Source organism: Sulfitobacter sediminivivens (assembly GCF_042611115.2).
Classification (GTDB): domain Bacteria; phylum Pseudomonadota; class Alphaproteobacteria; order Rhodobacterales; family Rhodobacteraceae; genus Sulfitobacter; species Sulfitobacter sediminivivens.
On sequence record NZ_JBHGAR020000003.1, the window covers coordinates 1 to 57,671 of the forward strand.

Annotated in this window: 49 protein-coding genes (1 of these 49 running past the window's edge); 31 read left to right on the top strand and 18 right to left on the bottom strand. The window is 58.0% G+C overall.

Annotation, left to right across the window (positions count from 1 at the left end):
* The 4 genes from folE2 to ACEWL3_RS04445 all read left to right on the top strand — a co-directional run.
* Nucleotides 1–968: GTP cyclohydrolase FolE2 (gene folE2 / locus ACEWL3_RS04430; RefSeq protein WP_435000527.1), on the top strand; the 968-nt coding region annotated here is incomplete at its 5' end.
* A gap of 185 nt (nt 969–1,153) precedes the next feature.
* Nucleotides 1,154–1,393, top strand: coding sequence for a hypothetical protein (locus tag ACEWL3_RS04435; RefSeq protein ID WP_254693105.1), 240 nt, complete (start codon nt 1,154–1,156; stop codon nt 1,391–1,393).
* A 146-nt stretch (nt 1,394–1,539) separates the two neighbouring features.
* Nucleotides 1,540–2,988 carry a TrkH family potassium uptake protein gene (locus tag ACEWL3_RS04440; RefSeq protein ID WP_386180460.1) on the top strand — a complete coding sequence of 483 codons (1,449 nt, stop codon included), beginning with the start codon at nt 1,540–1,542 and terminating at the stop codon, nt 2,986–2,988.
* A gap of 41 nt (nt 2,989–3,029) precedes the next feature.
* A complete protein-coding gene (locus ACEWL3_RS04445) occupies nt 3,030–4,586 on the top strand; it encodes a thiamine pyrophosphate-binding protein (RefSeq protein ID WP_386180463.1) in 1,557 nt (518 codons plus the stop codon).
* 39 nt (nt 4,587–4,625) lie between these two features.
* Here the strand turns inward: ACEWL3_RS04445 and ACEWL3_RS04450 are convergent, their stop codons facing one another.
* Entirely contained in the window at nt 4,626–6,437 is a 1,812-nt protein-coding gene (locus tag ACEWL3_RS04450; RefSeq protein WP_386180466.1) for a serine protease, read from the bottom strand.
* Nucleotides 6,438–6,596: 159 nt separating this feature from the next.
* Here ACEWL3_RS04450 and ACEWL3_RS04455 point away from each other — a divergent pair, with 159 nt between their 5' ends.
* From ACEWL3_RS04455 to glmM, 9 genes are all read left to right on the top strand, one after another.
* Nucleotides 6,597–7,535: a glycine--tRNA ligase subunit alpha gene (locus ACEWL3_RS04455; protein WP_386179506.1), complete on the top strand. Its 939-nt coding sequence runs from the start codon at nt 6,597–6,599 to the stop codon at nt 7,533–7,535.
* Between the two features lie 25 nt (nt 7,536–7,560).
* Nucleotides 7,561–8,085, top strand: coding sequence for a DUF6446 family protein (locus tag ACEWL3_RS04460; RefSeq protein WP_386179509.1), 525 nt, complete (start codon nt 7,561–7,563; stop codon nt 8,083–8,085).
* 64 nt (nt 8,086–8,149) lie between these two features.
* On the top strand, nt 8,150–8,968 hold the full coding sequence (locus tag ACEWL3_RS04465) for a DUF1206 domain-containing protein (protein ID WP_386179512.1): 819 nt from the start codon (nt 8,150–8,152) through the stop codon (nt 8,966–8,968).
* Between the two features lie 81 nt (nt 8,969–9,049).
* A complete protein-coding gene (glyS, locus tag ACEWL3_RS04470; protein ID WP_386179515.1) occupies nt 9,050–11,320 on the top strand; it encodes a glycine--tRNA ligase subunit beta in 2,271 nt (756 codons plus the stop codon).
* Nucleotides 11,321–11,408: 88 nt separating this feature from the next.
* The gene (locus ACEWL3_RS04475) at nt 11,409–13,946 is read left to right on the top strand and encodes a putative PEP-binding protein (RefSeq protein WP_386179518.1); all 2,538 of its coding nucleotides are present in this window, start codon (nt 11,409–11,411) and stop codon (nt 13,944–13,946) included.
* A gap of 131 nt (nt 13,947–14,077) precedes the next feature.
* On the top strand, nt 14,078–14,719 hold the full coding sequence (locus ACEWL3_RS04480) for a cell wall hydrolase (protein ID WP_386179520.1): 642 nt from the start codon (nt 14,078–14,080) through the stop codon (nt 14,717–14,719).
* A gap of 109 nt (nt 14,720–14,828) precedes the next feature.
* A complete protein-coding gene (locus ACEWL3_RS04485) occupies nt 14,829–15,755 on the top strand; it encodes a dihydroneopterin aldolase (protein WP_386179522.1) in 927 nt (308 codons plus the stop codon).
* Complete coding sequence (gene folP / locus ACEWL3_RS04490) at nt 15,752–16,777, top strand: dihydropteroate synthase (protein WP_386179524.1); 1,026 nt, start codon at nt 15,752–15,754, stop codon at nt 16,775–16,777. The genes ACEWL3_RS04485 and folP overlap by 4 nt, the downstream gene beginning before the upstream one ends.
* Nucleotides 16,774–18,120, top strand: a complete 1,347-nt coding sequence (gene glmM, locus ACEWL3_RS04495) for a phosphoglucosamine mutase (protein ID WP_386179527.1) — start codon at nt 16,774–16,776, stop codon at nt 18,118–18,120. The genes folP and glmM overlap by 4 nt, the downstream gene beginning before the upstream one ends.
* 115 nt (nt 18,121–18,235) lie before the next feature.
* Here glmM and ACEWL3_RS04500 read toward each other — a convergent pair whose 3' ends face one another.
* Both ACEWL3_RS04500 and ilvC read right to left on the bottom strand, forming a co-directional pair.
* Complete coding sequence (locus ACEWL3_RS04500; protein WP_386179530.1) at nt 18,236–19,165, bottom strand: DMT family transporter; 930 nt, start codon at nt 19,163–19,165, stop codon at nt 18,236–18,238.
* Between the two features lie 104 nt (nt 19,166–19,269).
* Nucleotides 19,270–20,292 (bottom strand): ketol-acid reductoisomerase, encoded by a 1,023-nt coding sequence (gene ilvC / locus ACEWL3_RS04505; protein ID WP_386179533.1) that lies wholly within the window; start codon nt 20,290–20,292, stop codon nt 19,270–19,272.
* A 138-nt stretch (nt 20,293–20,430) separates the two neighbouring features.
* Here ilvC and ACEWL3_RS04510 point away from each other — a divergent pair, with 138 nt between their 5' ends.
* Together ACEWL3_RS04510 and ACEWL3_RS04515 are read left to right on the top strand one after the other, a co-directional pair.
* Nucleotides 20,431–20,886, top strand: coding sequence for an Lrp/AsnC family transcriptional regulator (locus ACEWL3_RS04510; protein ID WP_386179536.1), 456 nt, complete (start codon nt 20,431–20,433; stop codon nt 20,884–20,886).
* The gene (locus ACEWL3_RS04515; RefSeq protein ID WP_386179538.1) at nt 20,883–21,338 is read left to right on the top strand and encodes an Lrp/AsnC family transcriptional regulator; all 456 of its coding nucleotides are present in this window, start codon (nt 20,883–20,885) and stop codon (nt 21,336–21,338) included. Before ACEWL3_RS04510 ends, ACEWL3_RS04515 begins: the two co-directional genes overlap by 4 nt.
* 9 nt (nt 21,339–21,347) lie before the next feature.
* Here ACEWL3_RS04515 and ACEWL3_RS04520 read toward each other — a convergent pair whose 3' ends face one another.
* Nucleotides 21,348–22,436, bottom strand: coding sequence for a Hint domain-containing protein (locus ACEWL3_RS04520; protein WP_386179541.1), 1,089 nt, complete (start codon nt 22,434–22,436; stop codon nt 21,348–21,350).
* A 182-nt stretch (nt 22,437–22,618) separates the two neighbouring features.
* On the opposite strand from ACEWL3_RS04520, the gene ACEWL3_RS04525 reads away from it, so the two are divergent.
* The gene (locus tag ACEWL3_RS04525; protein WP_386179544.1) at nt 22,619–23,746 is read left to right on the top strand and encodes an aminotransferase class V-fold PLP-dependent enzyme; all 1,128 of its coding nucleotides are present in this window, start codon (nt 22,619–22,621) and stop codon (nt 23,744–23,746) included.
* A 28-nt stretch (nt 23,747–23,774) separates the two neighbouring features.
* Here ACEWL3_RS04525 and ACEWL3_RS04530 read toward each other — a convergent pair whose 3' ends face one another.
* On the bottom strand, nt 23,775–24,971 hold the full coding sequence (locus ACEWL3_RS04530; protein WP_386180469.1) for a UbiH/UbiF family hydroxylase: 1,197 nt from the start codon (nt 24,969–24,971) through the stop codon (nt 23,775–23,777).
* A 9-nt stretch (nt 24,972–24,980) separates the two neighbouring features.
* Nucleotides 24,981–25,628, bottom strand: a complete 648-nt coding sequence (locus ACEWL3_RS04535; RefSeq protein WP_386179547.1) for a pyrimidine 5'-nucleotidase — start codon at nt 25,626–25,628, stop codon at nt 24,981–24,983.
* Nucleotides 25,629–25,726: 98 nt separating this feature from the next.
* Between ACEWL3_RS04535 and ACEWL3_RS04540 the strand changes: the two genes are divergently transcribed.
* Complete coding sequence (locus ACEWL3_RS04540) at nt 25,727–26,377, top strand: GntR family transcriptional regulator (protein ID WP_386179550.1); 651 nt, start codon at nt 25,727–25,729, stop codon at nt 26,375–26,377.
* 2 nt (nt 26,378–26,379) lie between these two features.
* Here ACEWL3_RS04540 and ACEWL3_RS04545 read toward each other — a convergent pair whose 3' ends face one another.
* Together ACEWL3_RS04545 and carA are read right to left on the bottom strand one after the other, a co-directional pair.
* On the bottom strand, nt 26,380–28,260 hold the full coding sequence (locus tag ACEWL3_RS04545) for a glycosyltransferase (RefSeq protein ID WP_386179552.1): 1,881 nt from the start codon (nt 28,258–28,260) through the stop codon (nt 26,380–26,382).
* A gap of 122 nt (nt 28,261–28,382) precedes the next feature.
* Entirely contained in the window at nt 28,383–29,555 is a 1,173-nt protein-coding gene (gene carA / locus ACEWL3_RS04550; RefSeq protein ID WP_386179555.1) for a glutamine-hydrolyzing carbamoyl-phosphate synthase small subunit, read from the bottom strand.
* Between the two features lie 198 nt (nt 29,556–29,753).
* Between carA and ACEWL3_RS04555 the strand changes: the two genes are divergently transcribed.
* Nucleotides 29,754–30,212: a GatB/YqeY domain-containing protein gene (locus ACEWL3_RS04555; protein WP_386179558.1), complete on the top strand. Its 459-nt coding sequence runs from the start codon at nt 29,754–29,756 to the stop codon at nt 30,210–30,212.
* Nucleotides 30,213–30,228: 16 nt separating this feature from the next.
* Here the strand turns inward: ACEWL3_RS04555 and ACEWL3_RS04560 are convergent, their stop codons facing one another.
* On the bottom strand, nt 30,229–30,867 hold the full coding sequence (locus tag ACEWL3_RS04560; RefSeq protein ID WP_386179561.1) for a class I SAM-dependent methyltransferase: 639 nt from the start codon (nt 30,865–30,867) through the stop codon (nt 30,229–30,231).
* 93 nt (nt 30,868–30,960) lie between these two features.
* Between ACEWL3_RS04560 and ACEWL3_RS04565 the strand changes: the two genes are divergently transcribed.
* Nucleotides 30,961–31,845, top strand: coding sequence for a LysR family transcriptional regulator (locus ACEWL3_RS04565; protein ID WP_386179563.1), 885 nt, complete (start codon nt 30,961–30,963; stop codon nt 31,843–31,845).
* A gap of 48 nt (nt 31,846–31,893) precedes the next feature.
* On the opposite strand, the gene ACEWL3_RS04570 is transcribed toward ACEWL3_RS04565, so the two are convergent.
* From ACEWL3_RS04570 to ACEWL3_RS04590, 5 genes are all read right to left on the bottom strand, one after another.
* Nucleotides 31,894–32,376, bottom strand: a complete 483-nt coding sequence (locus ACEWL3_RS04570) for a DUF2244 domain-containing protein (RefSeq protein WP_386180472.1) — start codon at nt 32,374–32,376, stop codon at nt 31,894–31,896.
* A gap of 69 nt (nt 32,377–32,445) precedes the next feature.
* Nucleotides 32,446–32,820: a VOC family protein gene (locus tag ACEWL3_RS04575; protein WP_386179565.1), complete on the bottom strand. Its 375-nt coding sequence runs from the start codon at nt 32,818–32,820 to the stop codon at nt 32,446–32,448.
* Between the two features lie 18 nt (nt 32,821–32,838).
* Nucleotides 32,839–33,267 (bottom strand): DUF4399 domain-containing protein, encoded by a 429-nt coding sequence (locus ACEWL3_RS04580; protein ID WP_386179568.1) that lies wholly within the window; start codon nt 33,265–33,267, stop codon nt 32,839–32,841.
* A gap of 217 nt (nt 33,268–33,484) precedes the next feature.
* A complete protein-coding gene (locus ACEWL3_RS04585) occupies nt 33,485–36,925 on the bottom strand; it encodes a pyruvate carboxylase (RefSeq protein ID WP_386179571.1) in 3,441 nt (1,146 codons plus the stop codon).
* A 155-nt stretch (nt 36,926–37,080) separates the two neighbouring features.
* A complete protein-coding gene (locus ACEWL3_RS04590) occupies nt 37,081–38,265 on the bottom strand; it encodes an alpha-hydroxy acid oxidase (protein WP_386179574.1) in 1,185 nt (394 codons plus the stop codon).
* A gap of 148 nt (nt 38,266–38,413) precedes the next feature.
* Here ACEWL3_RS04590 and ACEWL3_RS04595 point away from each other — a divergent pair, with 148 nt between their 5' ends.
* Nucleotides 38,414–40,822, top strand: a complete 2,409-nt coding sequence (locus ACEWL3_RS04595; RefSeq protein ID WP_386179577.1) for an ATP-dependent helicase — start codon at nt 38,414–38,416, stop codon at nt 40,820–40,822.
* A 287-nt stretch (nt 40,823–41,109) separates the two neighbouring features.
* On the opposite strand, the gene ACEWL3_RS04600 is transcribed toward ACEWL3_RS04595, so the two are convergent.
* Entirely contained in the window at nt 41,110–41,322 is a 213-nt protein-coding gene (locus ACEWL3_RS04600; protein WP_386179580.1) for a DUF1127 domain-containing protein, read from the bottom strand.
* Nucleotides 41,323–41,840: 518 nt separating this feature from the next.
* Here ACEWL3_RS04600 and ACEWL3_RS04605 point away from each other — a divergent pair.
* Nucleotides 41,841–42,914: an Mrp/NBP35 family ATP-binding protein gene (locus ACEWL3_RS04605; RefSeq protein ID WP_386179583.1), complete on the top strand. Its 1,074-nt coding sequence runs from the start codon at nt 41,841–41,843 to the stop codon at nt 42,912–42,914.
* A 12-nt stretch (nt 42,915–42,926) separates the two neighbouring features.
* Here the strand turns inward: ACEWL3_RS04605 and ACEWL3_RS04610 are convergent, their stop codons facing one another.
* On the bottom strand, nt 42,927–43,709 hold the full coding sequence (locus tag ACEWL3_RS04610) for a hypothetical protein (protein WP_386179586.1): 783 nt from the start codon (nt 43,707–43,709) through the stop codon (nt 42,927–42,929).
* 861 nt (nt 43,710–44,570) lie between these two features.
* On the opposite strand from ACEWL3_RS04610, the gene mraZ reads away from it, so the two are divergent.
* Genes mraZ through mraY form a run of 7 tightly spaced genes read left to right on the top strand, consistent with a single transcriptional unit; the run spans nt 44,571 to nt 52,267 of the window.
* The gene (gene mraZ, locus ACEWL3_RS04615; protein ID WP_114879111.1) at nt 44,571–45,062 is read left to right on the top strand and encodes a division/cell wall cluster transcriptional repressor MraZ; all 492 of its coding nucleotides are present in this window, start codon (nt 44,571–44,573) and stop codon (nt 45,060–45,062) included.
* Nucleotides 45,063–45,067: 5 nt separating this feature from the next.
* Nucleotides 45,068–46,057 carry a 16S rRNA (cytosine(1402)-N(4))-methyltransferase RsmH gene (rsmH, locus tag ACEWL3_RS04620; RefSeq protein ID WP_386179589.1) on the top strand — a complete coding sequence of 330 codons (990 nt, stop codon included), beginning with the start codon at nt 45,068–45,070 and terminating at the stop codon, nt 46,055–46,057.
* A 2-nt stretch (nt 46,058–46,059) separates the two neighbouring features.
* On the top strand, nt 46,060–46,440 hold the full coding sequence (gene ftsL, locus ACEWL3_RS04625; RefSeq protein WP_386179592.1) for a cell division protein FtsL: 381 nt from the start codon (nt 46,060–46,062) through the stop codon (nt 46,438–46,440).
* Nucleotides 46,437–48,227: a peptidoglycan D,D-transpeptidase FtsI family protein gene (locus ACEWL3_RS04630; RefSeq protein ID WP_386179595.1), complete on the top strand. Its 1,791-nt coding sequence runs from the start codon at nt 46,437–46,439 to the stop codon at nt 48,225–48,227. The genes ftsL and ACEWL3_RS04630 overlap by 4 nt, the downstream gene beginning before the upstream one ends.
* 11 nt (nt 48,228–48,238) lie before the next feature.
* Complete coding sequence (locus ACEWL3_RS04635) at nt 48,239–49,720, top strand: UDP-N-acetylmuramoyl-L-alanyl-D-glutamate--2,6-diaminopimelate ligase (protein WP_386179598.1); 1,482 nt, start codon at nt 48,239–48,241, stop codon at nt 49,718–49,720.
* Nucleotides 49,717–51,138 carry a UDP-N-acetylmuramoyl-tripeptide--D-alanyl-D-alanine ligase gene (locus ACEWL3_RS04640; protein ID WP_386179601.1) on the top strand — a complete coding sequence of 474 codons (1,422 nt, stop codon included), beginning with the start codon at nt 49,717–49,719 and terminating at the stop codon, nt 51,136–51,138. The genes ACEWL3_RS04635 and ACEWL3_RS04640 overlap by 4 nt, the downstream gene beginning before the upstream one ends.
* A gap of 46 nt (nt 51,139–51,184) precedes the next feature.
* Complete coding sequence (mraY, locus tag ACEWL3_RS04645) at nt 51,185–52,267, top strand: phospho-N-acetylmuramoyl-pentapeptide-transferase (RefSeq protein WP_114879106.1); 1,083 nt, start codon at nt 51,185–51,187, stop codon at nt 52,265–52,267.
* A 72-nt stretch (nt 52,268–52,339) separates the two neighbouring features.
* Here mraY and ACEWL3_RS04650 read toward each other — a convergent pair whose 3' ends face one another.
* Nucleotides 52,340–53,281, bottom strand: coding sequence for a glutaminase (locus ACEWL3_RS04650; RefSeq protein ID WP_386179605.1), 942 nt, complete (start codon nt 53,279–53,281; stop codon nt 52,340–52,342).
* Between the two features lie 43 nt (nt 53,282–53,324).
* Between ACEWL3_RS04650 and murD the strand changes: the two genes are divergently transcribed.
* Nucleotides 53,325–54,728 (top strand): UDP-N-acetylmuramoyl-L-alanine--D-glutamate ligase, encoded by a 1,404-nt coding sequence (gene murD, locus ACEWL3_RS04655; protein WP_386179607.1) that lies wholly within the window; start codon nt 53,325–53,327, stop codon nt 54,726–54,728.
* Here murD and ACEWL3_RS04660 read toward each other — a convergent pair.
* Nucleotides 54,725–55,903, bottom strand: a complete 1,179-nt coding sequence (locus ACEWL3_RS04660; RefSeq protein ID WP_386179609.1) for a BaiN/RdsA family NAD(P)/FAD-dependent oxidoreductase — start codon at nt 55,901–55,903, stop codon at nt 54,725–54,727. The two genes, murD and ACEWL3_RS04660, sit on opposite strands and share 4 nt — an antisense overlap.
* Before the next feature lie 253 nt (nt 55,904–56,156).
* Here ACEWL3_RS04660 and ACEWL3_RS04665 point away from each other — a divergent pair, with 253 nt between their 5' ends.
* Together ACEWL3_RS04665 and ACEWL3_RS04670 are read left to right on the top strand one after the other, a co-directional pair.
* Nucleotides 56,157–57,326: a peptidoglycan glycosyltransferase FtsW gene (locus ACEWL3_RS04665; RefSeq protein ID WP_386179612.1), complete on the top strand. Its 1,170-nt coding sequence runs from the start codon at nt 56,157–56,159 to the stop codon at nt 57,324–57,326.
* Nucleotides 57,323–57,671 carry the 5' portion of a UDP-N-acetylglucosamine--N-acetylmuramyl-(pentapeptide) pyrophosphoryl-undecaprenol N-acetylglucosamine transferase gene (locus tag ACEWL3_RS04670; RefSeq protein WP_386179615.1) on the top strand. It continues 752 nt past the right edge of the window, so 349 of the gene's 1,101 nt are visible here — the first part of the coding sequence; the start codon lies at nt 57,323–57,325; its stop codon lies off the right edge, out of view. Before ACEWL3_RS04665 ends, ACEWL3_RS04670 begins: the two co-directional genes overlap by 4 nt.

Genomic DNA, 57,671 nt, shown 5'->3' on the forward strand with positions numbered 1-57,671 from the left:
CCCGGCTGCTTGAGGCCGGGCAAACCTATCCATCCTTCAACCGAACCTATCCAGACGAGTTTGTCGCGGGCGACAACTACAAAGCGACGATGCCTGATCTGCAAAACGGTCCCAGCAGTTTGATCCGCGGGGCCAGGCAACAAATTCAGCATGTGGGCATCAGCAATTTCCGACTGCCAATCCGGTTTCATACCCGTGATGGCGGTGATCTGGCGCTTGAGACGTCGATCACCGGCTCTGTCAGCCTTGAAGCGGACAAAAAAGGCATCAACATGTCGCGCATCATGCGCAGTTTTTACAAACATGCGGAATCCACCTTTAGCTTTGAGGTCATCGAGGCGGCGCTGGACGATTACAAGGCCGATCTGGACAGTCTGGATGCCCGCATTCAGATGCGGTTCTCCTTTCCGATGAAAATCGAAAGCCTGCGTTCGGGTCTTAGCGGCTATCAATATTACGACATCGCGCTTGAGCTGGTCGAACAGCGAGGCGCGCGTCAGAAAATCGTACATCTGGATTATGTCTATTCCAGCACCTGCCCCTGTTCTTTGGAATTGGCTGAACATGCCCGTGAAACGCGCGGCCAGTTGGCCACCCCCCATTCACAGCGGTCCGTGGCCCGGATTTCTGCCGAGGTGAACTTTGATGAGGATTGCCTGTGGTTTGAGGATTTGATCGAAGCGTGCCGCCGCGCGGTGCCGACCGAAACGCAGGTGATGGTCAAACGGGAAGACGAACAGGCCTTTGCCGAGTTGAATGCCGCCAATCCAATCTTTGTCGAAGATGCGGCGCGGCTTTTTTGCGAACAGCTTCAGGCAGAGCGGCGGGTTGGTGATTTTCGTGTCATCGCCAGCCATCAGGAAAGCCTGCACAGCCATGATGCCATCAGCATCCTGACCGAGGGTGAGACGTTCGAGATGAACAGCATTGATCCAAAACTGTTCAACACGCTGTTTCATGTAGGTTAGCGGCGTCAGACCGCGCTTGTCCTGCATGGTCTGCTCAGGCCATCCGGGTAAGGACCAATAGGTCCCCCTCTCATCGACCATTGCAAAATCACACCATCGGCTATGCAAAACTGTGGGTTCTGCTGCGCTGCAGCATTGCCTATCTACGGGTCAGGGAAGAGAACATAGGAATCTAAGGTACTAAAATGACCTACCAAATCACAACTGCCCCGATCTCTGTCGCCCACCGCGCGCAGCACGCCCTTGAGCGGGTTGGATCCTTCTTTGGCGCAATCGGCCACGCGATGATGGTCAATTCAACTGGCCAACAGCGGCTGGACCAAATTCATGCGCTTCAGGCAAAATCGGACGCAGAGCTTGCAGAGCTCAACATCAAGCGCGACAACATTGTCCACGAGGTTTTCAAGGACCTCTATTACGCCTGATCCGACCACACCAATTCAATTGGTGACGAAGCAACGGCCCGCCCAGCACATATGCTGCCCGGGCCGTTTTCATGTGTGTGGTTATGCGTGGCAATTGGCACCCTGACTGCTTGACACTGACAGGTGCCCGCGCCAACCCTGCGTCCATGTTGGATATGCGCCCCGTTGGATATGTCGTTGGTCTTCTTGTCGCCGTGATGGGCGTGACCATGATTGTACCGCTCTTGGTCGACCTTGCCGAGGGGCGTGGGCATTGGTCCGTGTTTCTTGAATCCGGCTTGATCACGATACTCGGCGGCAGCATGATTGCACTCGCCTCATCCAACGGTGTGAAACAGGGGCTTACGATCCAGCAGACTTTCTTGCTGACCTCTGGTGTTTGGTTGATGTTGCCGCTGTTTGGCGCAATTCCTTTCATGCTGGGGGCGACCGAGGCGGGATTTACCGACGCGGTCTTTGAGGCGATGTCGGGACTGACCACAACCGGATCGACGGTTTTGTCGGGGTTGGACGATTTGCCCAAAGGTTTGCTGTTGTGGCGGGGCATCCTGCAATGGCTGGGTGGCATTGGTATCATTGTTGTGGCGATGGTGTTTCTGCCTGAACTTCGGGTCGGCGGGATGCAGATTTTCAAATCTGAAGCCTTTGATACCTTTGGAAAAATCCTGCCCCGCGCAGGTGAGATCGCGACCCAGATTGCGGTCATCTATCTTTGGCTGACATTGGCCTGCGTGCTGAGCTATCTCGCGCTGGGGATGAACACATTTGATGCAACGGTTCACGCGCTGACCACCGTGTCGACCGGTGGATTTTCCAACTATGATGCCTCGTTCGGTACCTTTTCGGGCAATGCGGAATATGTGGCGACGGTCTTCATGATCCTCGCCGCACTGCCGTTTGTGCGCTATGTGCAACTGCTCAACGGCAACGCCTATGCCTTGCACCGCGATCCGCAGATACGAGGCTTTCTGATGACGGTAGGGATCCTTGTTGCGGTGGTGTTCGTCGCCCTTCAACGGATTTTTCCGCACCACTGGGAACAATCGCTCCGCGAGGCGCTTTTTAACATCACCTCGATCATATCGGGCACGGGCTATGCGTCGGTTGATTACATGACATGGGGTAATTTTCCAGTCGCGCTGTTCTTTTTCATCGGGTTGATCGGAGGCTGCGCGGGGTCAACCGCCTGTTCAATCAAGATTTTCCGCTATCAGCTGCTGTTTGCGTCGATCCGTGCGCAGCTGCGGCGCATTCGTTCGCCCCATGGCATCTTTACGCCGCGATATGACGGGCGGCCAATTGGGCAGGATGTTCTGTCATCCGTGATGTCGTTCTTCATGTTCTTTGTTGTGACCTTGGGGCTGGTGTCGGTCGCGCTCAGCATGACGGGGTTGGATTTTGTCACCTCGGTGTCTGGTGCGGCGGCGGCACTTGCCAATATCGGGCCGGGTTTGGGCGATATCATTGGGCCTTCAGGCAATTTCGGCAGCCTCAATGACACTGCCAAATGGATACTGACCGCTGCAATGCTGATCGGACGGCTGGAGCTGATGGCGGTTTACGTAATTTTCACTGCAAAATTCTGGAGAGCCTGATGGCAGATCAAACCCGGCCCTTGGGCGCGCAAATTTCTCACATGCTCAAGGATCGCGGTATCGATGTGATTTTTGGCATTCCGGGGGTACATAATCAGGAAATGTACCGTGGCATCGAAGAAGCCGGGATCAGCCATGTTCTGGCGCGCCACGAGCAGGGGGCGGGCTTCATGGCAGACGGCTATGCGCGTGCGACGGGACTGCCGGGCGTGGCCTATGTGATCACCGGGCCGGGGGTGTGCAACATAATGACGCCGATGGGGCAGGCCTACAGCGACTCTGTACCAGTTTTGGTACTCTCGTCCTGTTTGGATGAAACCGCAGCGCGGCGCGGGCAATTGCATCAGATGAAAGATCAGGAAATCGCGGCTGGCACGGTTTGTGACTGGTCTGAGACGGCCCATTCGGCTGAGGCCGCGTATTCGTTGATTGACCGGGCTTTGGGTGAATTTGACGTCAACCGACCGCGGTCAAAACACATTCAGGTGCCCATCGCCCAGTTGGAGGCGTCTGCACCGCCTCCGCCGCCACCGTTTCCCGCAGCCAACGGCGTGCCTTTTGGTGACACAGCGACAGGAAACGCAAGAGAGTGGGTTGGCATGCTTTCTAAAGCGCGCAGGCCGATCTTTATCTTTGGTGGGGGGGCGGTCGGTGCCGCCGCGCCAGCCCGCATGCTGATGAAGCGTACCGGTGCTGCGGCATTCACGACCTATGCGGGGCGCGGTATCCTGCCCGCAGATGAGCCGCTGAATTTTGGATCCTATCTTGCCCGTCCCGACAGTGTTTCCATCTTGAAAAAGGCAGATCTCATTCTTGCCGTTGGGACCGAACTGGCCGAGGTGGACTTATGGCGCGCGCACCTTGGGCACAATTGCCCGATGATCCGGGTCGATATCGATCCCGCGGTCCTTCGAGATCAGCAGCGCGCCGACTTTCAGGTTGCCGCCGGGGCCAATAGCTTTTTGACGTGTTTTCTGGAAGCCATGCCAGAGGATATGAGCCACGACTGGACCGCCGCCGAAATTAGCACCGCCCGCACCAAATGGCGCGCCGAGGTGGAGGCCGAATACGCCCCGATCCCTCAGATTGCGGATGCCCTGCGCGCCTGCCTGCCCGAAGACGCGATGATCTATTCCGACATGACCCAATTCGCCTATTGTGCCAAGGAAATCTGGGATATGGACCGCCCCGGCCACTGGCACCACCCTTACGGATTTGGCACGCTGGGTTACGCAATGCCCGCAGCCATTGGTGGGGCCATCGGACGGCCCGGCAAACCCACTATGGCGATCATGGGGGATTACGGGTTTCACTATACGATGCAGGAATTGGGCGTGGCGGTCGAATTAGGCCTGAGCATCCCCATCATCCTTTGGGACAACGGCAAGTTGGGCGCGATCGAAGCCAGCATGGTTGGCGCGCAAATCGCGCCCAATGCCGTGATCGCCCGCAATCCGGATTTTTTAAAACTGGCCGAGGCGTTCGGTGCCCATGCGGTAGCACCACGGACACTTGCAGACATGCAGGACGCTGTCAGGGCGGCATTTGATGCCGATGGTCCGACGCTCATTTACCTGACACCGGACATCACAATGTAAACAGCTTTTTGCTGATAAAGCCGGTCACGTGGCGGTTGCTTACTCCCAGCAGCTGACCAAAACGGTCATACCTTGTGCCGCTATTGTCAGGTCACGCGGAGCAATCCTGTTCGTGTTGTCCGTGGCCGTGACGTTCAGGCCGGCTGTGCCTGCCATTTCGGCAATCACAGTCTGATCCAGAGCAAAGCTCACGTCCTTGGGTAATTGCGGTCCATCGGACGGTTTTGGCAACAGCATGCCGACAACGTTGCCGCTGAAGTCAAAGACCGGCCCGCCCACGTCGCCGGGTTGTGCTGTCAATTCCAGACGGCTCAGGTTTTCTTCGCCCTGCAACCCGCGCACATCGGACAATTTGCCAAAGGTCAGCGTTGCCGCATTCAACACACCTTCATAGGAATACCCGGCAACGGATACTTCTGATTGCAGACGCGGTGTCACGGTACCAAACGCCGCCACGGCCAAGGGGGCCAGCGCGCTGCGCGGTTTCAGGATTGCCACGCCATTGGCTGTGTCATCGGCCACAACATCGGCTTCGGTATCGTCATCAATGGTCAAACGGCCGCAAGACTGGACGGCTTCGGACGCGGTTGCAACCGATCCTGCGCCATCAATAAAAAAGCCTGAACGCGAGATTTTGGGCTGGCGGACTTGCAAACCTGCCACCAGATCAATTGCCTGTTCTTCGGTATTGCCCTCGGCCGGGTCGAGGACACCGGGCAGACGTACAAGGCTCTTTGACATCTCTGCAATCACGCGACGGCGGCGTTCCTCGTCACCTGCGGGCCAGATCAATGTGAACCCTTTGATTTGTCCGTCGACCAGTGACACCTGAGTCTGGCTGATGATGCGCCCGTTTTCGCCGATCAGCTCGAACGATGTGTTCTTGCGTTCGCGCGGCCCATCAAGCGGCACAATTTCCAACGTCTGCATGATGTCGTAAAGGCCAAACAACGTGTCTTGATCCCCCGCCTGAGAGATCAGTAAAAGCCGTGCGCCAATGTCGCCCGAGCTGTTGTAATGTGCAAACGGGGGCTCGTATTCAGCAAAGCGGACTTCGGCAGTGGGCATCACCATCTCGATCCCCGCCTTTTCGTCGCGCACCACCTGCAGGCCGAGGCCATCCAGCACTGCGTTGTATTGTTTGAGCAGTGCGGCGCGTTGCAGCGTTGTCAGAATGCCCGTTATTTCAAAGCCATTCGCTTCTTGCCACGCCGCCATCGAATTGCGTGTTCCGCGCCCGTAAGACCCGTCAATGGCCGCCGCGTAAAACCCGGCCCATTGCAGCGCGATCTGCAATTCTTTGCGCTCATCAGCTGTCAACAAACGTTCGCTCAATCGGGCCTCCTGCGGGCTTTCATCCGCAGGTTCGGGCAGGGTGGGAACTTCGGTGATCTGCGGGGCCTCTTCGGTGGGGGCCTCAGCCAAGGGGGCTTCGACAGGCGCTTCCGGGGCTGGCTCAGTGGTGTCCACAGTTTCAGGAACCGCAATCACGCCCTGGTTCAGTACATTCGCGCCCACGGGCCAGAATTGCTGACGCAGGCGGCTGGACAGTTGAATAAAGCTGTCACGTGGCACCAGTCCGTCACGCACATAGCTCTGCAGGACCAGTTCCGCATCGGCCCGGCGGTATGGGCCAACGGCGATGCCGTACCATCCGCCGCCCAAGGAAAAGCCGTTCACATCTTCTAGCAAGGTCGTATAGGCGCGTGCGCGGTCTGTGGCCGCTGCAAGGCTTGGTTGTGCTTCAATCTGCACCCAGACGACGTCGTCTGCCGATTGCGCATGGGCCGGACCGGCTGTGATCAGGGAAACTGTGAACAACATCGCCAGAACGGCAAAAAGGCTACGCATCATCGTGACTTCTACTTCTGCAAACTAAAATCCGGCGCACATAAGCAGGAAACCGACCTGATTGCCATCGATTTTGGGGCCGAAATAGTCACAATGCTGCAATTGACCCTTGCGCGCCACGCCCGTAGGAAAGGCGCGCAGGATCAAAGGTCTAAGTTGATGTCACAGAACACCGAAAAACCCCGTTCTTTCCAAGCGATCATCCTTGCGCTGCAAAGTTATTGGGCGCGGAAAGGATGTGCGATTCTCCAACCCTACGATATGGAAGTGGGCGCGGGCACGTTCCATCCTGCAACCACATTGCGCAGTCTGGGCACGCAACCCTGGTCGGCCGCCTATGTGCAGCCCTCGCGCCGCCCCACGGATGGGCGCTATGGTGAGAATCCCAACCGGTTGCAGCATTATTATCAATATCAGGTGCTGATCAAACCCAGCCCGCCGAACCTGCAAGAGCTTTATCTTGGCTCGCTTGAGGCGATCGGGATCAATATGGACCTGCATGACATCCGCTTTGTTGAAGATGACTGGGAAAGTCCGACTCTGGGTGCATGGGGGCTGGGTTGGGAAGTCTGGTGTGACGGCATGGAAGTCAGCCAGTTCACCTATTTCCAGCAGGTCGGCGGCCATGATTGCCATCCGGTATCGGGGGAATTGACCTATGGGCTGGAACGTCTGGCGATGTATGTGCTGGGCGTCGATCATGTGATGGACATGCCATTCAACGACCCCGATGCGACCATTCCGCTGACCTACAAGGATGTGTTCAAACAGACAGAAGAAGAATACGCGCGCTGGAACTTTGATGTCGCCGACACCGACGTGCTTTTGCGCCAGTTCGAAGAGGCCGAGGCGCATTGCAAGGTCATTCTGGATGAGCCGCCGACCGATCCCAAAACCGGCAAACGTATCGTCATGGCGCACCCCGCCTATGATCAATGCATCAAAGCCAGTCACATCTTTAATCTGCTCGATGCGCGCGGCGTGATTTCTGTTACAGAACGACAGGCCTATATCGGGCGGGTGCGCAACCTGTCCAAGATGTGTGCAGATGCCTTTGTGCAGACCCGCGCGGGTGGCTGGTCAGAGGATGCGGCCTGATGGGTGTGGATCTGGTAGTTACGCCATGAACGGCAAGATTGTAGGACTGGCCATCATGCTCTCAGGACTTATTGCGGGCACAGCACTTTATTACTTGCAGGTCTACGGGTTCTACCAAGAGGTCGAAGGCGGCAATGTTGAGCTGGTTTCAGTTGTATCAAACCTGCCGGAACCGATTCCGTTCGATGGGCTGACCGCGATTGACGCTGACAGTTCGCCCATCCGCTATCGCGCCTGCTTTACCACCGAGTACAGCCTGCCCTTGCTGACGGAATCATATGTGCTTGCTGACAAAGCCACACCGCGCAACGCACCGGGATGGTTTGAATGCTTTGATGCCGAAGCAATTGGCACAGCGCTTGAAGATGGCACCGCTCTGGCCTTTATCGGGCAGAAGAACATCGCATATGGCGTCGATCGCCTTGTCGCCATCACCGCGGACGGGCGCGGTTTCGTGTGGCACGAACTTAACGAATGTGGCGAAAAATCCTATGACGGCACAGTCATTGGCGAAACATGCCCCGATCTTCCGGCACAAAGTTCAAATTAGTTCCCGCGCCATTGGAACCAATGCACCGCCTTAATCGCTGGGTTGCATTGGACAGGGGGCTGAAATGGCAAATACCACGCACAGTGGCCTGAAATGGATCATGCGTGCCGGATATAGCGCGCGGGGGGCAATTTATCTGCTTGTCGGCACTCTGGCACTCTTGGCGGCTTTCACCTCTGCTTCGGCGTCAGGCACCAAGGACGCGCTGGTTGACCTGCGCGCACTGCCATTGGGAATTCCGGCACTCTGGGCCATTGGCCTTGGGATGATCGCCTATCTGATCTGGCGGATTGCCGCGGGCATTGCCGATGTGGAGGATCATGGCACCTCGCTCAAGGGTCTGACGGCCCGCGGGCTGCAAATCATCACCGGTGTGTTGCACGCTCTGATCGGCATTGCGATCATCGGTCTTGCCGCTGGCGGGCAGGGGTCTGGGGATCGCTCGGCGCAGGATTGGACACAAGTCCTGATGTCGATACCGATGGGGCGCTACTTGGTTGCCGCAGGGGCTCTGATCTTGCTGGGGGCCGGTGTTTATTACGCTCAAAAAGGATGGCGCGGCACCTATAAGTCGCATCTGGAACGGACCCGGCTGACCGAACGCGTGGACCCGATTTTGACCGTAGGCCTCGTTATCTATGGGCTGATGATGGCGTTGATTGCGCTTTCCCTGGCCTTTGCTGCGCTGAACGCGGATCCGACACAGGCCGGTGGGCTGGGTAAAGCCTTGCAGGACCTGCGCGCAATGGCTTTTGGCCGGTTGCTGCTGGGGGGTGCCGGGCTGGGGCTGCTGGCCTTTTCGCTTTATAATTTCATTGAGGCTGCGTACCGCGTCGTGCCGAAATTCTCTGATACTGACATTGCGACCCTGATGGACAGGTAAGGGTCTGGACCCGCGCCGCGCGTCCCGCTAACTACGGGGTCGCAACGACGCGCCGCATTGCGGCAAAAAAAGGGTGTCCCCGTGCCAGACCTGTTGATCGAACTGTTTTCCGAGGAAATTCCCGCGCGCATGCAACGTCGTGCCGCCGATGACCTACAAAAGCTGATCACAAACGGTCTGGTTGAAGCCGGGCTGACCTATGCCTCTGCCGCTGCGTTCTCAACCCCGCGCCGATTGACACTTGCGGTTGAAGGGATGCTGGATGCAAGCCCGCGCCAGATCGAAGAACGCAAAGGCCCCAAAGCTGACGCGCCCGAAAAGGCCATTGAAGGGTTCCTGCGCGGTGCGGGCCTGACCCGCGACCAGCTTGAGGAACGCGAGACTCCAAAAGGGGCAATCCTGTTTGCCAAGATCGAAAAGCCGGGCCGCCCGGCGGCAGAGATTGTTGCACAAGTTCTGGAACAGACGATCCGCAATTTCCCCTGGCCGAAATCCATGCGCTGGGGATCGGGCACGCTCAAATGGGTGCGGCCGCTTCATTCGATTGTCTGCGTGATATCGAAAGAGGACGGTGCAGAGGTTGTGCCGTTCGAGCTTGACGGGATCACCGCCGGCGACGTGACCTATGGCCACCGTTTTCTGGCTCCGGATGCGATCAAGGTCAGCGGCTTTGAGGATTACGAGACCAAACTCAAACGCGCTTTTGTGGTCCTGAACCCGGAGGAGCGGGCCGAGACGATCTGGCACGACGCCACCAATATGGCGTTTGCAGGCGGGCTGGAAGTGGTCGAGGATGCGGGCCTGCTTGCCGAGGTTGCCGGGCTGGTTGAATGGCCCGTGGTTCTGATGGGCCCGATTGGCGCTGATTTTCTGGACCTGCCACCAGAAGTTTTGCAGACCTCGATGCGCGAACATCAGAAATTCTTTTCGGTGCGCAATGCCAAGACCGGGCGGATTGAGAAATTCATCACGGTCGCCAACCGCACCACCGTCGATCATGGGGCCACGATCTTGGCAGGTAATGAAAAAGTGCTGGGCGCGCGTTTGTCGGATGCCAAGTTTTTCTGGGAGAATGACTTGCGCGTGGCCAAGTCTGAGGTGGGCATGGCGACGTGGGTGAAGGCATTGGAAAACGTCACTTTCCACAACAAGCTTGGCACACAGGCCGAATTGATTGAACGAATGGCCGTTTTGGCCCGCGAACTGGCCCCGATGGTGGGGGCTGATCCGGATGAAGCGGAACAAGCCGCACGTTTGGCCAAGGCTGATCTGTCGTCCGAGATGGTCTATGAATTTCCCGAATTGCAGGGGTTGATGGGCAGATATTATGCCAAGGAAGCAGGTTTCAGCGATGCCATCGCCGCCGCCGCCAAAGAACACTACGCGCCGCTGGGGCCGTCCGATGATGTGCCAACAGCACCTGTGTCGGTGGCCGTGGCGCTGGCTGAGAAGATCGACAAGCTGACCGGGTTTTGGGCAATTGATGAGAAGCCGACCGGGAGTAAGGACCCGTTTGCGCTGCGTCGGGCTGCGCTGGGGGTGATACGGATATTGGTTGAGAATGAGTTGTCGATTAGTTTTGCTGAGGTTGTTTTGGAGCCAAATTTGCAACATCGCTTGGATATGCGTGAAATCGTTAGAGTGACAGAACAAATCAAATCCGAAACCAATAAAATGGATGATCTGAAACTTCCTTCTCAGCCTTCAAATCTTAAAGAATGGCGAGCGGTAATCGAGTTCATGCAGGAAAGCGAAGAAAAATCTTCTAGCTATAAACAGCTGGAAGAAAAAAGCAGAGCAGAGCTAAAGAACGCGAAACTCGATGCAACCGACCTCCTCGCCTTCCTCCACGACCGCCTGAAAGTTTACCTCAAGGACCAAGGCATCCGCCACGACGTGATCGACGCCTGCATCGCCATGCCCGGCAACGACGATCTGACGCTCCTCGTCAAACGCGCCAAAGCCCTGTCTGAGACTCTCAAAACCGACGACGGTGAAAACCTGATCCAAGGCTTCAAGCGTGCCAGCAACATCCTGACGCAAGCGGAAGAAACGGATGGCGTCGAATATTCCTACGGCGCGGATGTGAAGTTTGCCGAAACCGACGAAGAACGCGCCTTGTTCAAAGCGCTCGACGCTGCCGAAGCGGTGATCACTCCCGCGATGGCACAACAGGATTTCACCACCGCCATGTCCGCCATGGCATCGCTGCGCGCACCCATTGATGCGTTTTTTGATACGGTGCAGGTCAACAGCGACAATGGCACGATCCGGCGCAACCGTCTTAACCTGCTCAGCCGTATCCGCACCATCTGTACCAGCGTGGCGGATTTGACCAAGGTGGAGGGCTGACCCCTGCGGCAATAACACAGGCTTGCCAGACGCATTGAACTGCCTATGCTGCGCGTGAAACTCAAAGGTGCCGCAGCGCAGAAAAACCGTGGAAAATAATCCTGATACCACTCTCGTGACCCAAACCGCGCCGATCGCCAATGAAACTCATGGCGGGCGCGCGAAATGTTTGCAGCGGTTGGTGCGGCTTGATCTGCCGGTGCCACGCACCGTGGCGCTGTCGTTCAAGGCGGTGCACAAGATCGGCGCGGGCCATTTGCCGGATGTGCAGGCCGTGGTGGCGCAGTTCCCCAAAGGCGCGCTGATGTGTGTGCGCCCCTCAAGCGAGGACCCGGATTGGGGCGGGCCGGGGGCGGTCCTGAACATCGGGATCAATGACGCACGATTTGCCGAGCTATGCGAGACAATGGGCGAAGGGCCGGCGGCGTCGCTCTATACCCGTTTTGTGCAATCCTATGCGGTCAATGTGGCGCGCCTTGATCCCGATATGTTTGATGAAATTGAGGGCGAGGGGCGCGAGGCGCTTGGGGAATCGCTGCGCGCCTATGAGGCCGAAACCGAAGAAGCATTTCCGCAGGACACCGCAACGCAGCTTGCAGCTGTGTTGCGGTCCATGGCGCGGGCCTGGGAAGGCACCTCGGCGCGCCTGTTGCGCCAGGCCAAAGGTGCGCCTGCGGATGCCGGGCTGGGCCTGGTGGTGCAGGAAATGGTGTTTGGCATTGGCAGCGGTCAGTGCGGATCAGGGGTGTTACAACTGGTCGACAGCGACAGCGGGCTGCCGCAGATCACCGGGCGGTACATGTGCCAGTCTCAGGGACGCGATGCTTTGCACGGCGATGCCGGGGCGATGTATCTGACCCGCGATCCACGTGGTGCGTCATTGGAGGAGGCAGTGCCAGAGGCATTCGAGACCCTCAAAACACACGCCGCTTTGATGCGCGCACGGCTGCGCGCCGAAATGCAGGTCGAATTTGTGATCGACGAGGGCAAGGTGCACATCCTTGACGGGATGCGGGTGCCCCGGTCATCGCGTGCTGCGGTGCGTATAGCCGTGGCGCTGGCGGATGAGGGGATCATCAGCCGCGAAGAAGCTTTGATGCGGGTGCAGCCCCGGACCTTGACCGAGCTTTTGCACCGTCAGGTTGATCCATCAGCCAAACGCGATGTGATCGGGCATGGCATTGCCGCGAGCCCGGGTGCGGCCACAGGCAAGATCGTCTTTTCCGCAACCGAAGCGCAGGCGGCTGCGTCGCGGAGTGAACCGTGCATTCTTGTCCGTCGCGAAACCAGCCCTGAGGATATTCGCGGCATGCATGCAGCCCAAGCGGTTCTGACCGAACGCGGTGGCATCACCAGCCATGCCGCCGTGATCGGGCGCGGTATTGGTCTGCCTTGTGTGGTGGGCGCGTCGAACATGACATTCGATCTGGTGAAAAAGACCATCACCGGGCCGGATGGCCGGGTTTTTGCGGCGGGCGATGAAATCACAGTGGATGGATCCGCCGGTGAGATTTTGGCCGGAGCCGCCAAGATGCAGGAAGCGGCCCTTGACGAGACATTCCAGCGCCTGATGGATTGGGCCGAAGAGGCGGCGGATATAGGCATTCGCGCCAATGCTGACACGCCAGCCGATGCGCAGACCGCGCGCAATTTCGATGCGCATGGCATTGGCCTGTGCCGCACAGAGCATATGTTTTTTGAACCCGGACGTCTGACCGTGATGCGCGAGATGATCTTTGCCGAGAGCGGGGAAGACCGGCGCGCCGTTCTGGAACGTCTGCTGCCGATGCAGCGCGATGACTTCACCCAGCTGTTCCGCATCATGCAGGGTCAGCCGGTGTGTATCCGCCTGTTTGACCCACCGCTGCACGAATTTCTGCCAGCTGACAAAGCGGGACAACGGGAACTGGCCGAAGCGCTTGATCTGCCGCTCTCTGACGTGACCCGGCGCATCGACGCAATGACCGAATACAACCCGATGCTGGGTCTGCGCGGGGTGCGTCTGGGCGTGACCGTTCCGGAAATTTACGAAATGCAGGCGCGCGCGATCTTTGAAGCGACAATCGACGCCAGCCGTGATGGCGACCCTGTCGTGCCCGAGATCATGATCCCGCTGGTGTCTGCGCGGCGCGAGGTGGAGTTGGTGAAAACGGCCGTTGATGCCGTTGCAGCGGCGGTGCGCAATGAAGGCGATGCGGACTTTACCTATCGCTTGGGTGTGATGGTTGAAACGCCGCGCGCCGCGCTTCGAGCAGGAGAAATAGCGCCGCATTGTTCCTTCCTGAGCTTTGGGACAAACGACCTTACGCAGATGACCTATGGGCTGTCGCGCGATGATGCGGGGCGGTTCATGTCGGACTATGTCCAGCAGGGTGTGTTCCCTGAAGATCCCTTTCACGTGCTGGATGTGGACGGTGTTGGCGAACTGCTGAAACTGGGTGCCGAACGGGGTCGCGCCGCCCAGCCGGGCATCACTTTGTCGATCTGCGGTGAACATGGCGGCAACCCCGAATCGATTGCTTTTTGCCGCGCGGCGGGCTTTGACTACGTGTCCTGCTCGCCGTTTCGCGTACCGGTTGCACGTCTGGCAGCGGCGCAGTTGGCGATTTTACACAAGATCGGGTAGGTTCAGCAGCACCAAAGCGCTACAGATTGTGGCGGTGGGCGGCTTTTCGCGTAACATAATGTCCCCGGGGTTTACGTAGAGCGCCTTCTTGGTTAGTCGGCCCGGAGTATTTCCAACGATTGAGGCGCTCCATGCGTTTGCTAAGGGTCACATATTTCTTGCTGCTGATTGCAGTTGTTTCGGCAGTCCCATTTGGTGCAATTGCCAATCCGGACACCGCCGAAGGGCTGGCTCGGACAGAAACACAGGGCCTGAAGTATACCGGCAGCAAACGGCTCAAGGCGATGATCACCCCTGCGACAGTTGCGCCCGGATCGGTGCAATATTCGCGCAGCTGGATCGACGCCCAACCCAAAGCCAAAGGCAGTGCTGAATGGCGTTGTCTGTCTGAGGCGCTTTATTTCGAGGCGCGCGGTGAGACGGTCAAAGGTCAGTTTGCCGTTGCCGAAGTAATCATGAACCGGGTCAAAAGTGCCCGTTTTCCCGGATCGCTTTGCGGTGTGATACATCAGGGCACGGGCAAGAAATACGGCTGCCAGTTCACCTATACCTGTGACGGCAATAAAGAAGTCATAGCTGAGCCAATGGCATTCACACGGGTGAGCAAAGTGGCCCGTGTAATCCTTGATGGAAATGCGCCGAAATTGACAGATGGTGCGACGCATTATCACACCACGGCCGTGCGCCCAAGCTGGGCGCGGGTCTATACCAAGACGGCACGCATCGGGCAGCACCTGTTTTACCGGCACACATGGCGGTCCGCGTCTAACTGACACGCGGGTCTGTCGCCGCTTTCGCAGTCTGGCCTGACGCTCCCCGACCTGTTAATTACTCTCTATCGGCTAGGTTGGTCGTGAATTCAGTACTGCGAAAGCCCATTCCATGTCGAACGAAGTCCGCCTTGCCTTTGGGCACCCCTCAGAGCGCGCAGAAGCCATGGCAGGTGACGACCCGCTGGACCGAATTTCGCTGCGCGATCATATCGTCGAGGTTGAAATTGGCGCGTTTCAGGCAGAGCGCGGTGTCACTCAGCGCATTTGCTTTAATGTCGTGGTCGAAGTTCAGCCTCTGACAGGACCAATCGACGATGATGTGGACCGCATCCTGTCGTATGACCGCGTGACCGAGGCGATCGCATTTGAGCTGGCAGATGAACGGCTGAACCTGCTTGAGACATTGGCCGAACGGGTGGCCGAACGCATCTTGCTGGAACCGCAAGCGATGCGGGTGTTTGTGCGTATTGAGAAACTCGACCGTGGCCCCGGTGCATTGGGTGTCGAGATCGTGCGCGCACGTGACGGCGCACCGCCACCAGACCTCAGCCAGGGCGACGTGCCGCATCCCGAATTGGTGTATCTCAGCAATGCGGCCATTGCATCGCCGCACCTTGGGGGCTGGATTGATCAACTTGAGGCGCTGGGCAGACCGCTGATAATATGTGTCGGAGCGTCCTCTGACGCGCCAGCGCCGCAGGTACCGCACCGCATGGCGCAGCGGCGAATTGATCTGCTCGCGATTGAACAAAACGCCTGGGTGCTGGCGGCCAAGGATGACCGGTGCGTGGTGGTCGAGACCCGGACAGAACTGGACTGGGCGATGAAGAACGGCCAGACCTGCGTCTGGGCACCCTCTAAAATTGTGTTGGACGCGGTGGACACGCCATCAGCCCAACCGCGCGATGCTGTTGCCTTGGCGGCGTGGTTCGCAGCGACATTTGATGCGCAGGAAATGTTGGTTGTGGGCGCGGAACTGCCCGACGGCGCATCGGTCCCCTTGCGGGCGGCATCAGCAGATCAGGATCAACTGTGAGCGCACGGGAAAGGTATTTCAGACCCCTTGTGCAGGTCGGACCCGCCCGGCCCGACACGGCCTTGCAGATCGCTGGCGGCTGGGGCTGGTTCACCCATGTCGAGGTTCTTGGCCGGGGAGAGGCGCTGCAGATTTTGCCTGCGGATGTACTGCCGGCAGATGTCATGACGAGGCTGACCAGCGCGCGTGCGGACATTGCAGGTCTTGGCATGGACCGGCCCCGAGTGATGGGCATCCTGAACGCCACACCAGACAGTTTCTCAGACGGTGGCGTCAACGCGGCGGCGGCTGATGCGGTGGCCACTGGCACCGCGATGCTGAATGCGGGCGTGGACCTGCTGGATGTGGGCGGCGAATCCACCAGACCGGGTGCGGCCACACTTGCAGTTGAGGCGGAAATTCAGCGTGTTGTTCCGGTAATCCAAGGCCTGCGTGCGGCGGGTGTTGCCCATGCAATCTCAATCGATACCCGCAAGGCGGCGGTGGCGCAGGCGGCTGTCGCGGCAGGGGCCAATCTGGTCAATGATGTCTCTGGATTTACCTTTGATCCGGGGTTGGCACCTTATTGTGCCGGGCAAAACCTGCCTGTCTGTGTCATGCATGCGCTGGGTGATCCCGCGACAATGCAACAAGACCCCCGGTATGACGACGTGCTGCTTGACGTATATGATTTCCTCGAACGCCAGATCCAGATGTTGGAGGCCGCAGGCATTCCGCGCGCCCGGATCATTGCGGACCCCGGCATTGGTTTTGGCAAAACCCGGCAGCACAACCTGACCTTGCTGGCCCGGCTCAGCCTCTTTCACGGATTGGGTGTGCCGATCTTGCTTGGGGCATCGCGCAAGCGGTTCATAGGCACCATCGGAAATGCACCTGAGGCGACAGATCGCGCACCGGGGTCAATTGGTGTGGCATTGGCGGCGCTGACGCATGGTATTCAGATGCTACGTGTGCATGATGTGCCTGAAACGATACAGGCCGTCGCGCTGTGGCGCGCCGCCATGCTAGGACTTGAGACATGACAAAATTGTTCGGAACCGATGGTGTGCGCGGCACAGCCAACATCCATCCTATGACCGCAGAAATGGCCTTGCGCATTGGCGCTGCTGTGGGGCGGTATTTTAGGCGCGACAACACCGGCGTGCACCGGGTGGTGATTGGCAAGGATACCCGGTTGTCAGGGTATATGTTCGAAAATGCGCTTACCGCCGGGTTGACGAGCACCGGCATGAACGTGCTGTTGCTGGGCCCAGTGCCCACACCGGCGGTTGGCTTGCTGACACGCTCCATGCGCGCGGACCTTGGCGTCATGATTTCAGCCAGCCACAACCCGGCGCAGGATAATGGGATCAAGTTTTTCGGACCTGATGGGTACAAATTGTCCGATCAGGCCGAGGCTGACATTGAGGCGTTGGTGGCGAACGGGGTGGAACCCACCCCGGCCGTTGAGATTGGACGCGCCAAGCGGATTGATGATGGCCGATATCGCTATATCGAACGGGTGAAATCTTCGTTCCCGCGCCAGATGCGGCTGGATGGCCTGAAAGTCGTGGTCGATTGTGCCAATGGAGCAGCCTACAAAGTCGCCCCCGAAACGCTGTGGGAGTTGGGCGCAGAAGTCATCCCCGTCGGCGTCAGCCCAACGGGCCACAACATCAACGAAGGGTGCGGATCAACCCATCCGCAATCTGCGGCGGAAACGGTTGTCGCACATGGTGCCCATGTTGGCATTTGTCTGGATGGGGACGCGGACCGGGTTATTCTGCTGGATGAAAACGGCAAAGTCGGCGATGGCGATCAGTTCATGGCGCTGATGGCGGCACGCTGGGCGTCGGAAGACAGGCTCAAGGGCCGCGCACTTGTGGCCACTGTAATGAGCAATCTGGGGCTTGATCATTTCCTGCAGCGTCAGGGATTGCGGCTGGAACGCACCAGTGTCGGGGACCGCCATGTGGTGGAGCGGATGCGGCAGGGCGGGTTCAATCTTGGTGGGGAACAATCCGGTCATATTGTCATGACCGATTACTCCACCACCGGCGACGGATTGATGGCCGGGCTGCAGTTTCTGGCCGAAATGGTACGGTCGGGCGAGCCGTCTTCGGTATTGCTGAACCAGTTTGAACCGGTGCCGCAGCTTTTGAAAAACGTGGCTTTCGGGGCGGATCAGGCCCCCTTGGACAATCCCCACGTGCAGGCCGCCATCGCACAGGCCGAAGCCGATCTGTCAGGCAAAGGTCGGTTGTTGATCCGGGCCTCAGGCACGGAGCCATTGATACGGGTGATGGCCGAGCATGAGGATGCCGGGTTGATGGAGGGGGCGGTGGACAGTGTCGTTGCCGCCGTTGAACAGGCGGTTTCGGCCTGATCCAAAGGCGCGCACCCTTCGGGTGCGCACGACATATTTGATTTGGCGCTTCTGTTGTTGATTTATGCGTGTGCTCAGGCGTCGTGCATCGGTATTTTTGAAAGGGTGAACTGGGTCAGCCGCGCGCGGAAAACAGTCGTTTCAGCGCGCCATATTGGCTGAGACCCAAGCCAGCGAGGATCAATGCCATCGCGTAAATCAGCGACGGGGGCAGCGGTTCGGACAAGATCAGTGCGCCCAGCACCACGGACCAGACGGGCACCTGGTAGTTGACCAAAGACATGAAGACCGGACCCGCGCTGCGCACAACCAGCACTCTGAGGAAATTGGCGGCGGCTGTTGGGACAAGGCCGAGGAACGCCAGTACCAGCAGGATCTTTGGCGATGGAGCCGGTGGCGGCCCTTCAATAATCAGGGCCATGGGGATCGCGACGCTGCCGCCGATGATCAACAAAACCGTGGCAAGCCCGATGGCGTCAACCTGCGGCAACCGGCGCATCAGGATTGAGCTGAGCGCGTAACAACTTGCTGCGCCGATACAGGCCATCCGACCGGGAAATTCCAGAGCCGTGCCAGTGCTTTCAAATGCCTGACCTCCGATCAGGATCACGACACCGCAAAATCCCACAAGAAACCCAAGTGATTTGCGCGGAGTGATGCGTTCGCCGGGGACCATGAAATGCGCCAATGGCAGCACGATGAGGGCAACCGAGGCCATGGAGACGCCGGCAAATCCCGAAGTGACATATTGCTGACCCCAGGCGAGCAGCGAAAATGGGACTGCGGAGGAGGCCATGCCAATGAAAAGCATGGCCACGATATGGCCAGTCGACGGGGTGCTCTTGAAAAGCGGGAACCCCCGCACCCCCCAGATCAACCCCATCACCACAGCGGCAAAACCGATGCGTGAGGCGGCAAGCCAGAACGGGGTGATGCCGGTCAGTGCCACTTCGGTCACCAAAAATGTGCCGCCCCAAATGAAGGCCAGAAGGGCGATCATGAACCAGCTTGTTCTGGTGATCTGCGGGGCGTCGGTTTCGGTCATGTCATCCCGCTTTTTGTCTTGATATGTGCCTTTACTTAAATGACCCCGGCTTGAGGGCCAGGGTCAATCGTATCTGGTTCGTTACAGGCCGAACTATGGCCGCCTTAGTTCTTGGCCTTGTCGACCATCTTGCCTGCAGAGATCCAAGGCATCATCTCGCGCAGCTTGGCACCAACCTGTTCGATCTGGTGTTCGTCGTTGATGCGGCGGGTTGCCTTGAACGACGGTTGACCAACAGCATTTTCCAACATGAAGTTGCGCACAAACTTGCCGTTCTGGATGTCTGTCAGAACCGCCTTCATCTTTGCCTTTGTCTCATCATACGGCAGGATGCGCGGGCCAGAGACGTATTCGCCGTATTCGGCCGTGTTCGAGATCGAATAGTTCATGTTGGCGATGCCGCCTTCATAGATCAGGTCGACGATCAGTTTCACTTCGTGCAGGCATTCGAAATAGGCCATCTCGGGCGCATAGCCTGCTTCGACCAATGTCTCAAAACCCATGCGGATCAGTTCGACCAAACCACCGCACAGCACGGCCTGTTCACCAAAGAGATCGGTTTCGCATTCTTCGCGGAAGTTCGTTTCGATGATGCCGGAACGACCACCGCCGATGGCAGAGCAATAGGACAGACCAATTTCAAGTGCTTTGCCAGAGGCGTCATTGTCTACGGCTACAAGGCACGGCACGCCGCCGCCTTTGGTGTATTCGCCGCGCACGGTGTGGCCGGGACCTTTGGGGGCCATCATGATCACATCAACGCCGGCTTTGGGCTCGATCAGGCCAAAATGTACGTTCAGGCCGTGGGCAAATGCAATTGCTGCACCTTCGCGGATGTTGTCATGCACGTATTTTTTGTAGGTTTCGGCCTGCAATTCGTCGGGCATGGTGAACATAATTACATCGGCCCAGGCGGCAGCTTCGGCAATTTCCATTACCTTGAGGCCTTCGCCTTCGGCTTTTGCCTTGGACCCGGACCCGTCGCGCAGCGCAACAACAAGGTTCTTGGCACCGCTGTCGCGCAGGTTCAGCGCGTGGGCGTGGCCCTGAGAGCCATAGCCCAGGATGGCGACTTTTTTGTCTTTGATCAGGTTAACGTCACAGTCACGGTCATAGTAAACGCGCATAATAGGCGGTCCTTTTAATTGGTTTCGTCTCTGGGGGCGAACATAGCCATGCGCGCGCGATTGACCATTGCTGTTTTATGAGTTTATTTGACTAGATGAAGATGATAATGCGCCACATGTCCATTAAACGGAAAAATCATGCTTGATGATGTCGATCGTCGGTTGTTGCGGTACTGGCAGGCAGAACCAAGCCTCAGTCCGGGCGAACTTGCGGACCGCTGCGGGATGACGCCAGGCAAGGCGGCACGGCGGATAGCCAGGCTGCAAGAGGATGGTATTCTGCGCGGCGTGGGCGCGGTGGTTGACTGGGTGGCGCTGGGCTATGCGGTTGAGGTCAGCCTGCGGATCACGCTGGATAAAACTCAAGGCAACGCATTTGATGCCTTTATGGCTGAGGCGCGCAAAGTGCCCGAGGTGATTGAATTGCAGACCTTTCTGGGCCGGGTGGACGTGCGGCTATCCATCATTGCGCGTGATATGGCGCATTATCAGCAGATTTATCGCGGTCGGATCCTGACCTTGCCGCATATCGCAGATATCGAGGCGCTGATGCAGGTGGCGCGGATCAAATCGGATCAGGGGCTGCCGCTGTGACACAGATTGACGATATTGATCGGGGGTTGATCCGCGCACTGGTAAAGGACGCAAGCCAAAGTGCGAGCGCGCTGGGGCGGCGGTTCGGGCTCTCGCAGCCTGCCACATGGCGCAGAATCAGACGGCTGGAAGAGGCGGGTGTGATCGCCGGGCGGCGTCTGCACCTGAATGCAGAAAGTCTGGGGTTTGGCGTGACGGTGTTTCTGGGTGTGAAACTGGCAACCAAAGGCCGGGTCAGTCTGGATGATTTCGAACGTGCGGTGGTAGCCATTCCTGAGGTGCAAACCGTGGAACATGTGCTGGGGCTTTATGATTACCGCTTGCGGGTCGTTGCGCGTGATCTGCCGGATTTTGAGCGGGTGCTGCGGCGGCGGATCATGACCTTGCCGGGGGCAGGGGAGGTTGAGGCGAATGTCCTATTGAGCGAAGAGCGATTGCCGGGTCCGCTTTAGGTCGTGACCTTAAGCAATCTGGCGCAGGGCAAGTGCTTCGTATTGGCGCAAAGCGGGGCGGGTCAGCGGAAGCGCATTTTTGGACTCAGTCAGTTCAGGGAACAGGGCGACGATTTCATCGCGCTCGTCCGGTGCGACAACATCAAGCGTCTGGGAGCCGGGATAAAGGCTTTCCGTGGGGCAGCCTTCTGCAAAGACGATCTGATGGTCGTCAAACAGGAAATGATAATAGCTGACGCTGGCGCAGGGCACGATTCGGCAGCTATCGCCATCAACAAGGTGCTTGGCCGCAACCAAGACTTCGGCTTGTCCAAACAACAATTCTGCACGCGCACCGTTGATCAGCATTCTATGGTTCTGGGACACCACAAGCGGCCTGATGTTGCCAAGCGCTCCTGCTGCGATGTGGACGGGTGCCGTGGTGCCATATCCTGGCAGAGTCTGAGAGCCGATCCAGCGTATCTTTTGTGGACCGTTGTCCAGCGTGTTGACCAGATCGCCCAATTTGAGTGTTTCGATATAGCGGGGGCCATCAGGGGTTTCGATCAGGGTACCCTTCGCAAAACAAATCACTGCCAAGGTGTTGAGACTGCTGGAAAACGACCCGTCTCCCTGTTCCCCTGGGCTGATAATTCCGTCGGCGTTCAGGTCGATATCCTCGTTCGTCGCGATGCTCAGCGGGCCATTGGTTGACGCAAGCGTGGCCAGAATATTGACACCTGCAACAACCGCGAGATCGTTCAGAACGGGCGCTCCCGGATCGGTCGAGGTCAGCCCGCTTGCGTCAAATTCCAGATACCGGTCACCCATTGAATTGCGGCCAATGTCGATGTCGGCGGTGCCAGAATAGTTGAATTTGGGGATGTCATAATAGTAATCGGTTGCGTTGTCGTAGACGATCACACCGGTGACCACTGAAGTGTCGGTCAGGGTTCCGTTGGCCGTCACATTGGTCACGGTAAACACAATGATATCGTCCGCTTCAAACACAGCGGTGCCGCCGTGGATGAAAAGGTTCCCACCATTGCTCGCATTGGTGTTCGACTGTGGATTGCCTATAATGCTGAAGCCATTCAGCAAAAGCGTTGTATCTGCCATCTCAATAAGTCGACGGATCTGCGCCCGTCTGTCCTGCCCTAAACGGATCTGTGCCCGTAACTACGTCAATATTGTGGCAAATTGTGGCGGGAATAAGGCGCGCGGGCGGGTGCGCGGTTTCTTGACCCTTTCGGGGCAGTCACAAAGGCGCTAATTGTGGGCGGTCCAACAAGGAGAATACCATGGCTGCGATACTCAGTTCTATCGATCCCGAGGGGCTTGATGAATTTTCGGTGGTGTTCACCGACCGATCCCTCAACCATATGTCTGCGGCATTTCAGCAGGTCATGCGCGATATTTCTGAGCTGTTGCGCGAGGTCTATCATGCCGATGCGGTGGCACTGGTCCCCGGTGGGGGAACCTACGGGATGGAAGCAGTGGCGCGGCAATTTGCCCGTGACAAGGACGTGTTGGTTGTGCGCAACGGCTGGTTCTCCTATCGATGGAGTCAGATCATCGAAAGCGGCGGCCTGACCGCCAGCGCGACCGTGCTAAAAGCGCGGCCCCAGGGCAATGCGACGGTTGCACCGTTTGCGCCAGCACCGATTGATGATGTGGTGGCCGCCATTCAAGACCAAAAACCGCAGGTGGTTTTTGCCCCGCATGTGGAAACCAGTGCGGGCATGATCTTGCCGGATGACTACATCGCGGCGATGTCCGCCGCTGCCCAAAAGATTGGGGCGCTGATGGTGCTTGATTGCATCGCGTCGGGCTGTGCGTGGGTTGATATGAAGGCGCTCGGTATTGATGTGCTGATCTCGGCCCCCCAAAAGGGATGGAGCGCGTCCCCCTCTGCAGGCCTGGTGATGATGTCGGCCCGTGCCGAGGCACGGCTGGCAGAAACCCAATCGGACAGCTTTGCCCTTGATCTGGCCAAGTGGCGCAGCATCATGAAGGCCTATGAGGACGGGGGGCACGCCTATCATGCGACCCTGCCAACTGACGCGCTGCGGGGTTTTCGCGATACGATGCTGGAAACCAAAGAATACGGATTTGAACGGCTGAAAGAGGCGCAATGGCGCTTGGGTGATGCTGTGCGGCATCTGCTGGCAGATCGGGGTGTCGTTTCGGTTGCCGCGCCGGGTTTTGGCGCGCCGGGTGTGGTGGTCAGCTATACCAATGACCCGGATGTGAAATCAGGCAAGGCCTTTGCCGCCAAAGGCATGCAGATTGCTGCCGGGGTGCCGCTGCAAGTGGGTGAGCCTGAGGGGTTCAGCACGTTCCGGCTGGGTCTGTTCGGGTTGGACAAGCTCTATGATATTGATGGCACCCTGGCGCGTCTGTCGGGTGTGTTGGACGAGGTGCTATAGCGCAATTGATGGCCAGGTGGGCGTGTCGCTAGCGCATCCCAAGCCCCATCTGCATCAACATCTTGCGCACAGGAGCCATCGCATAAAGCGCGTTCAGCCCTGCGGCGCGGGCGTCACGCGCCAGCGGGTTGCTGGCCTGTGAGGCGCGGTTGAGCAGGTCAATTCCGCGCACCCGCAGTTGAATGTCAGCGAACCGGGCCTTGTGGTACGCGTCAAGCATCGTGGCATCGCCCAATGTGTCGCGCCTGTTTTGCGCCAATTCCAACAAGGTCGCGAGGTCATTGAGCGACATGTTCAGACCTTGCGCGCCAATTGGTGGCACCACGTGCGCTGCTTCGGCAATCAGCGCGATGCGTTCCCCAGACAGACGCTTGGCATGCTGGCTGATGATCGGCCAGACGGCGCGCGAACTGGCAAGCGTTAGTGGCCCAAAAAGGTGGCAGGACCTTTGCGACATGTCCGCCTCAAACTTTGCCACGTCACTTGTAGCGCGGGCGATGGTTGCGGGCCCGTTATCCATCCACACCACGGCGGATGAGGGCATCCCGTCCAGATCCGGCAGCGGGACTAGTGTGAAGGGTCCGCCACTGCGGTGGATTTCAGTGGACACATTGTCATGTGGAATGGGGTGGGTGACGGCAAAGGCCAGGGCCTTTTGACCATACCGCCGTGTGCGGACCTCAATGCCAGCCGCTTGACGCATGGGGCTGTCGCGGCCATCGGCGGCAATGACCAGCTTTGCGGTGATCTTGCTGGTGTCGGTCAGTCCCACGCGGGCTGATGCGGTGCGGGTGAACAGGGTCGTGGTGCCGGTGCCGGGGCGGAAATCGACATTTGGCAACTCTGCCAACCGCGCCAGCAATTCGCGGCGCAGCAGCCAGTTGGGAAAGTTCCAGCCAAACGGCTGATCCGAAATCTCGGACGCATCGAATTCCCGGGTCACTTTTGGTTCTGGCTCAGGCCCACCTGCATCAACAATGCGCATGACCTGCAAGGGTGCGGCATGCGGGGCCAGATGCGCCCAGATGCCCGCCGCCTCAAGTACAGCGCGGGCCGGTTGCAGCATCGCGGTAGAGCGCATGTCGGCCCCGGATGCATCGCTGCGGGTCACGGGCGGGGTCGGATCAACGCAGATCACATCAAATCCAGCTGTGCCGAAGGCCGCCGCAGCGGTCAGCCCGGCAATGCCGCCACCAGAAATCAATATGCCACAGTCAAAATCCATCATTGTCACCTAGTTCAGCAGACTGTGAAGAAAACCACCCAAATCGTCTGTGTGAAAGTGCACATGCGCGCCCAGATCCCGCTCTGGGGCCACATGCACGGTGCGCATTCCCATCGCATGTGGGGCAGCAAGATTACGGGCATCATCCTCAAACATGGCAGAGGTCGCCGGGTTGAGCCCATCAATCGTGAAAACTGTATCAAAGGCGGCACGTTCAGGTTTGGGCAGAAATCCGGCATGTTCCACGCCGTAAACCGCATCAAAAAGCCCTGAGAGCCCGCGTGCGGCCAGTACCCGTTCAGCATAGGGTGCACAGCCATTCGTGTACACGATCCGTCTGCCGGGCAGGGCGCGAATGGCCCGCGCCAATGCTGGATCCGGCGTCAGGCGGTCCATTGATATGTCATGCACATGTTCAAGATAGCCGGCAGGATCCACACCATGTTCGCGCATCAGCCCGGCTAATGTGGTGCCGTGAACCTCCCAATAATGCAGGCGCAAACGATTGGCCTCGGCCTTATCGACGTTGAGAACATCCATGATCCACGCCGTCATGCGCACATCAATCAGATCAAACAGCCGCGCGGAGGGCGGGTAAAGCGTGTTGTCCAGATCAAAAACCCATGTCTGAACGTGAGAGAAAGCATCACGAGGCATGATGCTGTGGTAGGGTGTTCAGGGGGGCCACGCAAGACTGCGGGCTTGCGCAAATGGACGCGGGCGGTAGGGTGACGCATCTTTGAGGAAGAAATCCAATGCTTGCGCCCAAAACCGGATCAACAGATGCTTATTCAATGATCTTGGATGCCATTGATGTTGGTATCTACCGTCCCGGTGACCGGCTGGTCGAGAATGAGTTGGCAGAGAGGTTTGGTGTGTCACGCACGCCGGTGCGCGAGGCATTGCAACGGCTTGAAACGCAGTCGTTGTTGGCACGCGACGGGCGCAGCCTGATTGTCGCATCGCTTGATCACAATCAAACCGCTGAACTTTATGTTGTGCGCGGGGAGCTTGAAGGTCTGGCCGCACGGCTTGCCGCACGCCATGCCACCGTCGAAGAGATCGGTGTGCTGCGTGACATGGTCGAACAAGACAACGCACTTACCGGCGATCCGGGGGCACTTGCGCGGGCGAACCGGCGGTTTCACAAACAAATCCACCTCGCCTCGCACAACCGCTATTTGGTGCAGCAATTGGATTTGGTCCACCGTTCAATGGCGTTGATGGCCACGTCATCGCTTGCTGTCGAGGGGCGCGGGGCGATTGCGCAGGCCGAACATGATCACATCGTAAAGATGATTGAGGCACGCGATGAGGATGGCGCGGATGAAGCATTGCGCACCCATATTTCGGTGGCCTTCGTGACCCGGCTGAAGCAAGAGGCGGCGCGGCGCGAGGACGAATAGTCCTACCTCTTTGATTTCACATGCACCCCGTGTTCGGTCTTGTCCCAGAAAAACGGGTTTACGATGAATTCATGCAAGCCTTTGTAGGCCGCCAACGCGCCCATCGGGAAATAGAGTGGCGTGGTCAACACCCAGCCCATCAGATGCCGGTGTTCCCGACCCGACACCGCGACCATTGAAATTGTCAGAGTGAATACCTCGGCTACAATGAAACACACGGCCATTGTCCACATCACCGGCGCACCCAGGGTCAATGCAACCGGGTGAGAGACCCCAAAGACGGTGAGCCAGAAAGACCATAACAGCGGTGCACAGGCGAATTGAGAGAACGTGGCCAACAGCAGGGTTTGAACGCCCAGAAACCGTTTCCAGCCCAGGTCGCGCAACAGTGCTGCGGGGTTGCGCATGTGAACGCACCAGGTGATCAAAAAACCTTTGAGCCAGCGTGAACGTTGCCGCACCCACGGCCACGCGCGGCAGTTTGCTTCTTCGTGGGTGACGGTGGGCAGTAATTCGGTGATATAGCCGTGTCGGGCCAGCCGCACACCCAGATCTGCATCCTCGGTCACGTTATGCGCGTCCCAGCCACAGAGTTTTTCAAGAATATCGCGGCGAAAGAACAGGGTCGTTCCTCCCAAAGGAATAACAAACCCCAATCGCGCAAGGCCCGGTAGAATCATCCGCCACCACGTCGCGTATTCGATTGTAAAACAACGGGAAATCCAGTTGGTCTGCGTATTGTAATAGTCCAGAATGCCCTGCAGGCAGGCGACGTTTTCGGGGGCTTGCTGAAACCTGTTCACGACCCGTTCAAGCTGATCGTGTTCTGGTGCGTCCTCTGCATCCCAGACCCCGATGATGCTGCCATGACAAAAATCGAGCGCATAGTTCAAGGCGCGCGGTTTGGTGGTCAGGCCGTTGGCCTCGGGCACTTCGATGACGCTGATCCATTCGGGCAGATCGGTGCGGGCAATGGTGCGGCGGGTCACGGTATCACCCTGTTCCAAAACCAGCACAACATTCAGTAGTGATTTTGGATAGGTCAGCCGCGCCAGCCGGGTGATCAATGCACCGGCGATCTCTTTTTCTTTAAGCAAAGGCACCAGTATGGACACACGCGGCAGCCGAAAGGGCGCAAGTTTTACGTCCACGGCTTCGGGTCTGCCAGACAGATTATGCGACATCTGTGACCAGAAAGCAGCGGCTTTGAGGGCCGTGCTCATCATCAAAGTCACAAAGGCCCAGATCATCAGCACCGTGACGGCCCAATGCGGTGCAAGGACAAGGGCCAGCACGCAAAAGGCGGCAATGCCGGACGCCCAGATATTGCGGGACAGTGAGCTTACTTCCCATGTGCGGCAGCTTTCAGCGGCAGGCACACGTGTTGCGGCCTTTTGTGCCAGTTCAGCGCCATACAGACGGGACAGGTGTGCTTGGATTTGGGTTTGTTCCGAAATTACCGGCAACATCCGCTGTCCGGCCGGGCCCATGCAGATGCGGAATTTTTCAAACAGGTCAGGCCGGCTGGTGGCGACCAAGAGGGTTTCGTCCACTTCCATCCAGGGCACAGCATGAAACCTGAGGCAGAGCGCCGCGGGCAGGCAACGGGTCAGATGCGCAGGCGGTGGATCGTCGTCCAGATTGACCAATTGGGCATTGTGCTGGTGAGAGAGCGCTGCCAGCACATCAGCGCGACTGACCAACCCTTCAGAGATCATGATCTCGCCAAGGGGGGCGTCGATGCGGCATTGCAGCTCAAGTGCATGCACCAGATCGGCTGCAGTAATAATTCCTTCATTCACCAAATAACGCCCAAGTGGTTGCTGTGGGGGCGTTGGGTTTGCAACCTGCGGGTCCAGCAAATGGAGGCGAAGGTTACTCATGTCCCTGTCACCCTTAACTTCTATCCAGAGGCAAAGGTGACAGCGAACGGTTAATGCAATGTTAACAATACGTTAACGAAAAGTTAACGGTGTGGGCGACAATCGTGTTGTTAGACGCTTGGTTACGCCGGGGTTGCCACAGCGCGATCCGCCATCGCTTCGGCAAAACGTTCAAACAGGTAATAGCTGTCTTGCGGTCCGGGCGAGGCTTCGGGATGATGCTGAACCGACCATACGGGCCGGTCAGCCATCCGGATGCCGCAGTTGGACCCGTCAAAAAGCGATACATGCGTTTCCAGAACACCGTCGGGCAGGGTCTGTGCATCGACCGCAAAACCATGGTTCATCGAGGTGATCTCAACTTTGCCGGTGTCACGGTCTTTGACCGGATGATTGGCGCCATGGTGTCCGTGGCTCATCTTGATGGTCTTGGCACCCAAGGCGAGGGCCAGCATTTGGTGGCCAAGACAAATCCCGAAAACCGGCAGCTTTGTCTTGTTCAGCACATCGCGGATCATTGGCACCGCATAGGCACCTGTCGCCGCCGGATCACCGGGGCCATTGGACAAAAACACGCCATCAGGATCATGCGCCATAATGTCGTCGTAGGTTGCCGTCGCAGGCAGCACCGTCACTTCACAACCAGCAGAGGCCAGACACCGCAAGATATTGCGCTTTGCGCCATAATCCACGGCAACAACCTTGTGTTTCGCATCAACCTGCGGCGCAAATCCGTCAGGCCATGCCCACCGCATTTCATTCCAGCGGTACGATTGTGCGCAGGTCACATCCTTGGCCAGATCCATGCCTTCGAGGCCCGCAAAACCACGTGCTGCGGCGATCAGTGCTTCGATGTCAAAATTGCCCTCGGGATCATGCGCCAATGCGGCGTGGGGTGCCCCGGTATGGCGGATTGCGCGGGTCAGGCGGCGCGTGTCGATGCCGCCGATTGCGATCCGGCCGCGTGCGGCCAGCCACGGTGACAATTCTTGCGCATTGCGCCAGTTGCTGGGTTCTGTCGGCATCCATTTGACCACCATACCGGCAGCCACCGGATCACCGGATTCGTCATCTGCGGGATTGGTGCCGACATTGCCGATATGTGGGAAGGTGAATGTGACAATCTGGCCCGCATATGACGGGTCTGTCATGACTTCCTGATAGCCGGTCATCGCGGTGTTGAAACAAACCTCGGCAACCGTCTGTCCCGTCGCGCCAAAGCCCATGCCATAGAACAATGACCCATCCGCCAAGGCAAGACAGGCGGTCGGGCGGGGATGAGAGGGCGCGGACATGGGAGGTGCCTCCGGGCGAGATTTTACGTGGATAAACGGGGCGAACCTACGCTTGCCTGCATCCATCGTCAAGACCCGAGCAAAAATGAGATTTCTATTTTTATCAATAGCTTACCAGAGGTTACTTGGCATTGCCTGTTCATGCGGCAACGGCTATGGTCCCAGCCTTAAATAAGCGACAGAGCACAGGATAAAGCCATGGCATTGCGTACCCGCATCTCAGACGCCCTTAAACAGGCAATGAAAGACAAGGCGGCAGATCGGCTGTCGACGCTGCGCCTGATCAGCGCGGCCATCAAAGACAAAGACATTGCAGCCCGCGCTACAGGCAACGACGATGGCGTCCCTGAGGCGGAAGTTCTTGCGATCCTTGGCAAAATGGCCAAGCAGCGGATGGAATCGGCACGCGCCTACGAAGAGGGTGGGCGGCTTGATCTGGCCGAGCGCGAGCGTGAAGAGATCACGGTCATCGAAGAGTTCCTGCCGCGCCAGTTGAGCGAAGAGGAAACCACCGCCGCCGTGGACAAGGCGATTGCCGAAGTTGGTGCCACCTCAATCCGGGACATGGGTAAGGTGATTGGCTTGCTGAAAGGCAAGTACACCGGGCAGATGGATTTCGGCTTGGTCGGGCCGATGGTCAAGGAGCGTTTGAGCTGAACGGCACCGTTGAAGTCTAGAGCTTACGAGCAATGGTAAAAAGCGCTCTTGCCGGCCCGGGCCGCCAATGGCTTTGCACTGTGAAACCCGCCGCGCGCATTTCTGAGAGCAATGTATCTGCGGTAAAATAGGTAAGCTTTGGCAGCAGGCCAAGCGCATGTCCTGGGATCGACAGAAACTTGAATGCTGGCATCGTATCGGCCATGCAGACCGTGCTGGCCACCAGATATCCGCCTGGCTTCAGCAAGCCGTGCAGTTTGGCCAACGTCGCTTTGTAGTCCTGCACCAGATGTAGCACCGACAGGGCCAGGATGACATCGTAAGTGCCTTTGGCTGCGCCAAATTCTTCGACTGAGGTCTGTTGATAGCTGATGTTATCGACGCCGACGGCTTTGGTCTTGGTCTGCGCAATGTCGAGCATTTTTTGTGACAGATCGATTGCATGGATATGGGCAACATGGGGGGCATGTAGGATCGCGGTGCTGCCGGTACCGGTGCCGATTTCCAGCAGCTGCATGTCGTCGCGCAAAAGCGCGCGGGTCTCGCGCAGCTTGCGTTCATAGCTGGGCTGGTCTGCAATCTTGTCTCTGGAATATTTCTTTGCGATGAAGTTCCAAAACCGAATGTTCCGGCGGCTGGGTATTTGAGCGGGCATGAGCGTTCTTTCCAATTCAGAGTTGTCCTTCTCTACATCTGAACAAATGTGAATGGAATTGACCAAATTAGCCTGTATGGTATGCATGAATGCATGGATTGGAGTAAAATATCATTTGATTGGAATCGCGCGCGCGCGTTCCTCGTCACCGCTGAGGAAGGGTCGCTGTCTGCGGCCGCGCGGGCGCTTGGGTTGGCACAGCCGACGCTGGGCCGCCAGGTGAACGCGCTTGAAGAAGAACTTGGCGTGGCTTTGTTTGAACGGGCCGGGCGCGGATTGGTGCCAACCCCGGCGGGGCTCGAAATGTTGGAGTATGTGCGCAACATGGGCGAGGCGGCTTATGGCCTGTCCCGCATCGCGTCGGGACAGGCACATTCCATTGAGGGGCCGGTCAGCATCACAGCGAGCGAGGTGACCTCGGCCTATGTGCTGCCGCCGATACTGGCCGATCTGCGCCGCACCTATCCCGGCATTCGGGTTGAGGTGGTGGCGAGCAATGCGTTGCGTGACCTGCGCCGCCGTGAGGCAGACATCGCTCTGCGCCATGTGGCCCCTGATGACCCCGATTTGATCGCCCGCAAGCTGCGACCGGGGGTGGCCCGCCTTTATGCCGCACAAAGCTATCTCGACCGGGCGGGGCCGTTCGATACACCGGCCCAATTGGCGCAGGCGGACTTTGTCGGTTTCGATGACAACCAGTCTTTTCTGGACGGGCTGAACGCATATGGGGTGCCCGTTCTGGCGCAGCAGTTTATCGCAAGCTCAGGATCGCATCTGGTACAGTGGCACATGGTACAGCAGGGGATCGGCATTGGCGTGATGGCCGAAAGGATCGGCGATGACACCGCCAGCATGGCCCGCATCGCCACTTGGCTTGAGCCGTTTCGCTATGACTTTTGGCTGGTGGCGCACAGGGAATTGAGAACCTCACGGCGGCTTCGGATCGTTTTTGATTTTCTTGCGAAATCAATGGCCTGAGGTCCAGAATTAACGTTCACCAAGGCGAGGCTTGATCCTTTGTGCGGTCTAGCGATGTAAACTGCGTTTGAGGTCTTCAAATAGATCTTTACGCTCATCCTCGCTGAGGAAGGCCCCGATTTCGACCTCGCGACCGTGCCCACGCAAGGTCACATAATGGGGCACCGGGCCCCCTTCTTCGTACTTCAGCACCTGCGCCCAATAGCGGTTGCAATCCCATTCCTTGACCTCGCCCTTGGGGCTGGTGTGGGTCAGACGCGCGGTGTCGTCATCGAGGGTCAGCACCTCTTCGATCTGACGGGCACGGTGGTTTTTCTGCAAGGCCAGATACATACCGCCCACGGCCAAGAGCGTGAAAGGCAAAAGGCCCCACAACAGAACGGTCCCCAGCAGCGGCAATGTCGGAATCAGGATCAGGATAAAGGTCGCCAGAATAAACGCGGCAAACCCGCGCGGGGGCAGGGATTGATGGGGCCACAGGCGCATCTGTTGCCGCGGGGCCTGTGGCGGGCTGGTCCATTCGTAGGGCATGGCAAAAAGATAGACATCATTGTTGGAAAGGCAATGTGGCAAAACGGACGGCTTGTTGGGAAATCTGGCCTAGGGGCCGATCAGATCCCAGCGGTTGCCAAAGGTGTCGCGAAAAACGGCGACGGTGCCGTAAGGTTCATGGCGCGGCTCTTCTTCAAACTGCACGCCCGCTGCTTTGAGCCGGGTATGATCCACTGCAAAATCATCCGTTTGCAGGAAAAGCCAGACCCGGCCTGCACCTTGATTGCCGACGGCGGCGACCTGCGCAGGATCGTCCGCGCGAGCCAGAATGAAGCCGGTGCCGCTGCCCGGTGGTGTGACCCGCACCCAACGCTTGCGGCCCTGATCAATGTTCTCGGTCAGGACAAAGCCCATGACATCGCAATAATACGCAATCGCGGTATCATAATCGGGGACGATGAGGGTGAGGGCTGACAGTTGCATGCGGCTCGTGCCTCCGGTCTAGTTCACCGTGATTGTGACGACCTCACTCATGACTGGCGGATCGTGCGGCACGTGGCTCCAGTCGCCCAGCAGCATTTGCAGGGTGTGGGTGCCTGCAGGCAGTTCTTTGGTCACCTGTGTCTGACCACCACCGAAATGGACGATCTGGTCGGTTGCTGGCAGCCCAGAGTCGAGGTCCAGCGTGCTTGGGTCGGTATTGATCAGCAGGTGATGATGGCCGGTATTGTCCATTTCGGTGCCAGCTGGCGCAATGCCCATGCCCGCAAGGCCGAAAACAATTGTCACAGGGTTTGATACCGTCGCACCGTCCGCCGGTGAGATGATATAGGCCTGCGCGCCTTCTGGTGCCGGGTTGCGATGACCGTCCGCAAAGGCCGCTCCCGCAAACAAGATCCCTGCTGTCGCGGCTAAAATTAACTGCTTCATGATGTTCTCCCAAAAAGACGGGTGATACCCGCCTTGCTAGAATATAGCCCGCGACGCGATTCCCACAACCAAGTTGGGCTGATTTGGATTGCTCCGCTGGCCATGCTGAACCAGTTGTTGCGTCTGGCCAAGCGCTGCCGAGTCACAATGTTCAACGCAGCGGTGCTGACAAACGTCCAGACAGCCAGCCTGCGGGATCACGCATCATACCCGCCCTTCACTCCAACTCGACCAGCAGATCCTTTGCATCAATCTGCGCACCCGCAGTCACATGGACGGCCTTGACCACCGCATCGCGCTCTGCATGGATGCCGGTTTCCATCTTCATCGCTTCGATCGTCAACAACAGATCGCCCGCGCGCACCTTTTGGCCCACAAGAGCACCCACCGAAGCGACAACCCCCGGCATCGGCGCGCCGATGTGATTGTCATTGCCTGCCTCGGCCTTGGGCCGCTTGGCAGTGGTGGCTTTGACCAGACGGTTCGGCGTGCGGATCACACGGGGTTGGCCATTCAGTTCAAAGAACACTTTGACCTCGCCATCCTCGTTGGTATCTGACGCCGCCTGCATCCGGATTTCCAAGGTCTTGCCGGGGTCAATCTCGGCCGAGATTTCTTCGCTGGGTTCCATACCGTAAAAGAATGTCGGTGTCGGCAAGGTGCGCACCGGGCCATAAATGCGGTGGCGGCCCATGTAATCAAGGAAGACCTTGGGGTACATCAGATAGCCGCACAGATCCTCATCGTCGATTTCCATGCCTTCGAGTTCTTTGGACAACTCTGCGCGGGTTGCTTCGATATCGACAGCGGGCAGGTGTTTTCCGGGGCGTTCAAGGTTCGGAGCCTCTCCCTTGAGAACCTTTTTAACGATGCCATCTGGAAAGCCGCCCGGAGGCTGGCCCAGATTGCCGCGCATCATGTCGATCACGGAATCGGGAAACGACACGTCGGTATCAGGGTCTTCAACCTGCGCTCGGGTCAACCCCTGAGACACCATCATCAACGCCATGTCACCCACGACCTTGGAGGAGGGCGTGACCTTGACGATATCCCCAAACATCTTGTTCACGTCCGCATAGGTGCGCGCGACTTCGGGCCAGCGGTCATCAAGGCCAAGCGAGGATGCTTGCGCCTTGAGGTTGGTGAACTGACCGCCGGGCATTTCGTGCAGATAAACTTCGGATGACGGGGCCTGCATGCCAGTCTCGAAGGCCGCGTACTGGCCACGCACCTCTTCCCAGTAATCAGAGATTTCGCGCACTGCGCGCATATCCAGCCCGGTATCGCGGTCCGTGTGGCGCAGCGATTCCACAACCGTTCCCAGTGTTGCCTGAGAGGTGTTGCCGCTAAACGCATCCATTGCGCAATCGACCGCATCAACACCTGCATCTGATGCCGCAAGTATGGTCGCACATGCACTTCCTGCGGTGTCATGGGTGTGGAAATGGATTGGCAGGCCGACCTCGGATTTCAGCGCCTTGATCAGCACACGGGCCTGCGCGGGTTTGAGCAAGCCTGCCATGTCCTTGAGGCCCAGCACATGCGCCCCCGCGGCCTTGAGGTCCTGACCCATGGCGACATAATATTTCAGGTCATATTTGGCGCGATCCGGGTCAAAGATGTCGCCGGTATAACAAATGGTGCCTTCGCAGACCTTGTTCGCCTCAACCACGGCATCCATCGCCACGCGCATGTTTTCAACCCAGTTCAGGCTGTCAAAGACACGGAACACATCGACGCCGGTGTTGGCGGCAGTTGCCACAAATTTTTGCACGACATTGTCGGGATAGTTGGTATAGCCCACCCCGTTTGAGGCACGCAGCAGCATCTGGGTCATGACGTTGGGCAGGCTCGCCCGCAGATCGCGCAGGCGCTGCCAGGGGCATTCCTGCAAGAACCGATAAGCCACATCAAAGGTCGCACCGCCCCAGCATTCGACGCTGAAAAGCTGTGGCAGATTGGCGGCATAGACGGGGGCCACCTTGATCATATCGTGGCTGCGCATCCGTGTGGCCAACAAGGACTGGTGCCCGTCACGCATGGTGGTGTCGGTGATCAGCAATTGCCGCTGTTGGCCCATCCATTCGGCCACAACCTTGGGGCCTTTTTGCTCCAAAAGATTGCGGGTGCCCATTTGCGGCTCTGCGCGGCGGGCTGGCGGTTTGGGGTCGCGGACGTGGGCAGGTGGACGGGCGTGATTCTTGGTCTCGGGATGGCCGTTCACAGTGATATCCGCGATATAGGTCAGTACTTTGGTGGCGCGGTCACGGCGTTTCTTGAACTGGAAAAGCTCTGGTGTCTGGTCGATGAATTTGGTGGTGTATTCGTTGTTCAGGAACGTCGGGTGTTTCAGCAGGTTCTCGACAAAAGCGATGTTGGTCGAAACACCGCGCACCCGGAATTCGCGCAATGCCCGGTCCATCCGCGCGATGGCCATTTCGGGGGTCGGGGCCTTGGCGGTCACTTTGGTCAATAGACTGTCATAATAGCGCGTGATCACGCCGCCTGCATAGGCTGTGCCGCCGTCCAGCCGGATCCCCATCCCTGTGGCAGACCGGTAGGCGGTGATGCGGCCATAGTCGGGGATGAAATTGTTCAGCGGGTCCTCGGTGGTGACGCGGGTTTGTAGTGCGTGACCGTTGAGGGTGATCTGGGACTGCTCAGTCTTGCCTGTGGCTTCGGCCAGCGTCTTGCCTTCGGCGATCAGGATTTGCGCGCGCACAATGTCGATGCCGGTGACTTCTTCGGTGACGGTGTGTTCGACCTGGACCCGCGGGTTCACCTCGATGAAATAGAATTTGTTATCGTCCATATCCATCAGGAATTCGACGGTGCCGGCGCATTCGTAATCCACATGGGCACAGATTTTGCGGCCCAACTCGCAGATTTCCGCACGCTGCTCTTCGGTCAGATAGGGGGCGGGCGCGCGTTCAACGACTTTCTGATTGCGGCGCTGAACGGAGCAATCGCGTTCAAACAGGTGGTAGATGTTGCCATGCTTGTCGCCTAAAATCTGCACTTCGACGTGGCGGGCTCTTTGGATCATCTTTTCAAGATAGCCCTCGCCGTTGCCAAATGCCGCTTCGGCCTCGCGGCGGCCTTCCATGACCTTTTCGGGCAGTTCTTTTTCGTTGTTTATCGGGCGCATGCCGCGCCCGCCACCGCCCCATGACGCTTTGAGCATCAAGGGATAGCCGACGGCACCGGCTTCTTTCTTGATCGCAGCCATGTCGTCGCCCAGCACTTCTGTTGCGGGGATCACCGGCACGTCAGCGGCCATCGCGACGCGCCGCGCGCTGGCCTTGTCGCCAAGGGCACGCATGGTCTCCGCACGCGGGCCAATAAAGGCGATGCCGTTGTGTTCGCAGGCGTCCACGAATTCGGGGTTTTCCGACAGCAGGCCATAGCCGGGGTGGATCGCATCCGCACCACTTGCCTTGGCCACCCGGATCATTTCATCAATGCTGAGGTAGGCCGCGACCGGTCCAAGCCCCTCGCCGATGCGGTAGGCTTCATCGGCCTTAAAGCGGTGCAGGCCCAGCTTGTCCTCTTCGGCATAGACCGCGACCGTCTTTTTGCCCATCTCATTGGCGGCCCGCATGATGCGAATGGCAATCTCGCCGCGGTTGGCGATGAGGATTTTGGCGAACTCGGTCATGGTGCTGATCCTTGTATTGGTGGACGTAGCGGCACTTTAGGGATGCTGCGGTGCAGCGCAATACCCGATATTACGGAGTTTGCTGCATTCTTGACGCGCAAAAGGAGATTGAAACGGCGGATTGCGCGTGTTTGGCGGCGTCGCGTTAAGTCCTTTTACCGTTTTGGGTCGGAAATGAAACCATTTGGAAATGCTGGGTGCGCGTGCAGATCAAAAGGCACGGGAAGTGTTTTGAGATCGGTTGCCCCCAATTGGCCCATGTTTGCGATCAGGTCTTTGGTGAGAAGGTCAATGAGATGATCGATGCCCTTGGGGCCAAGGGCGGCCAATGCCATGTGAAAGGCGCGGCCCAGCATGACGAAATCTGCACCAAGCGCCAGGGCGCGCAGAATATCGAGGCCGGATTCAACCCCGCTGTCGAAGATGATCGGGAGCGTTGTGGCGCTGCGGATCTCTGGCAATGCCGCGATGCTGGCGGGTGCCGCATCAAATTGGCGCCCCGCATGGTTGGAGACCCAGATTGCATCGACACCGGTTTTTTGCAACCGCGCCGCGTCTTCTGCGCGCAGGATACCTTTGATTATGAACGGCCCGTCCCAGGCATCGCGCAGCCATGTCACATACTCCCAGTCAGGCGAGGTTCGCAGCAGATATCCGATATGTGCAGTGGGTGGTAGGCTGGCGGTGCGGGCGTCGCTGTATTTGTCCAGCATCCGCATATGCGGCATGCCCCGCTGCGCCATGCCGATGGCCCATGCAGGGCGTTGGGCGACCTGCGCCAACAGGCGCGGGGTCAGCTTGGGGGGGCTGGTGAGGCCCGACCGGGTCTGGCGTTCACGGCGGCTGGCCACAGGGACATCAACGGTCAAGATCAGGGTCTTGAACCCCGCATCCCGCGCGCGGCGCAGCATATCGGTGCGGATGTCAGTGTCGCGCGGCGGATAAAGCTGGAACCATGCATGTTCGCCAAGGTGAGGCGCGAGGTCTTCAGGGCTTTGTGCGGCGACGGTGGACAGACCATAGGGAATATGGGCGCGGGCGGCGGCACGGGCGAGATGCCCTTCGGCGTCCGGCCAGATCAGCCCGGACATGCCGATGGGCGCGATGCCAAAGGGCAGGGGCAGGTCAGCACCGCAAAAATTTGTGGTCAGGTCGGGGATGAATTCACCATGTAAAACCGATGGCATCAGGCCGATCCGGTCGAGCCCCGCGCGGTTGCGGTGTTTTGTGGCCTCAGTTCCAGTCGCACTGTCGAGATATTCCCAGACGAACTTGGGGATCCGTTTTTTGGCGCGGGTGCGCAGATCAGACAGGGCGGGATAAGTGGCGTGCAGGTCCATCTGAGCATTTGTGCGTAAGGTGCTCTGCTTGTCCAGCGCGCGTCGTGTCTGCAGCAGCGGTTGATTGTGTATTTTGGGAACAATGAAATGGGGAACATCCCAAGAACATGGGTTTTCCTGCCGTGAGAATGAGGGTAGGTTATGCGCCATGAGCAGTTTTGATGAAACCGACGCCTTTGAAGGCGCATCCCTGTCCGCGCGTGCGATGGCCGCGCGGCCGCAACCCTATCTGGAGGGCTTGAATCCGGCGCAACGCACAGCCGTTGAGCAGATGGATGGCCCGGTTCTGATGCTCGCCGGGGCCGGGACAGGAAAAACGCGTGCGCTTACGGCGCGGATTGTGCATCTGATGGCGCAGGGCAAGGCGCGCCCGAACGAAGTGCTGGCTGTGACGTTCACCAACAAGGCTGCACGCGAGATGAAAAACCGGGTGGGCCAGATGATGGGCCAGCAGGTTGAGGGGATGCCTTGGCTTGGCACATTTCACGCGATTTGCGTTAAGTTGTTGCGGCGACATGCGGAATTGGTGGGGCTGAAGTCGAATTTTACCATTCTGGATACAGATGATCAGCTGCGGTTGCTGAAGCAACTGGTGGCAGCCGAGAATATTGACGACAAACGCTGGCCTGCGCGAATGCTGGCGGGGATCATTGATGGCTGGAAGAACCGCGCGCTGACGCCTGCGAAAGTGCCTGTGGCAGATGCGGGGCTTTATAACAACCGCGGGACCGAGATTTACGATCTCTATCAGCGGCGGTTGATTGAGCTGAACGCAGTCGATTTTGGTGATCTGCTGTTGCACATGGTCACGATCTTTCAGACGCACCCAGATGTATTGGCGCAGTATCAGCGATGGTTCAAATACATCCTTGTGGACGAATATCAGGATACCAATGTGGCGCAATATTTGTGGCTGCGCCTGTTGGCGCAGGGGCACAAGAATATCTGCTGCGTGGGCGATGATGATCAGTCGATCTATGGCTGGCGCGGGGCGGAAGTGGGCAACATCCTGCGGTTCGAGACGGATTTTCCGGGCGCGCATGTGGTTAAGCTGGAGCAGAATTATCGCTCAACACCACATATTCTGGCCGCTGCGTCAGGGGTGATTGCGGGCAATGAGGGGCGGCTGGGCAAGACCTTGTGGACCGAGGAGACCGAAGGCGAAAAGGTGCGTCTGATCGGCCATTGGGACGGCGAGGAAGAAGCGCGTTGGATCGGTGATGAGGTCGAGGCGCTGCAGCGCGGGACGCGCGGGATGAAACCGCTTTCGCTTGACGCGATGGCAATCCTTGTGCGCGCGAGCCACCAGATGCGGGCCTTTGAGGATCGGTTTTTGACGATTGGTCTGCCGTACCGGGTGATTGGCGGGCCGCGGTTCTATGAGCGGTTGGAAATCCGCGATGCGATGGCCTATTTCCGGGTCGTCACCAGTCCCGATGATGATCTGGCCTTTGAGCGAATTGTGAACACGCCCAAACGGGGGCTGGGTAAGATTGCTATACAAAAAATTCAAACCACTGCCCGCGAGCATGGCACCAACCTGTTGGAGGGCGCGCGGATATTGCTGGCCCATGATGGCTTGGGCGGCAAAGGCGGCGCGCAGTTGCGGCTGTTGGTCGACGGGATTGACCGTTGGCATGCGATGACGCGCGGGCCTTTGCGGTCAGTGTCGAACGACGATGTGATTGAGGATGGGCCAGAGCGGCTTGAATATGCACCGCCCGAGACCAGCCATGTTGAACTGGCCCAGATCATTCTGGACGAAAGCGGCTATACCGGCATGTGGCAGAACGAAAAGACGCCAGAGGCACCGGGACGGCTGGAAAACCTGAAAGAACTGGTCAAGGCGCTTGAGCAGTTTGAGAATCTGCAAGGGTTCCTCGAACACGTCAGCCTGATCATGGACAATGAACAGGATGGTGACGGCGAAAAGGTTTCCATCATGACGCTGCATGCCGCCAAGGGGTTGGAGTTTCCGGCGGTGTTTCTGCCGGGGTGGGAGGATGGCCTGTTCCCCTCGCAACGGTCGATGGATGAAAGCGGCATCAAGGGATTGGAAGAAGAACGGCGGCTGGCCTATGTGGGCATCACCCGGGCCGAGGAGTTGTGCACGATTTCCTTTGTCGGCAACCGGATGGTGTTTGGACAATGGCAATCTGCGATGCCGTCTCGGTTTATTGATGAATTGCCCGAGGATCATGTCGAGGTCCTCACGCCGCCGGGGCTTTATGGTGGTGGCTTTGGTGCCGCGATGCCAAAAAGCGCGCTGCATGAGGCGGCGGCAGAGGCGAATGTCTATAACTCGCCCGGATGGCGGCGTTTGCAGGCGCGTGCCGGCGAACGGGGCATGAGCCAGCCACGCGAAACCCGCAACGTGACCATCGACATGACCGCCGTGAGCAGTTTTGTGATGGGCGAACGGGTTTTCCACCAGAAGTTCGGCTATGGCGCGGTGACGGGCATCGAGGGTGACAAGCTTGAGGTTGATTTTGAAAAGGCCGGCATCAAAAAGATCGTGTCGAGCTATCTGACGGGATGTGACGACGTCCCTTTTTAACGTCGACTGCATAGCGTTCTGACGCTGGCGGGCATTTTTTATCAAAAGCGATGAAAACCCATCCCTTCAAGGCCTCTGGGTGCCCATTTTCTTCCCCCAAAAACAAAAAAAACGACGACACCTTGGGAGGAAGGTGTCGCCGTCTCTTTTGTGGCCCAAAGCGTCAAGGGAGGATCGGCTTTGGGTCAATCAAGGGAACCGCAGCATCGGGGAGGAGGAAGAAGATGCGGCCCCTTGGATCAGGCCTGTGAACAGGGAGGTGTCACAGGCCTAAATCGTAAACTCGTTCAGCGTTTTGCCGCTTCCCAGGAAACCCGGCGCAGATCGTAGCGGTTCAGGCCCAGATCATTCAGTTCGCGGTTGGACAGCGCGCTCAAACCATCGAGCGTTTCGCGGTACAGGCGGTGCTGCTTGTAGCGGGTTGCCAGAGCATCAAAGGCTGTGCCGATGCGGGCAAAGAAGGATGTTGTCGTTGCGGATGTTGTATTTACGTATGCCATTTTGGCGCCTCTTGTTTCATATCTATCGTCGTTTCGGATGAGGGGTATCTATGCCTTTAAACCGGGCGATCAACGGCTGTTAATGCAATGCCGCTATGCAGCATTTGCATGGCCGACTTTGGGTCAACCTCTTGCTTACCAAGGGGAAACCGTCGCCGCTTGGCAAAATTCGCCATCGGCAAAGGTTGGCACTGTCAAAGATTTGAAGGTGTGGAAAAAAGGGCGACGACATCAGGGAGGAGGAAGATGTCGCCGCCAAAACCAGATTTGCTCGGGAGGAGGATGAGCGCCTCTGTTCTTTCTATCGGATCAGCCTTGCGACCAATCCATGACCTTACAATCCAATAAATGCTGCATCTGCACAATGGATAGTTTTGCAATGCTGCTATGCAGCGAAAACATGGTAACCCTGCGTAAATGTTGAGCAATCCGCCTTTTCATTCAGCATTGGCCGTTGGCCTCTTGTGGTTTGTCCAAAACCTGCCATTTCAGGAGGCATGAATGAGGAGAATTTGCGCATGTCCGTCACCAAAGCCGATGTTGAAGCTGCCCTTGCACGGGTTACTCTGCCGGATGGTAAAAGCCTCATGGTGCATGATCTGGTGCGGGCGCTGACGGTCGAGGGCGACAAAGTGCGATTCGTGATTGAAGCGCCGAGTGCTGAAGTGGCCAAACAAATGGGACCCCTGAGGGATGCGGCGGAAAAGGTCGTATCGGACCTGCCGGGGGTCGCTCAGGCGACGGTTGCGCTGACGGCCCATGGGCCAGCGCCCAAACCTTCAGCGCCGCCCAGCCTCAAGATCGGCGGCCATCCCAAACCGCAGGAGGGGCCAACCAAGCCCAGCGGCGTCCAGCGTATTCTGGCAGTCGGGTCGGGCAAAGGCGGCGTTGGCAAATCCACCGTCAGCTCAAACCTTGCCGTGGCTTTGGCGCGGGCAGGGCGCAAGGTGGGCCTGTTGGATGCGGACATCTACGGGCCGTCACAGCCCCGCATGATGGGCATTAACAAACGGCCTGCCAGTCCGGATGGCAAAACGATCATCCCGCTACATGCGCATGGGGTCACGCTGATGTCGATCGGGTTCATGATGGAAGAGGGCAAGGCCATTGTATGGCGCGGTCCGATGTTGATGGGCGCGCTGCAACAGATGCTGGGGCAGGTTGAATGGGGCGAATTGGACGTACTGCTGGTCGATCTGCCCCCCGGTACCGGGGATGTGCAGCTGACCTTGTGCACCAAGTCGGACCTGACCGGAGCAATTGTGGTCAGCACACCACAAGACGTGGCGTTGATTGATGCACGCAAGGCGCTGGATATGTTCGCAACCCTCAAAACGCCGGTTCTGGGGTTGATCGAGAATATGTCGACGTTTGTGTGCCCCGATTGCGGGTCCGAGCATCAGATCTTTGGTCATGGCGGTGTCGCGGCTGAGGCCGAAAAAATGGGGGTGCCGCTGTTGGGCAGTCTGCCGATTGATCTGGATACCCGGTTGGCCGGCGACGGTGGCACGCCGATCGCTGCAGGCGACGGGCCGATGGCGCAAGCCTATGCAAAGATTGCCGAAGGGTTGATTAAGGGTGGGATGGCTTGAGGGGCGACACGATTAATCCAGTGATCTGCCTTCGACCAGATGCCCATAAAGCGTGGTCAGAATTGAGATAAATACCAAGCCCTCGATAATAAAGACCAGCGTTTGCATGATCACCGATATGCCAATGCCGTCGGGCAAGATAGCGTTGCTGATTAAAGAGATTACGAGGTTCATCAGCGCCAGTAAGAGGGCCACACCCCACAATGCATTCGAAATGGTTGCGGTAACCTGCCAGCTTTCGGTAATGCGCATGGTTTGACCCAGTGCCGCTGCGGGCAGCACCACACTGAGCCGCAGGGCCACCCAGATAAAGAATATGCCCGCAATAACACCGACAACCAAGAACACTGTAAGGCCGCCAGACATGGCCGCGCCCATACCGCCGAAAATGGCAATGGCGATGCCGACCGGGATCGCAATCAGAAATTGGACCAAAGCCAGGATAATGGCACGCCAAAGATAGCCAAGAAGGACTGAGAACCCTGCCTTGATAAGGCCGCCCTCGTCTGCGTCGTTTACCAAGACGTAACGGTGCCACAGGATGGCCATCAGTGCATAGCCGATCAGGCCTGCAATCGATAAAAACAGCAGCAGCATGGCCGAAGATGGCGCAGGGGCGACAAATTTATCTGGTGTGGACTGTATTGCGATAAGTGCATCCGGAACCAAAATAGCGGCCGCAATGACGCTGGCCAGCACACACAAAAGAGCTGGCGCAATCACACGTAATGTCGTGCCAGGTTCATGAAGGAGCATGCGGATGGCATGCGTAAGGATGGCCAAAGCGTTGTTCACGAAAAGCTCCATGTTGTTGCCGAGCCTTTTGGCCTGATATCGAAAAAGAAGCAAGCAGCCGACAAAGCGCGGGCAGGCGAGATAGGACTGCAGTCAAAATTGACATAATTCAGCATCGCGGCGGCTGAGGTGCATTGGACATGTTCGCGCTGCCCTTCGCAACGCGTTTGGGAATGCACGCGCAGCCGCATGGGAAAACATGGGCCTTGAGGAGCTGGTCAGCGGACCGGTTCAGCCAAATTTCGCCGATTCCGAATCATTTTGAGGGAATTAGCCTTGTAATACCTTGCGTGGCGCTGCTGAAATGTGGAACAAGTCAGGAACATACGCTGTGGATAAGTCTGTGACTTAAAAATTCGGGGAATTCATGGGAATTTACTGCCTAAAGCCGAACGTTACAATATGTAGTGGTTTTTAAGAAACATTATACCATTTGTGCTAAATTATTACGTAAATGAACGCCGTATTTTGTTTTCATCACCTGTGCAAAACTAAATATTGTGTATAGAACCGAAAAAAATAGTAGACGGACATGAATTCCCATGGCATCCCTTATGCATCGGATGAGAACGGGACACGGGGCACCAAACGACCCCATACAGACAAAATAACCTAGCAGGTTTCATACAGGCACCTCGATTTCATCAGACCAACGAGATCCGGCGCGCGGGCGAGCAGACATCCCCCCAGGTGGCGCGCGCAGTCGGACTTCCCCGCTCAAGCGGGACGAGGGCGGAGAGTTGATCAGTGGCAGCAGATCAACTCTCCGTTTCCATTTAAAATCAGAGCACTGGGGAAAGAACTTCACGCGGGGGCGCGTAACAGATCAAAGCGCAAAATGCGCAGGCAGGAACAAAGACAGTGAGCCGCAGGTTCAGAGGCGAAAGCCATCACAAGGTCGATACGAAGGGGCGGGTGTCTATCCCAGCCTCTTTTCGCCGTGTGTTGGAGGCCGGTGATCCAAACTGGAAGTCTGGCGAGACCCCTGAGCTGGTGATTGTATACGGCGACGAGCGCCGCTCCTACCTTGAATGTTATACGATGGAAGCCATCGACGAGGTGGATCACAAGATCGACCGTATGCCGCGCGGTTCCATGCAGCGCAGAGCCTTGCAGCGTCTGTTTCATGGCCAGTCCTTCCCGACCACGGTGGATGAAACGGGGCGGTTGGTCCTTCCCGCCAAGCTGCGGAACAAAATTGATCTGGACGCCGAGGCGTTTTTTATCGCCGCCGGTGATACCTTTCAGATCTGGAAGCCCGAAACCTACGAAATGGAAGAGGAAGCGTGGCAGAACGAACTGCCGGACGACGTTGATCCGCTGTCTTTCCTGGATGGCGATCAGGAGGAGTAACGCACATGGCTGCTGCGGCCACCCTTGATCAGTCTGCCCCTCACACACCTGTATTGTTGCGCCCGCTTTTGGCCGCTGTTGCGCCTGTTTCGGGTGTTTGGCTTGATGGCACATTTGGCGCGGGCGGCTATACCCGTGGTTTGCTTGAGGCCGGGGCCGCCCGGGTGATCGCCGTCGACCGCGATCCGGTGGCGTTTGAAATGGCGGCAGACTGGGCCACGGCCTACGGCGACAGGATCACCATGCAGCATGGTGTGTTTTCCAAGATGGATGAATATGCGCAGGATCTCGACGGTGTTGTCCTCGATCTTGGCGTGTCTTCAATGCAATTGGATCAGGCAGAGCGTGGGTTTTCGTTCATGAGGGACGGGCCTTTGGACATGCGGATGTCGCAAGATGGGCCATCGGCTGCCGATCTGGTCAATGAGGCGGACGAAGAGACGCTTGCCAACATTCTGTTTCAATATGGTGAAGAACGCGCAAGCCGCCGCATTGCCAAAGCGATTGCGCGCGCGCGTGCCGATGCACCGATCACCACGACACTGGAACTGGCGTCATTGGTTGAGGGCTGTCTGCCCCGCTCAAAACCCGGTCAATCACATCCTGCAACGCGCAGCTTTCAGGCATTGCGTATCGCGGTGAACGATGAATATGGCGAATTGTTTCAGGGGCTTATGGCGGCTGAGCGGGCGTTGAAGCCCGGTGGACAGCTTGCGGTTGTGACATTCCATTCGGTCGAGGACAGGATGGTCAAACGGTTCCTGACCGCCCGGTCAGGGTCGGGGGGGAACGCCAACCGCTTTGCCCCCGAACGGCACCAGGACGCGCCGCAGTTCATACTGAAGTCGCGCAAGGCCATTGGCCCGGACCCACAAGAATTACAGGAAAACCCGCGCAGCCGCTCGGCCAAGCTGCGGGTTGCCACACGAACGGATGCGCCTTCGGGCGTGGTTGATGCAAAATCCATCGGAATGCCGATGGTAAAGGGGCTTTAGACATGCGTGCTGTGCTTTACATTCTGACCTCACTGGCTGTTGTCGGCCTTGCGTTCTGGGCCTACCGCGAAAATTACGCGACCCAACAGGCGCTGAGTGAGGCAGACAAGCTGCACCTCAACATCCGCGCTGCCCATTCCCGGCTTGCGGTTTTGCGCGCTGAATGGGCCTATCAGAACCGACCGGACCGCCTGCGTGATCTGGCTGAGATCAATTTTGAACGGCTGGGTCTGCTGCATCTGCACCCAGATCAGTTTGGTCAGGTCGATCAGGTCGCCTATCCCCCAGCGCCACTGTTGCCGATTACCGACCCGGTTGATGTCTCAACGATGAATTCAGTCGCACCGACAGGTGCGTCAAACGCCGACGAGGACCCGCTATGATCCGCACTCCGCTGCGCCCGTTGGCACGCATTCTTGACGCTCGCGAAAAGGGCGAAAACCCCGATGCGATTGAACGTGAAAATACCCGTATACGCCTTGAACAGATGCGCGATCAGTCCCGCCTGCGCGCCGAGGGGCGGTTGTTGGTGTTGGGCGTGTTCTTTTTCTGCGCATTTGCCGTAGTCGGTGCGCGCATGGGGCTAATGGCAACCTCTGAACCGGTTGAACCGCGCGCCCATGCGCCGGGCGCGGTGATTTCTGCAAGCCGCGCAGACATTGTGGACCGCAACGGCAGCCTGCTGGCCACGAATTTCGACACCCACGCGTTGTATGCCCAGCCCAAGCAAATGGTTGACCCGGCAGCGGCGGCGAAAAAGCTGGTGGCGATCTTTCCTGATCTGGATGAAACACGCCTGCTCAAAGATTTCACCGGGGCGCGCAAGTTCCTTTGGGTGAAAAAGAAAATCAGCCCCGAACAGATGCAGGCCGTGCATGACATTGGTGATCCGGGATTGCTTTTTGCGCCGCGTGACATGCGGCTTTACCCCAACGGAAGATTGGCCGCCCATGTGATGGGGGGGGCGAGTTTTGGCAAGGAAGGTGTGCATGCTGCCGAAGTGATTGGCGTGGCAGGTGTTGAAAAATATTTTGATGATTATCTGCGCGACCCTGCGAACGGGGCCAAGCCGCTGCAACTGTCGCTGGACCTGACGGTTCAAGCGGCGTCCGAGCGCATTTTGCTTGGCGGCATGAAATTGATGAACGCCAAGGGGGCCACATCCGTGCTGATGGATGTGAAAACAGGTGAGGTGATCAGCGTGGTCTCGTTGCCAAACTTTGACCCAAACGATCGCCCACGCCCGGCGACCACGGGCGATGCGTCTGACAGCCCGCTCTTTAACCGCTCTGTGCAGGGGGTCTATGAGCTTGGCTCGACCTTCAAGATTTTTGCCGCTGCCCAGGCCATTGATCTGGGATTGGTGAACGCGCAGACCGTCATTGATACCAAGGGCCCGATGAAAGTGGGCGGGTTCAAGATTGGTGAATTTCGCAATAAGAACTACGGCGAGTTGTCCGTCACCGATATCATCGTGAATTCATCAAACCGCGGGACCGGTCGCCTGGCCCTGCAGATCGGACAGAAGCGCCAGCAAGAGTTCCTCAAGAGCCTCGGTTTCTTTGAGCCGACAGGGTTTGAGATTGTGGAGGCGGCAGGTGGCAAACCCTTGTTGCCCAAACGCTGGACTGATCTGTCGACAGTGACCATTTCTTATGGCCACGGGTTGTCATCCAGCCCGATGCATCTGGCCGCAGGATATGCAGCGATCGCCAATGGCGGGTATAAGATTGAGCCGACGTTGCAGAAACAATCGGGTCCCAGGCTCGGGCCTCGGGTTATGTCCGCAAGTGCCGCCGCTGACGCGCGGATGATGTTGCGCAAGGTTGTAAGCGACGGCACGGCGAGCTTTGGCGAGGTGCCGGGATATTTTGTTGCAGGCAAGACCGGGACAGCGGACAAACCGAAACCGCGTGGTGGATATTACAAGGACAAGGTGATCGCGACTTTTGCGTCGATGTTCCCCGCCAATGATCCAAAATATGTACTGATCGTCACGCTGGATGAACCGGTTGAAACATCCGGCGACAAACCGCGCCGCACGGCCGGCTGGACGGCTGTGCCGGTTGCGGCGGAAATGATCCGGCGTGTGGCCCCCTTGCTGGGTGTGCGACCAGCCATTGAACCCGTCAACGCCGCTGTGGTAACGCTGACCAACAGCAATAATTAATGACTGACATCATGAGCCGCGCGCCCCTTTCACTTTCTTCACTTGGGTTAACGGCGCGCGGTGGTGCCAATCCGAACATCACGGGCATTTCGGTCGACAGCCGGGTCGTAAAGGACGGCTTTTTGTTTGCCGCGATGCCGGGCACCAAAGTGCATGGGGCCGAGTTCATCAAATATGCGGTGCGCATGGGGGCCGCTGCGGTTCTGACTGATGCCAAAGGTGCTGCGATTGCCGCCGATGTGATGGCGGACGCTGGGGTGGCGGTTGTTGTGACCGATGCGCCGCGCGAGGCGCTGGCGCGCACGGCAGCGCTTTATTTTGGCGCACAGCCAGACACCGTTGTCGCGGTGACAGGCACCAACGGCAAAACATCCGTCTCCACATTTGTGCGCCAAATCTGGATCGAAATGGGTTTTGCGGCCGTCAACCTTGGCACCACCGGGGTTGAGGGCGCTTGGGCCGCCCCCTTGGCGCACACCACACCCGAGCCGATCACCTTGCACCGCACCCTTGCACAGGCGGCATCACATGGCATCACTCATGCCGCGATGGAGGCGTCAAGTCACGGCCTTGACCAGCGGCGTCTTGATGGGGTTACGTTGCGGGCGGGAGGTTTTACCAATTTCACGCAGGATCATCTGGATTATCACGAAACCTTTGAGGCGTATTTTGACGCCAAGGCGGGCCTTTTCGCGCGGGTTTTGACCGAAGATGGTACCGCAGTTGTCAACATCGACGATCCCAAAGGTATCGAGGTTGTTGCCATTGCAAAAGCCCGTGGGTGTGAGGTGATCACGGTCGGGCGCGATGGTGGCGATCTGCATCTCACGGCACAACGGTTTGACGCGACAGGGCAGGATCTGCGATTTCAATGGGATGGCAAGACCTATCAAAAACGGCTGAACCTTATTGGCGGCTTTCAAGCGGACAACGTGTTGTTGGCCGCAGGTTTGGTCATTGCCTGCGGCGGTGATCCTGCCGATGTTTTTGACACCATCCCGCATCTCAAAACGGTGCGCGGCCGCATGCAGCTTGCCGCGACACGCGACAACGGTGCGGCGGTGTTTGTGGATTACGCCCATACGCCTGACGCGGTTGCGACAGCCCTTTCTGCAATGCGTCCGCATGTGATGGGGCGACTGATTGCGATTGTCGGTGCAGGCGGTGATCGTGACAATACCAAACGCCCGCTGATGGGGCAGGCGGCAACGACACATGCAGATATGGTGATTGTGACGGATGACAATCCAAGGTCCGAGGACCCTGCCTGCATCCGCGCGGCTGTTCTGCTTGGCGCGCCCGAGGCGACTGAAGTCGGTGACCGGGCAGAGGCCATTTTACGTGGGGTAGATGCACTTGGCCCCGGTGATGCGCTGTTGATCGCAGGTAAAGGCCATGAGACGGGGCAAATCGTGGGCGATGATATCTTGCCATTTGATGATGCAGAGCAAGCCAGTGTGGCGGTTGCCGCATTGGACGGGAGAATGGCATGACCCTATGGACCAGCGATGCGGCGGCAAAGGCGACGGGCGGACGGGAACAAGGCACATGGGCCTGTGACGGCGTGTCGATTGACACACGTACTATTGAAGAGGGGGATCTTTTCGTTGCCCTCAAGGACGTGCGTGACGGGCATGAATTTGTGGCACAAGCCTTGGAAAAAGGTGCCAGTGCCGCCCTTGTTGACCATATTCCGACTGGTGTGGCATCGGATGCACCTTTGTTGATCGTGGATGATGTTTTGCAGGGCCTGGAACGTCTGGGAGCCGCTGCTCGGGCGCGCACGGATGCCAAGGTTGCGGCGATCACGGGCAGCGTCGGGAAAACCTCCACCAAGGAAATGCTGCTGGCGATCCTGAGCGATCAGGGACGGACCCATGCAAGCGTGGCCAGCTACAATAACCACTGGGGTGTGCCGCTGACCCTCGCGCGGATGCCGCAAGACACCGAATTCGCAATCATAGAGATCGGGATGAACCACCCCGGAGAGATTGCGCCCTTGGCAAAGCTTGCAAAACCGGATGTGGCATTGATCACAACTGTTGCCGCAGCCCACCTTGAAGCGTTTGATAACGTGGCGGAAATTGCCGTTGAAAAGGCATCCGTGTTTGAAGGGCTCAAACCGGGCGGCATGGCAGTGATCAACGCCGATATTGAACATGCTGCAATTTTGATGGCCAAGGCAATAGATTGCAAATTGCGACAGATTGAGTTCGGCGTGCACGGATTTCAGTACAAGCTCAAGGAGGTGACGGTTCGGGGGGATGCCACCGTGGTGCAGGCCGATGCGGATGGCGTGCCGCTGCTGTTCAAGATCGCCACGCCTGGACGCCATTTCGCGATGAACGGCCTGGGCGCATTGGCTGTGGCGCAAACGATGGGTGCTGATCTGGCGCTGGCGGCGGGGTCACTGGGACGTTGGTCACCCTTCAAAGGCCGCGGGGTCCGAGAAACAATCTATCTTGATCCTGTGGAAACGCATCTGACCCTGCAATTGATCGACGACAGCTATAATGCAAACCCAACCTCGATGGCCGCAGCACTGGAAGTGCTGGCCACCTCAGAAGTGACCCACGACATTGGTCGGGTCAGCAAAGGCCGACGGATCGCATTTCTGGGCGATATGAAGGAGTTGGGGCCAGATGAAATCGCGCACCATGCCGGGTTGGCGCATTTGGATCACATGAAGGCCCTTGATGTGGTGCATTGCGTGGGGCCGTTGATGAAGTCGCTCTATGCGCTATTGCCCGAACATCAGCGCGGCGATTGGTATGCGACTGCTGAGGAAATGCTGGTCGGTCTACGCGAACGGCTCGATTCAGGTGACGTTGTGTTAGCTAAGGGATCACTGTCGATGAAACTGGGGCTGGTCGTTGACGCCATCCGTAAAATGGGCCATCGGGTGGCCTGAGATCTAGAGGCAAATGCCCAAAAAACGATGATTTAGGACGCACTTCATGCTCTACTGGTTGACCCTACTGTCGGATGGTGGCGATTTCTTTAACCTGTTTCGCTACATCACCTTCCGGGCTGGTGGTGCATTCATGACCGCGCTTGTCTTTGGTTTTCTGTTTGGCAAACCGTTGATTTCTGTGCTGCGCCGGCGGCAAGGCAAAGGTCAGCCTATTCGCGATGATGGTCCAGAGGGCCATTTTGCCAAGGCCGGCACCCCGACTATGGGCGGTCTGTTGATCGTTGGCGCATTGCTGACCTCAACCTTGCTTTGGGCGCGGCTGGACAATCCGTTTGTCTGGCTGGTGCTTTTCGTCACGATGAGCTTTGCCGCAATTGGTTTTGCCGATGATTATGCCAAGGTCAGAAAGCAGACGGTTGCAGGTGTATCGGGTAAAGTGCGGCTTGTGCTGGGCTTATTGATCGCCGCGATTGCAGGGTATTGGGCGGCGCAATATCATCCTGACGGATTGCAGTACAAACTTGCGCTGCCGGTGTTCAAGGACACGTTGATCAATCTTGGCTTTCTGTTCGTGCCTTTCGCTGTGATCGTGATTGTAGGGTCGGCCAATGCGGTCAACCTGACCGACGGGTTGGACGGGCTTGCGATCATGCCTGTGATGATCGCGGCAGGCACATTGGGCGTTATTGCCTATGCCGTTGGCCGGGTCGATTTCACCGAGTATCTGGATGTGCATTATGTGCCCGGCACCGGCGAGATTTTGATTTTCACCGCTGGTATTTTTGGCGGCGGTTTGGGGTTCTTGTGGTACAATGCCCCCCCCGCAGCGGTGTTTATGGGCGACACGGGGTCCTTGGCCTTGGGTGGCGCATTGGGTGCGATTGCCGTGGCGACCAAGCATGAATTGGTGCTGGCGATTGTCGGTGGCCTGTTTGTGGTCGAAGCGCTGAGCGTGATCATTCAGGTGCTCTATTTCAAACGCACCGGCAAGCGGGTGTTCTTGATGGCCCCGATCCATCATCACTATGAGAAAAAGGGCTGGGCCGAACCGCAGATTGTCATCCGGTTTTGGATCATCTCTTTGATCCTGGCGATGATCGGATTGGCAACGCTGAAGGTCCGATAGCGGCACTTGCGACGGGGGGCCTCCAAAGGCACCATGTCCATCCCTTAACCAATCTTTATCGTCCAAATGCGCTCAAAAGATGGACCAACTCATCTGGCGCGCCAGACTGGCGAGGGCTTCGGTGCCCTTGAGTGAATTGCCATAGCGGTTGAGACCCGGCGACCAGACCGCGATGCTGGCAACGCCCGGCACGATGGCCAGTATTCCACCGCCGACACCAGATTTACCCGGAATACCGACGCGGTAGGCAAAATCGCCTGATCCATCGTAGTGGCCGCACGTCAACATCAATGCATTCAGCCGACGGATGCGACGCGGTGTGACAAGGCGGGGCAGGCCCGGCGCATCGACCAGAAAGCGGCCCGCCATGGCCAGTTGGACCGTTGTCATTTCTAACGCGCAATGATGAAAATAGGTGCCAAGCGTCATTTCCGGTCGGTTCGTAAGGTTATCGCAGGACGCCAGGAAATGCGCGAGCGCAAAGTTGCGGTGGCCAAAGGTGGTCTCTGACGCGGCGACCTTGTTGTTGATGTGAATGTCGTCTGTACCGGCCGCCGTGCGCACAAACTGCACGATCTCGGCCAAAGCCTCGCGCGGTTGTCTGTTGCCCAACACGGCATCTGTGGTGACAATCGCCCCTGCGTTGATGAAGGGATTGCGGGGGCGGCCTTGTTCTTGCTCCAATTGCACGATGGAATTGAACGCGCGCCCCGATGGTTCACGGCCCACCCGTGTCCAAAGCTGATCGCCGATGCGGCCAAGTGCAATGGCGAGGGTGAAAACCTTGGTGACGGATTGCACGGAAAAAGGTGTATCTGCATCGCCCGCGCTGTGCAGGGTCCCGTCAGCCAGAACAACAGCGATGGCGAATTGTCTTGGGTCAATGCGGGCCAGTTCGGGAATGTAATCTGCAACCTCACCCCAAATGTCGTCGTCGCGCATCTGGTCGTTCAGGCGCGGCAGTATCGCATCTAGATTGGGCAATTCGGTGGCTCCGGCTTGTGAAGGGCGCATATTACGACCATTCTGCGATCCAACAGGTATCAGGGGTTTTCAGATGATTCCAGTAAGGGGATTGGATGGCACAAGGGTTGCGGTTTTGGGGCTGGGTCGGTCAGGTCTGAGTGCTGCACGCGCATTGGTCGCAGGTGGGGCCCAGCCGGTATGCTGGGACGATAACCCAAGCGCGCGCGAGATCGCCGAGGCCGAAGGTTTTGCCTGTGCCGATCTGAAGAAAACCGGCGCGTTTGAAGGCATTTCCCGGCTGATTGTAAGCCCCGGTATCCCGCATTTGTATCCGGTGCCCAACCCGGTTGTTGTCGCCGCATGGGCCGCAGGTGTGCCCGTGGACAATGACATTGGGCTGTTTTTCCAAAGTTTTGCGACGTCGGAATGGGATAATTTTGATATTGCCCCGCAGGTCGTGGCAGTGACCGGATCAAATGGGAAATCCACGACTTCGGCGCTGATCCACCACATCCTTGAGCATGTTAAGCGGCCCTGCCAGTTGGCCGGAAACATTGGGCGCGGGGTGCTTGATCTGGATCCTGCCGTGGATGGCGAAGTCGTGGTCCTTGAACTGTCAAGTTATCAAACCGATCTGGCACGCAGTCTGACCCCGGATGTGGCAGTCTTTACCAACCTCAGCCCGGATCATCTGGACCGGCATCACGGATTGGGCGGCTATTTCGCAGCCAAAAGACGGCTGTTTGCCGAAGGCGGGCCAGACCGCGCGGTGATTGGCGTCGACGAGAATGAGGGGCGCTTCCTTGCCGGGCAACTGAGCGAAGGTCCGACAGATGACCGGGTGATCCGGGTCAGCGTGGAGACCAAGTTGACCGGACCGGGATGGCAGGTTTTTGCGCGCAAAGGCTTCTTGTCGGAAAACCGTAAAGGCAAGCAGATCGCTTCGGTTGATCTGCGTGGGATCAATGGGTTACCGGGGGCGCACAACCATCAAAATGCATGTGCTGCTTATGGCGCGTGCCGGTCTTTGGGGCTTGCTCCCAAGGTGATTGAGGCGGCGTTTCATACGTTTGGCGGGCTGCCGCATCGGTCACAGACCATTGGAGAGGCGGATGGCGTGCGCTTTGTGAATGACAGCAAGGCAACAAATGTTGATTCCGCCGCCAAAGCGTTGGCAGCGTTTCAGAACATCCGCTGGATCTGTGGCGGGCTCGAGAAAGAAGGCGGGTTGGACGGATTGGCCACCGCAACGGGATCAGTGCGCAAGGCCTATGTGATTGGTCGAGAAGCCGCGCAGTTTGCCATGCAGTTGACTGTGGACGCAGAGGTTTGCGGCACCATGGAAGTTGCGGTCGCAAGAGCGGTGGAAGAGGCTGAACCGGGGGACGTGGTCCTTCTGGCCCCGGCGGCGGCAAGCTTTGATCAATACGACAGCTTTGAGCGGCGCGGCGAGGATTTTGCCGCACAGGTTCAGAAAGTTACGGGCGGGCGTTAATGGTCTGAAATCGCGCGGGCGGCTGCCATGGCCGATGACCATGCCCATTGAAAATTATACCCGCCCAGCCAGCCGGTGACATCCACCGCTTCACCGATGAAATAAAGGCCCGGTATGGCGCTGCTCATCATTGATTTTGATGACAATTCGTTGGTGTCAATGCCCCCAAGGGTGACTTCTGCCGTGCGGTATCCTTCGGTGCCGGACGGAAAGAGCACCCAGTTTTGCAAAGCCTCTGTCAAGGTTTGCAATCGCGCGTCTGACCAATCCGCCAGATTGCCGCTCAGATCGAATTGGCCGCTCAGATGCTCAACAAGGCGGGCGGGCAGGTGCTGTGCCAGCACATTGGTCAGATTTCGGCGACCGGAGATTTGGCGTTGCGCGCGCAATGCAGAAAAAATATCGGTGTTGGGACAGAGGTTTACCGTGATGGGTTCATTTTCGTGCCAATAGGACGAGGCCTGCAAGACCGCGGGGCCAGACAGGCCGCGATGGGTAAAAAGCAACGCTTCCTCAAAAGTCGCGCCATCGGCGGTGATTTTGGACGGTGTTGCCACGCCGGATATCGGGGCAAAGCGGCCTTCGGCAAAGGTAAAGGGCACCAGACCGGCGCGGGTTTCTGTGACTGACACCCCGAATTGTCTTGCAATATCATAGGCTAAACCGGTTGCGCCCATCTTGGGGATGGATTTGCCACCGGTTGCAATAACAAGGTTGCGGGTGGTCACGTGCTGGGTCTTGCCCGCGGTGGACAGATCAAAGGTAAACAATCCGTTGTTCTTTGCAAAGTTGCTGGCAGTTGTTTGCAAAAAGAGCTGAGCCTTTGCCGCCTCCATCATCCGCAGCAACATCGCAACGATGTCTTTGGCTGAAGTGTCACAGAACAATTGCCCAAGCGTTTTTTCGTGCCACGCAACGCCATGCGCCTCGACCAGTTCGATAAAATCCCACTGCGTGTACCGGGCGAGGGCAGATTTTGCGAAATGAGGGTTCTGGCTGATAAAGGCGTCTGGTGTGCAGTGCATATTGGTGAAATTGCACCGCCCACCCCCGGAAATGCGGATTTTTTCGCCAGGCGCGCGGGCATGGTCCACGACCAGAACGCGCCCACCGGTATGGGCCGCGCACATCATGCCGGCGGCACCGGCCCCTATGATTGCTGTATCAACCTGCATCTTGTCGGCTCTGCCTTGTTCAGGCCGCGTGGTCAAGTTGATGCGCGCCGGGTTGCGCGCCCTGATTTGGGCGTGGCACCCTGGATGCCGTCCTGTCCGAACAAGGAGGCCCAAGTTTTTGGCCAGACCCGGAGTGGCTTGTGCAGGCAAAATAGACTGGCCCCATCGGCAAAAAGCCGCTATGCTTGGCATTGAGACCCCGAAAAGGGGCCACCCCGGTATCGGGAAACGAGGCAGTGCAAGGCAGGCTACCATGACAGAAATGGTCTATGGCGCGGTTCCCGTTCGGGATGGCGAGCCAATTCTCCCCAAATGGTGGCGCACCGTCGATCGCTGGGCGATGGGCTGTGTTTTGTTGTTGTTCGCCGTGGGTATGTTGTTGGGTCTGGCGGCCTCACCGCCATTGGCGGCGAAAAACGGCTTTGAACCATTTCATTATGTTCAGCGGCAGGCGTTATTTGGCGGCTTGGCGATACTGACCATGGCTCTGACATCGATGATGTCGCCGACTGTCGTGCGGCGACTTGGGGTTTTGGGATTTGTTGTGGCTTTTGTCGCACTTGCGCTGCTGCCGTTTTTTGGCACTGATTTTGGCAAGGGTGCAATGCGCTGGTACTCGCTGGGCTTTGCCGCGATTCAGCCGTCGGAATTTTTGAAACCCGGTTTTGTCGTAGCGGCAGCCTGGATGATGGCCGCCGCGCTTGAGATCAATGGCCCGCCGGGCAAGACTTGGTCCTTTGCGCTTTGTATATCCATCGTGCTGATGTTGGCGATTCAGCCCGATTTTGGACAGGCTTGTCTGGTGTTGTTTGGCTGGGGTGTAATGTACTTTGTGGCTGGCGCGCCCATGGTTCTGCTGGTCGGTATGGCGGGTCTGGTCGTGGTTGCGGGCACAGTCGCATATTCAAACTCCGAACATTTTGCCCGCCGCATTGATGGGTTCTTGAGCGTCGATGTCGACCCGACGACGCAGCTTGGCTATGCCACCAACGCGATCCGTGAGGGTGGTTTGTTTGGTGTTGGTGTGGGCGAGGGCGAGGTAAAATGGTCGCTGCCTGACGCACATACGGATTTCATTATCGCGGTCGCGGCCGAGGAATATGGATTGGTTTTGGTGATGTGCATCATCGCGCTTTATACCATTGTTGTCGTGCGGTCACTGTTGCGGCTGGTGCGCGAACGTGATCCGTTCATCCGGTTGGCGGGCACCGGGCTTGCCTGCATGTTTGGCGTTCAGGCGATGATCAATATGGGCGTTGCGGTACGGCTGTTGCCGGCCAAGGGCATGACCTTGCCGTTTGTGAGTTATGGCGGATCCTCCGTGATTGCCAGCGGCATTGCCGTGGGCATGTTGCTTGCATTTACGCGCACCCGCCCGCAAGGCGAGATCAGTGATATTCTGGGCAGGGGGCGCAGTCGATGAAGGCACCTTTGCTGATCATTGCAGCTGGCGGTACGGGCGGGCATATGTTTCCTGCGCAAGCGCTGGCTGAGGTGATGTTGATGCGCGGTTGGCGCGTCAAGCTCAGCACGGATGCGCGCGGCGCACTTTATACGGGCGGTTTTCCCGATGAGGTCAAAATTACCCAAGTGAACTCGGGCACTTTTGCGCGCGGTGGGCTGGCCGCCAAGGCGATGGTGCTTCCCCGCATATTGGCAGGTGCCACAGGGGCCGCGATGCGCATGATGCGTGACAAGCCCGCTGCGGTCGTGGGCTTTGGCGGCTATCCGACGATCCCGGCGCTGGCTGCGGCATGGGTGTTGCGAT

What these genes read in the sequence shown, in the direction of transcription:
- ACEWL3_RS04435 (WP_254693105.1), top strand. Translation starts at nt 1,154, where the DNA reads ATGACCTACCAAATCACAACTGCCCCGATCTCTGTCGCCCACCGCGCG.
- ACEWL3_RS04440 (WP_386180460.1), top strand. Translation starts at nt 1,540, where the DNA reads ATGTTGGATATGCGCCCCGTTGGATATGTCGTTGGTCTTCTTGTCGCC.
- ACEWL3_RS04445 (WP_386180463.1), top strand. Translation starts at nt 3,030, where the DNA reads ATGCTCAAGGATCGCGGTATCGATGTGATTTTTGGCATTCCGGGGGTA.
- ACEWL3_RS04450 (WP_386180466.1), bottom strand. Translation starts at nt 6,437, where the DNA reads ATGCGTAGCCTTTTTGCCGTTCTGGCGATGTTGTTCACAGTTTCCCTG.
- ACEWL3_RS04455 (WP_386179506.1), top strand. Translation starts at nt 6,597, where the DNA reads ATGTCACAGAACACCGAAAAACCCCGTTCTTTCCAAGCGATCATCCTT.
- ACEWL3_RS04460 (WP_386179509.1), top strand. Translation starts at nt 7,561, where the DNA reads ATGAACGGCAAGATTGTAGGACTGGCCATCATGCTCTCAGGACTTATT.
- ACEWL3_RS04465 (WP_386179512.1), top strand. Translation starts at nt 8,150, where the DNA reads ATGGCAAATACCACGCACAGTGGCCTGAAATGGATCATGCGTGCCGGA.
- ACEWL3_RS04480 (WP_386179520.1), top strand. Translation starts at nt 14,078, where the DNA reads ATGCGTTTGCTAAGGGTCACATATTTCTTGCTGCTGATTGCAGTTGTT.
- ACEWL3_RS04485 (WP_386179522.1), top strand. Translation starts at nt 14,829, where the DNA reads ATGTCGAACGAAGTCCGCCTTGCCTTTGGGCACCCCTCAGAGCGCGCA.
- glmM (WP_386179527.1), top strand. Translation starts at nt 16,774, where the DNA reads ATGACAAAATTGTTCGGAACCGATGGTGTGCGCGGCACAGCCAACATC.
- ACEWL3_RS04500 (WP_386179530.1), bottom strand. Translation starts at nt 19,165, where the DNA reads ATGACCGAAACCGACGCCCCGCAGATCACCAGAACAAGCTGGTTCATG.
- ilvC (WP_386179533.1), bottom strand. Translation starts at nt 20,292, where the DNA reads ATGCGCGTTTACTATGACCGTGACTGTGACGTTAACCTGATCAAAGAC.
- ACEWL3_RS04510 (WP_386179536.1), top strand. Translation starts at nt 20,431, where the DNA reads ATGCTTGATGATGTCGATCGTCGGTTGTTGCGGTACTGGCAGGCAGAA.
- ACEWL3_RS04520 (WP_386179541.1), bottom strand. Translation starts at nt 22,436, where the DNA reads ATGGCAGATACAACGCTTTTGCTGAATGGCTTCAGCATTATAGGCAAT.
- ACEWL3_RS04525 (WP_386179544.1), top strand. Translation starts at nt 22,619, where the DNA reads ATGGCTGCGATACTCAGTTCTATCGATCCCGAGGGGCTTGATGAATTT.
- ACEWL3_RS04530 (WP_386180469.1), bottom strand. Translation starts at nt 24,971, where the DNA reads ATGGATTTTGACTGTGGCATATTGATTTCTGGTGGCGGCATTGCCGGG.
- ACEWL3_RS04535 (WP_386179547.1), bottom strand. Translation starts at nt 25,628, where the DNA reads ATGCCTCGTGATGCTTTCTCTCACGTTCAGACATGGGTTTTTGATCTG.
- ACEWL3_RS04540 (WP_386179550.1), top strand. Translation starts at nt 25,727, where the DNA reads ATGCTTGCGCCCAAAACCGGATCAACAGATGCTTATTCAATGATCTTG.
- ACEWL3_RS04545 (WP_386179552.1), bottom strand. Translation starts at nt 28,260, where the DNA reads ATGAGTAACCTTCGCCTCCATTTGCTGGACCCGCAGGTTGCAAACCCA.
- carA (WP_386179555.1), bottom strand. Translation starts at nt 29,555, where the DNA reads ATGTCCGCGCCCTCTCATCCCCGCCCGACCGCCTGTCTTGCCTTGGCG.
- ACEWL3_RS04555 (WP_386179558.1), top strand. Translation starts at nt 29,754, where the DNA reads ATGGCATTGCGTACCCGCATCTCAGACGCCCTTAAACAGGCAATGAAA.
- ACEWL3_RS04560 (WP_386179561.1), bottom strand. Translation starts at nt 30,867, where the DNA reads ATGCCCGCTCAAATACCCAGCCGCCGGAACATTCGGTTTTGGAACTTC.
- ACEWL3_RS04565 (WP_386179563.1), top strand. Translation starts at nt 30,961, where the DNA reads ATGGATTGGAGTAAAATATCATTTGATTGGAATCGCGCGCGCGCGTTC.
- ACEWL3_RS04570 (WP_386180472.1), bottom strand. Translation starts at nt 32,376, where the DNA reads ATGCCCTACGAATGGACCAGCCCGCCACAGGCCCCGCGGCAACAGATG.
- ACEWL3_RS04575 (WP_386179565.1), bottom strand. Translation starts at nt 32,820, where the DNA reads ATGCAACTGTCAGCCCTCACCCTCATCGTCCCCGATTATGATACCGCG.
- ACEWL3_RS04580 (WP_386179568.1), bottom strand. Translation starts at nt 33,267, where the DNA reads ATGAAGCAGTTAATTTTAGCCGCGACAGCAGGGATCTTGTTTGCGGGA.
- ACEWL3_RS04585 (WP_386179571.1), bottom strand. Translation starts at nt 36,925, where the DNA reads ATGACCGAGTTCGCCAAAATCCTCATCGCCAACCGCGGCGAGATTGCC.
- ACEWL3_RS04590 (WP_386179574.1), bottom strand. Translation starts at nt 38,265, where the DNA reads ATGGACCTGCACGCCACTTATCCCGCCCTGTCTGATCTGCGCACCCGC.
- ACEWL3_RS04595 (WP_386179577.1), top strand. Translation starts at nt 38,414, where the DNA reads ATGAGCAGTTTTGATGAAACCGACGCCTTTGAAGGCGCATCCCTGTCC.
- ACEWL3_RS04600 (WP_386179580.1), bottom strand. Translation starts at nt 41,322, where the DNA reads ATGGCATACGTAAATACAACATCCGCAACGACAACATCCTTCTTTGCC.
- ACEWL3_RS04605 (WP_386179583.1), top strand. Translation starts at nt 41,841, where the DNA reads ATGTCCGTCACCAAAGCCGATGTTGAAGCTGCCCTTGCACGGGTTACT.
- rsmH (WP_386179589.1), top strand. Translation starts at nt 45,068, where the DNA reads ATGGCTGCTGCGGCCACCCTTGATCAGTCTGCCCCTCACACACCTGTA.
- ftsL (WP_386179592.1), top strand. Translation starts at nt 46,060, where the DNA reads ATGCGTGCTGTGCTTTACATTCTGACCTCACTGGCTGTTGTCGGCCTT.
- ACEWL3_RS04630 (WP_386179595.1), top strand. Translation starts at nt 46,437, where the DNA reads ATGATCCGCACTCCGCTGCGCCCGTTGGCACGCATTCTTGACGCTCGC.
- ACEWL3_RS04635 (WP_386179598.1), top strand. Translation starts at nt 48,239, where the DNA reads ATGAGCCGCGCGCCCCTTTCACTTTCTTCACTTGGGTTAACGGCGCGC.
- ACEWL3_RS04640 (WP_386179601.1), top strand. Translation starts at nt 49,717, where the DNA reads ATGACCCTATGGACCAGCGATGCGGCGGCAAAGGCGACGGGCGGACGG.
- mraY (WP_114879106.1), top strand. Translation starts at nt 51,185, where the DNA reads ATGCTCTACTGGTTGACCCTACTGTCGGATGGTGGCGATTTCTTTAAC.
- ACEWL3_RS04650 (WP_386179605.1), bottom strand. Translation starts at nt 53,281, where the DNA reads ATGCGCCCTTCACAAGCCGGAGCCACCGAATTGCCCAATCTAGATGCG.
- murD (WP_386179607.1), top strand. Translation starts at nt 53,325, where the DNA reads ATGATTCCAGTAAGGGGATTGGATGGCACAAGGGTTGCGGTTTTGGGG.
- ACEWL3_RS04660 (WP_386179609.1), bottom strand. Translation starts at nt 55,903, where the DNA reads ATGCAGGTTGATACAGCAATCATAGGGGCCGGTGCCGCCGGCATGATG.
- ACEWL3_RS04665 (WP_386179612.1), top strand. Translation starts at nt 56,157, where the DNA reads ATGACAGAAATGGTCTATGGCGCGGTTCCCGTTCGGGATGGCGAGCCA.